The organism is Paenalcaligenes sp. Me131, assembly GCF_050487225.1.
Taxonomy (GTDB): domain Bacteria; phylum Pseudomonadota; class Gammaproteobacteria; order Burkholderiales; family Burkholderiaceae_B; genus Paenalcaligenes.
On the sequence record NZ_JBKQGY010000001.1, the window covers coordinates 1,433,103 to 1,490,773 of the forward strand.

General features: G+C 50.5%; 46 protein-coding genes, 1 tRNA gene and 1 pseudogene (2 of these 48 cut by a window edge). 25 read left to right on the forward strand and 23 right to left on the reverse strand.

Translation table 11 applies throughout. The annotated features are described in order from the left end of the window. Window positions 1–1,851 carry the 3' portion of an FUSC family protein gene (locus ACLPHM_RS07025; RefSeq protein ID WP_430220518.1) on the forward strand. The gene continues 414 nt to the left of window position 1, outside the view, so 1,851 of the gene's 2,265 nt are visible here — the last part of the coding sequence; the start codon falls outside the window, past its left edge; it ends in the stop codon at window positions 1,849–1,851. A 34-nt stretch (window positions 1,852–1,885) separates the two neighbouring features. On the opposite strand, the gene yaaA is transcribed toward ACLPHM_RS07025, so the two are convergent. Both yaaA and ACLPHM_RS07035 read right to left on the reverse strand, forming a co-directional pair. Then, on the reverse strand, window positions 1,886–2,665 hold the full coding sequence (gene yaaA, locus ACLPHM_RS07030; RefSeq protein WP_430220519.1) for a peroxide stress protein YaaA: 780 nt from the start codon (window positions 2,663–2,665) through the stop codon (window positions 1,886–1,888). A gap of 19 nt (window positions 2,666–2,684) precedes the next feature. Continuing rightward, window positions 2,685–3,467 carry a 3-hydroxybutyrate dehydrogenase gene (locus tag ACLPHM_RS07035; protein ID WP_430220520.1) on the reverse strand — a complete coding sequence of 261 codons (783 nt, stop codon included), beginning with the start codon at window positions 3,465–3,467 and terminating at the stop codon, window positions 2,685–2,687. A gap of 279 nt (window positions 3,468–3,746) precedes the next feature. Between ACLPHM_RS07035 and ACLPHM_RS07040 the strand changes: the two genes are divergently transcribed. Together ACLPHM_RS07040 and ACLPHM_RS07045 are read left to right on the forward strand one after the other, a co-directional pair. Further along, window positions 3,747–3,836, forward strand: a tRNA-Ser gene (locus ACLPHM_RS07040). 783 nt (window positions 3,837–4,619) lie between these two features. Next, window positions 4,620–5,720, forward strand: a complete 1,101-nt coding sequence (locus tag ACLPHM_RS07045) for a phosphoethanolamine transferase (RefSeq protein WP_430220521.1) — start codon at window positions 4,620–4,622, stop codon at window positions 5,718–5,720. 20 nt (window positions 5,721–5,740) lie between these two features. Here the strand turns inward: ACLPHM_RS07045 and ACLPHM_RS07050 are convergent, their stop codons facing one another. Beyond that, window positions 5,741–6,370, reverse strand: coding sequence for a LysE family translocator (locus tag ACLPHM_RS07050; protein WP_430220522.1), 630 nt, complete (start codon window positions 6,368–6,370; stop codon window positions 5,741–5,743). Between the two features lie 263 nt (window positions 6,371–6,633). On the opposite strand from ACLPHM_RS07050, the gene ACLPHM_RS07055 reads away from it, so the two are divergent. Both ACLPHM_RS07055 and ACLPHM_RS07060 read left to right on the forward strand, forming a co-directional pair. After that, on the forward strand, window positions 6,634–7,881 hold the full coding sequence (locus ACLPHM_RS07055; RefSeq protein ID WP_430220523.1) for an NAD(P)/FAD-dependent oxidoreductase: 1,248 nt from the start codon (window positions 6,634–6,636) through the stop codon (window positions 7,879–7,881). Between the two features lie 164 nt (window positions 7,882–8,045). Beyond that, window positions 8,046–8,390, forward strand: a complete 345-nt coding sequence (locus tag ACLPHM_RS07060; RefSeq protein WP_430220524.1) for a hypothetical protein — start codon at window positions 8,046–8,048, stop codon at window positions 8,388–8,390. Between the two features lie 124 nt (window positions 8,391–8,514). Here ACLPHM_RS07060 and serS read toward each other — a convergent pair whose 3' ends face one another. Genes serS through ACLPHM_RS07080 form a run of 4 tightly spaced genes read right to left on the reverse strand, consistent with a single transcriptional unit; the run spans window position 8,515 to window position 14,269 of the window. Further along, the gene (gene serS / locus ACLPHM_RS07065; protein ID WP_430220525.1) at window positions 8,515–9,846 is read right to left on the reverse strand and encodes a serine--tRNA ligase; all 1,332 of its coding nucleotides are present in this window, start codon (window positions 9,844–9,846) and stop codon (window positions 8,515–8,517) included. A 48-nt stretch (window positions 9,847–9,894) separates the two neighbouring features. After that, on the reverse strand, window positions 9,895–11,250 hold the full coding sequence (locus ACLPHM_RS07070; protein ID WP_430220526.1) for a replication-associated recombination protein A: 1,356 nt from the start codon (window positions 11,248–11,250) through the stop codon (window positions 9,895–9,897). Window positions 11,251–11,262: 12 nt separating this feature from the next. Further along, window positions 11,263–11,886 (reverse strand): outer membrane lipoprotein chaperone LolA, encoded by a 624-nt coding sequence (gene lolA, locus ACLPHM_RS07075; RefSeq protein WP_430220527.1) that lies wholly within the window; start codon window positions 11,884–11,886, stop codon window positions 11,263–11,265. Beyond that, window positions 11,876–14,269 carry a DNA translocase FtsK gene (locus tag ACLPHM_RS07080; RefSeq protein WP_430220528.1) on the reverse strand — a complete coding sequence of 798 codons (2,394 nt, stop codon included), beginning with the start codon at window positions 14,267–14,269 and terminating at the stop codon, window positions 11,876–11,878. The genes lolA and ACLPHM_RS07080 overlap by 11 nt, the downstream gene beginning before the upstream one ends. A gap of 46 nt (window positions 14,270–14,315) precedes the next feature. On the opposite strand from ACLPHM_RS07080, the gene trxB reads away from it, so the two are divergent. Continuing rightward, window positions 14,316–15,275, forward strand: a complete 960-nt coding sequence (trxB, locus tag ACLPHM_RS07085; protein WP_430220529.1) for a thioredoxin-disulfide reductase — start codon at window positions 14,316–14,318, stop codon at window positions 15,273–15,275. Further along, window positions 15,262–15,984 carry a Smr/MutS family protein gene (locus tag ACLPHM_RS07090; RefSeq protein ID WP_430220530.1) on the forward strand — a complete coding sequence of 241 codons (723 nt, stop codon included), beginning with the start codon at window positions 15,262–15,264 and terminating at the stop codon, window positions 15,982–15,984. Before trxB ends, ACLPHM_RS07090 begins: the two co-directional genes overlap by 14 nt. 204 nt (window positions 15,985–16,188) lie before the next feature. On the opposite strand, the gene ACLPHM_RS07095 is transcribed toward ACLPHM_RS07090, so the two are convergent. Beyond that, window positions 16,189–16,476, reverse strand: a complete 288-nt coding sequence (locus ACLPHM_RS07095; RefSeq protein WP_430220531.1) for a hypothetical protein — start codon at window positions 16,474–16,476, stop codon at window positions 16,189–16,191. 234 nt (window positions 16,477–16,710) lie between these two features. Between ACLPHM_RS07095 and ACLPHM_RS07100 the strand changes: the two genes are divergently transcribed. The 3 genes from ACLPHM_RS07100 to ACLPHM_RS07110 all read left to right on the forward strand — a co-directional run bounded on the left by ACLPHM_RS07100 (window position 16,711) and on the right by ACLPHM_RS07110 (window position 19,464). After that, complete coding sequence (locus tag ACLPHM_RS07100) at window positions 16,711–17,022, forward strand: DUF485 domain-containing protein (RefSeq protein WP_166409438.1); 312 nt, start codon at window positions 16,711–16,713, stop codon at window positions 17,020–17,022. Continuing rightward, the gene (locus ACLPHM_RS07105) at window positions 17,019–18,683 is read left to right on the forward strand and encodes a cation acetate symporter (RefSeq protein WP_430220532.1); all 1,665 of its coding nucleotides are present in this window, start codon (window positions 17,019–17,021) and stop codon (window positions 18,681–18,683) included. Before ACLPHM_RS07100 ends, ACLPHM_RS07105 begins: the two co-directional genes overlap by 4 nt. A 121-nt stretch (window positions 18,684–18,804) precedes the next feature. After that, a complete protein-coding gene (locus tag ACLPHM_RS07110; protein ID WP_430220533.1) occupies window positions 18,805–19,464 on the forward strand; it encodes a response regulator in 660 nt (219 codons plus the stop codon). Between the two features lie 38 nt (window positions 19,465–19,502). On the opposite strand, the gene ACLPHM_RS07115 is transcribed toward ACLPHM_RS07110, so the two are convergent. Then, window positions 19,503–22,934, reverse strand: a complete 3,432-nt coding sequence (locus ACLPHM_RS07115) for a PAS domain-containing hybrid sensor histidine kinase/response regulator (RefSeq protein ID WP_430220534.1) — start codon at window positions 22,932–22,934, stop codon at window positions 19,503–19,505. Between the two features lie 87 nt (window positions 22,935–23,021). Between ACLPHM_RS07115 and ACLPHM_RS07120 the strand changes: the two genes are divergently transcribed. From ACLPHM_RS07120 to ACLPHM_RS07135, 4 genes are all read left to right on the forward strand, one after another. Continuing rightward, window positions 23,022–24,941: a DUF294 nucleotidyltransferase-like domain-containing protein gene (locus ACLPHM_RS07120; protein WP_430220535.1), complete on the forward strand. Its 1,920-nt coding sequence runs from the start codon at window positions 23,022–23,024 to the stop codon at window positions 24,939–24,941. A 170-nt stretch (window positions 24,942–25,111) separates the two neighbouring features. Next, window positions 25,112–26,818: a sulfate adenylyltransferase gene (locus ACLPHM_RS07125; RefSeq protein ID WP_430220536.1), complete on the forward strand. Its 1,707-nt coding sequence runs from the start codon at window positions 25,112–25,114 to the stop codon at window positions 26,816–26,818. A gap of 126 nt (window positions 26,819–26,944) precedes the next feature. After that, window positions 26,945–27,373: a DUF805 domain-containing protein gene (locus ACLPHM_RS07130; protein ID WP_430220537.1), complete on the forward strand. Its 429-nt coding sequence runs from the start codon at window positions 26,945–26,947 to the stop codon at window positions 27,371–27,373. A gap of 43 nt (window positions 27,374–27,416) precedes the next feature. Next, a complete protein-coding gene (locus ACLPHM_RS07135) occupies window positions 27,417–28,952 on the forward strand; it encodes an NAD(P)/FAD-dependent oxidoreductase (RefSeq protein WP_430220538.1) in 1,536 nt (511 codons plus the stop codon). Window positions 28,953–29,040: 88 nt separating this feature from the next. Here the strand turns inward: ACLPHM_RS07135 and icd are convergent, their stop codons facing one another. The 6 genes from icd to ACLPHM_RS07165 all read right to left on the reverse strand — a co-directional run bounded on the left by icd (window position 29,041) and on the right by ACLPHM_RS07165 (window position 34,990). Further along, window positions 29,041–30,297, reverse strand: a complete 1,257-nt coding sequence (icd, locus tag ACLPHM_RS07140) for an NADP-dependent isocitrate dehydrogenase (protein ID WP_430220539.1) — start codon at window positions 30,295–30,297, stop codon at window positions 29,041–29,043. 149 nt (window positions 30,298–30,446) lie between these two features. Next, on the reverse strand, window positions 30,447–31,091 hold the full coding sequence (gene bioD, locus ACLPHM_RS07145; protein ID WP_430220540.1) for a dethiobiotin synthase: 645 nt from the start codon (window positions 31,089–31,091) through the stop codon (window positions 30,447–30,449). Then, entirely contained in the window at window positions 31,084–31,845 is a 762-nt protein-coding gene (gene bioC / locus ACLPHM_RS07150; protein ID WP_430220541.1) for a malonyl-ACP O-methyltransferase BioC, read from the reverse strand. The genes bioD and bioC overlap by 8 nt, the downstream gene beginning before the upstream one ends. Beyond that, window positions 31,845–32,996 (reverse strand): 8-amino-7-oxononanoate synthase, encoded by a 1,152-nt coding sequence (locus tag ACLPHM_RS07155; protein ID WP_430220542.1) that lies wholly within the window; start codon window positions 32,994–32,996, stop codon window positions 31,845–31,847. The genes bioC and ACLPHM_RS07155 overlap by 1 nt, the downstream gene beginning before the upstream one ends. Then, window positions 32,993–34,291, reverse strand: a complete 1,299-nt coding sequence (gene bioA, locus ACLPHM_RS07160; RefSeq protein WP_430220543.1) for an adenosylmethionine--8-amino-7-oxononanoate transaminase — start codon at window positions 34,289–34,291, stop codon at window positions 32,993–32,995. The genes ACLPHM_RS07155 and bioA overlap by 4 nt, the downstream gene beginning before the upstream one ends. A gap of 3 nt (window positions 34,292–34,294) precedes the next feature. Continuing rightward, the gene (locus ACLPHM_RS07165; protein ID WP_430220544.1) at window positions 34,295–34,990 is read right to left on the reverse strand and encodes an alpha/beta fold hydrolase; all 696 of its coding nucleotides are present in this window, start codon (window positions 34,988–34,990) and stop codon (window positions 34,295–34,297) included. A gap of 47 nt (window positions 34,991–35,037) precedes the next feature. Here ACLPHM_RS07165 and ACLPHM_RS07170 point away from each other — a divergent pair, with 47 nt between their 5' ends. From ACLPHM_RS07170 to ACLPHM_RS07185, 4 genes and pseudogenes are all read left to right on the forward strand, one after another. Further along, on the forward strand, window positions 35,038–35,463 hold the full coding sequence (locus ACLPHM_RS07170) for a DUF1841 family protein (RefSeq protein ID WP_430220545.1): 426 nt from the start codon (window positions 35,038–35,040) through the stop codon (window positions 35,461–35,463). Window positions 35,464–35,480: 17 nt separating this feature from the next. Continuing rightward, window positions 35,481–36,344 (forward strand): AAA family ATPase, encoded by an 864-nt coding sequence (locus ACLPHM_RS07175; RefSeq protein ID WP_430220546.1) that lies wholly within the window; start codon window positions 35,481–35,483, stop codon window positions 36,342–36,344. A 28-nt stretch (window positions 36,345–36,372) separates the two neighbouring features. Continuing rightward, window positions 36,373–37,554, forward strand: coding sequence for a vWA domain-containing protein (locus tag ACLPHM_RS07180; RefSeq protein ID WP_430220547.1), 1,182 nt, complete (start codon window positions 36,373–36,375; stop codon window positions 37,552–37,554). A gap of 183 nt (window positions 37,555–37,737) precedes the next feature. Next, window positions 37,738–40,491, forward strand: a pseudogene (locus tag ACLPHM_RS07185) (M16 family metallopeptidase); the annotation flags it as partial. 677 nt (window positions 40,492–41,168) lie between these two features. On the opposite strand, the gene ACLPHM_RS07190 reads toward ACLPHM_RS07185, so the two are convergent. Both ACLPHM_RS07190 and ACLPHM_RS07195 read right to left on the reverse strand, forming a co-directional pair. Next, on the reverse strand, window positions 41,169–42,380 hold the full coding sequence (locus ACLPHM_RS07190; protein WP_430220548.1) for an MFS transporter: 1,212 nt from the start codon (window positions 42,378–42,380) through the stop codon (window positions 41,169–41,171). A 260-nt stretch (window positions 42,381–42,640) separates the two neighbouring features. Next, complete coding sequence (locus ACLPHM_RS07195; protein ID WP_430220550.1) at window positions 42,641–42,769, reverse strand: hypothetical protein; 129 nt, start codon at window positions 42,767–42,769, stop codon at window positions 42,641–42,643. Here ACLPHM_RS07195 and mgtA point away from each other — a divergent pair. The 5 genes from mgtA (at window position 42,768) to ACLPHM_RS07220 (ending at window position 48,317) form a co-directional block, all read left to right on the forward strand. Continuing rightward, window positions 42,768–45,458 (forward strand): magnesium-translocating P-type ATPase, encoded by a 2,691-nt coding sequence (gene mgtA, locus ACLPHM_RS07200; protein ID WP_430220551.1) that lies wholly within the window; start codon window positions 42,768–42,770, stop codon window positions 45,456–45,458. The genes ACLPHM_RS07195 and mgtA overlap by 2 nt on opposite strands. Window positions 45,459–45,604: 146 nt before the next feature. After that, window positions 45,605–45,838: a hypothetical protein gene (locus ACLPHM_RS07205; RefSeq protein WP_430220552.1), complete on the forward strand. Its 234-nt coding sequence runs from the start codon at window positions 45,605–45,607 to the stop codon at window positions 45,836–45,838. Window positions 45,839–45,885: 47 nt separating this feature from the next. Then, complete coding sequence (locus ACLPHM_RS07210) at window positions 45,886–46,590, forward strand: MgtC/SapB family protein (protein ID WP_430220553.1); 705 nt, start codon at window positions 45,886–45,888, stop codon at window positions 46,588–46,590. A gap of 30 nt (window positions 46,591–46,620) precedes the next feature. After that, window positions 46,621–47,685: a sensor histidine kinase gene (locus ACLPHM_RS07215; protein WP_430220554.1), complete on the forward strand. Its 1,065-nt coding sequence runs from the start codon at window positions 46,621–46,623 to the stop codon at window positions 47,683–47,685. Continuing rightward, window positions 47,685–48,317, forward strand: coding sequence for a response regulator transcription factor (locus ACLPHM_RS07220; RefSeq protein ID WP_430220765.1), 633 nt, complete (start codon window positions 47,685–47,687; stop codon window positions 48,315–48,317). The genes ACLPHM_RS07215 and ACLPHM_RS07220 overlap by 1 nt, the downstream gene beginning before the upstream one ends. A 148-nt stretch (window positions 48,318–48,465) precedes the next feature. On the opposite strand, the gene dnaJ is transcribed toward ACLPHM_RS07220, so the two are convergent. From dnaJ to hrcA, 5 genes are all read right to left on the reverse strand, one after another. Continuing rightward, window positions 48,466–49,599, reverse strand: a complete 1,134-nt coding sequence (gene dnaJ, locus ACLPHM_RS07225; RefSeq protein WP_430220555.1) for a molecular chaperone DnaJ — start codon at window positions 49,597–49,599, stop codon at window positions 48,466–48,468. 101 nt (window positions 49,600–49,700) lie between these two features. Further along, a complete protein-coding gene (gene dnaK / locus ACLPHM_RS07230) occupies window positions 49,701–51,623 on the reverse strand; it encodes a molecular chaperone DnaK (protein WP_430220556.1) in 1,923 nt (640 codons plus the stop codon). Between the two features lie 117 nt (window positions 51,624–51,740). Further along, window positions 51,741–52,304 carry a nucleotide exchange factor GrpE gene (gene grpE / locus ACLPHM_RS07235; RefSeq protein ID WP_430220557.1) on the reverse strand — a complete coding sequence of 188 codons (564 nt, stop codon included), beginning with the start codon at window positions 52,302–52,304 and terminating at the stop codon, window positions 51,741–51,743. A gap of 93 nt (window positions 52,305–52,397) precedes the next feature. After that, window positions 52,398–53,453 (reverse strand): ferrochelatase, encoded by a 1,056-nt coding sequence (gene hemH / locus ACLPHM_RS07240; RefSeq protein ID WP_430220558.1) that lies wholly within the window; start codon window positions 53,451–53,453, stop codon window positions 52,398–52,400. 50 nt (window positions 53,454–53,503) lie between these two features. Beyond that, window positions 53,504–54,517, reverse strand: a complete 1,014-nt coding sequence (hrcA, locus tag ACLPHM_RS07245; protein WP_430220766.1) for a heat-inducible transcriptional repressor HrcA — start codon at window positions 54,515–54,517, stop codon at window positions 53,504–53,506. A gap of 135 nt (window positions 54,518–54,652) precedes the next feature. Here hrcA and ACLPHM_RS07250 point away from each other — a divergent pair, with 135 nt between their 5' ends. Both ACLPHM_RS07250 and recN read left to right on the forward strand, forming a co-directional pair. Next, complete coding sequence (locus ACLPHM_RS07250; protein WP_430220559.1) at window positions 54,653–55,552, forward strand: NAD kinase; 900 nt, start codon at window positions 54,653–54,655, stop codon at window positions 55,550–55,552. A 9-nt stretch (window positions 55,553–55,561) separates the two neighbouring features. After that, window positions 55,562–57,211, forward strand: coding sequence for a DNA repair protein RecN (gene recN, locus ACLPHM_RS07255; RefSeq protein WP_430220560.1), 1,650 nt, complete (start codon window positions 55,562–55,564; stop codon window positions 57,209–57,211). 65 nt (window positions 57,212–57,276) lie between these two features. Here recN and fur read toward each other — a convergent pair whose 3' ends face one another. Beyond that, window positions 57,277–57,671, reverse strand: the 3' portion of a protein-coding gene (gene fur / locus ACLPHM_RS07260) for a ferric iron uptake transcriptional regulator (protein ID WP_135865641.1). Its footprint extends 64 nt past the window's final position; 395 of the gene's 459 nt are visible here — the last part of the coding sequence; its start codon lies off the right edge, out of view — the gene reads right to left on this strand; it ends in the stop codon at window positions 57,277–57,279.

Consider the following 57,671-nt stretch of genomic DNA (forward strand, 5'->3'; position numbering starts at 1 on the left):
GATACCGTACTACTGCACACCTTATTTTCCTTTACTGGCGGCCTGTTTTACTTTGCCTTTAGTTTGCTTTTTAGGCATTTGTTATGGCTGGGTGAAGAACGCCGTACCTTGTCTATGGCCTTGCACGCCACAGCCAAATACATGCTGGCACGCTCCAAGTTCTATGATGTGAACTCAGATCTGGATGCAACCTATCGCGATCTCATCAAAGCGCAGTCCAGCATGGCAGAGCTTCAGCAGTCCGCTCGCGACATGGTGCTGCGTGAGCTACCCAAAGGCCTAAAAAGCCGTGGCGACCAATACCGCACCACATTACTGGTGTTGTACACCAACATGGTGTCGTTACTTGATACCTTGGTGGCCACCCATACCGACTACCACACCTTACGACGCCGACTAGGGGAAAGCGATTTCATGGAGTTCGCTCATGATGCGCTACAAAAGCAGTCTGCCGAGGTGGTCCGTATTGCGCTGAATGTATCCCGCCGCAAAAAAACCGTGCAACGCATTAGCGTTAAAGCGGAAATACGCGCCATGGAATACGAACTAGAGCGCTACAAACAAAAGGGCATGCAACAACAAGACCCCGAACTCTATGGGTTGTTGCTGCAAGTGCTGCGTAGACTGCGTGTAGCCAAGCAAACCATTGACCATATGGCGGCCAACACCAAACGTACGGGTACTGATATCCCTCTGGATCAGTATTTAGATAAATCTCTGAGCCGATTTTTGTCGCGCGAGGAGATTCATATTGGCTTACTACGCAGCAACCTACGGTTAAGCTCATCTAGCTTCCGCTACGCCATTCGTGTGACCGTAGCCTCTATTTTGGCTCTAGCTGTACCCGCATTAGCTGCACAGTTTACTCACTCCACCGAGTCGCTAAATTCCCTAGCCAACCAAAGTAACTGGATCATCCTAACGATTCTAGTCATTCTTAAACCCGGGTTTGCTCAGACCAAACAACGCAACACCTGGCGTCTAGGCGGCACAGCCCTAGGGTGCTTACTAACCTTTATTCTGTTCAGTGTCACCGACAATAAAGAGTTCTACTTTATTGCTTTGCTGCTCGCTTATGTCATGGGTAAGAGCTTGGTGCAGTTGCACTACTTGTTATCAGCAGCCTTTTTGACCATCTCGGCGTTGATCTCATTTCAGTTCTTATACGCCAGTAGCACCTTTGTCATTAGTGAACGCTTTATAGACACGCTGATTGGGTGTGCTATTGCACTGCTATGTAGTTATGTACTGCCTAAGTGGGAAGCCAGCTCCATGAGCAGTTTCGCTCGCGAGTCACTGCAAGCTAACCGACACTACCTGACTACTGGATTGCAATACGCCGAACTGAATCGCCAATACCAACAAGCCGTACAACTACAGGCCAGCAACCCGGATAGCGAACCTGTAGATGCCGCACTGGGTGCGCAACTGGCCGAGGCCGATACCCAATGGCAACTGGCTAAGCGTCAGGTCTATATTTCATTTGATAACTTTGCGTCTGGCTTTTATCGCATGATGGATGAACCAGCCAGTCGCCAATGGAATGTTGCGCTATTCAATAACCTGCTGATTCAGAACCATGTACTGGCATCGCAAATTAGTGCCTGCATTCCACTGCTGGCCACACTGGAAAGCATTCCACCTGGCATAGACGAAGCCATTACCGCCATTCAGGGTATTTTGCATGATCAGACGGTAGAAAACACCAGCCCCACACTGGAAACAGAAGGTGAGTTGGCAATGCTAGCGTACCCGTTACGCCAAATGATCAAAGCTTCACAACTGATACAGCAAGACATGAAAGGGTTGGACATGGCAGAGCATACCCAACCCTTACTCACCGCATCATAATCCCAAGTACGCCTTGCGAATGACGGGGTAATTATTAGGCTTGTTCCGGGCGTCTGAACACCAACTTAGTGTCTGATGACAACTCTGGCTGATACTCATAACCTGCTGTATTGAATCCTTTAAGACCCTCTACAGTATTCACACCCTTATCAATGGCATAACGCATCATCAAACCGCGGGCTTTTTTGGCATAAAAACTGATGATTTTCCACGCACCATTTTTTTGGTCTTGGAATACACACTGCACTACAGGCAAACCAGCGGCTTTAAGATCTACCGCTTTAAAGTATTCCTCTGAAGCCAAGTTCACCAATACCTTATCGCCAGAACCGTCTGCGGCCTGCTTTGCCAAATAACGGCCAATGGTGTCACCCCAGAATGCATACAAATTGGCGCCTTGTGGGTTCTGTAAACGCGTACCCATTTCCAATCGGTAAGGCTGCATTAGGTCTAGTGGGCGCAATGCACCATACAACCCACTAAGTAGCAGCAAGTGCTGTTGTGCCCATTCCAACTGTTTGTCAGAAAGCTCCTCAGCACGCAAACCTTCATACACATCGCCATTGAACGCCAAAATCGCTTGTCTGGCATTTTGCAATGTAAAGGTAGGCTCCCACTGCGCATAGCGTTCGGCATTTAAGTGAGCTAAATCTTTGCTAATGCTCATCAAGCTCGCGATTTCTTCCTCGCTTTTGCCACGCATGATCTCAATCAGTTCTTTGGCTTGTGGCACAAACATAGGTTGTGTGTGCAACGTGGTACGAACGGGTGAGTCATAGTCCAGCTTTTTTGCTGGAGAAAGTACAAACAACATAAATATCTCTCACAAAAACTTAACGGGCTGTCCAACCACCGTCTAAGGTCAGTGTAGTACCGGTCATTTGATCGGCAGAGTCCGTACACAAAAACACAGCTGCACCCGCCAATTGTTCAGGTGTCACAAACTGCAAGGATGGCTGTTTCTCAGCCAACAATTCCTTAGCTGCCGTTTCGATATCGGTTTGATTCGCTTTCGCCAACGCTTCAATCTGTTTTTCCACCAATGGAGTACGCACCCAGCCTGGACAAATGGCATTACACGTAATCCCTTTACCCGCATTTTCCAGCGCGATAACTTTGCTTAAACCAACCACACCATGCTTAGCAGCCACGTAGGCGGATTTGTGTACCGAGGCCACTAAACCATGCGCAGAAGCGATGTTAATAATACGCCCCCAGCCCTTGGCCTGCATTGCTGGCAACGCCGCAGCACTGGTATGAAAGACAGCGGACAAGTTCAAACCAATAATGGCATCCCAGCGCTCTACAGGAAACTCTTCTACTGCATCGGTGTGTTGAATGCCGGCATTATTCACCAAGATATCAACACTGCCCATTTGCGCCTGCGCCTCATTGATCAGCGCACGTGCGCCCTCGGCTGTACTCAAATCTGCAGGCAAGTAAATGGCTTTCACATCGCTTTGCAATTCTATGTTGATGCGCAGCTTTTCAATGGCCGCCTTATCACCAAACCCATTCAGCACTATGTTGGCCCCTTGTGCCGCCAGCCCTTGCGCTATAGCCAACCCAATGCCACTGGTTGACCCTGTCACCACAGCCGTTTTTCCACTTAACATACGTGCTCCTTTAAGCGTTCAAAATCCTATACATATCCCAGAATTCTACACACAAATCTCGCCTCTCTGTTTTGCGCTCACAAGAATACGTCCACATTAAGTGGCCTATCGCGATGCTCGCTATCAAATCGCTCTCAAGATATGCCATCTACCTACTGCTTACGCCCTATTCCCATGCTGAGATGCTGCAGCCTCTACCATCTCAATAAGTCAGCTTCGCACAAGTAGCCAAATGCGTAAAATCCTGCTAGAATTCGTTTCTTGTCTTAGGATACCAGCGGGCAGGTGGCAGAGTGGTCGAATGCGCCGGACTCGAAATTCGGTATACGTGCAAACGTATCGTGAGTTCGAATCTCACCCTGCCCGCCAAGACATAGCAGTAATAAAAAACACCCCAAAATTGATGAATGTCAGTTTTGGGGTGTTTTTTATTGTGCTTGTCTCTTGAGCGCTGACCACTGCCTCCCCACCTACAACCCTCAATAACTGTGCCTAGCACTCATCCTTAGGCGCTGTGGCGCCAGTCTATCCGCGCGCACTCTACTTTCTTGTGTACTACTGCAAAAAAACAGCAGTATTCATCGCGCCTTCTCGCGAATACTGCACGTTTTATGACACTACTATTACAATTATTAATCAGAGAAATCAGAGTGGGCCATATAAAACCATAGGCCTGGCAAATACTATATGTAGTCAATAAAAATAATGCCCCTATTACCTAAAATATCTTATACAAAACTATTATTCTCCGTTATTGCATTAGTTTTATTATTTTTCACTTCTAGATTGATGCTATCAGGCGCTGGTTTAGATACTAAAGGAAGAAGTGTCTTTTTGTTGATGTCCTTGATCGTCATCTTGAACTCATCAAAGAAATCTTTCTGGTTCTTGGTGTTTCCTGTAGCGTTGATACATGCCCTCTATGCCCCTATAGGCTTAATCTTTGGGCCTGTTTCCTATCAATACGCTGCCTCCATATTTTCTACTGACCTTATAGAAACCTCAGAGTTTTTTAGTCAGATTCCTCTGAAGAACTTTCTGTATCCTCCACTTATTATTGGAGGAATCTTACTCTTTAGATTTTTAACCACTAAATTTTGCATAGATTTCTATAAAAATAAGACGCTACTGTGCATCATTATTATTTTTGCCATGCTGCGGCAAACACCTTTGCAGTTTATTAGCTCCATAGTGGAGTCATCGGCAAAGGTAAAAAGCGAGCTATCAGAGCTAAGCAACTTCAGTCTAGAAAATGCATGGCCAGAGTCTGTACTAAAAGACTCAGCGTTTGATAACTACATTCTGGTCATAGGCGAAAGCGCTAGGCGCGACTACCTTCACGCCTACGGCTACCCCATCAGCAACACCCCATTCATGAGCAATGCTAATGGCACGCTGGTTAATGGTTTAACTGCTGGTGGCCCGAATACCGTCAGCTCATTGCGTCTGATGCTCACCCACCCAGACACCGACCACTGGGAACCCAATTACGGGCTTAATATTATTGACCTAGCTAAGTCGGCTGGCATCAAAACCTATTGGATTTCTAACCAGCCTTACATTGGTGAGTTTGACACGCCTATTTCAGCCATTGCTAAACGCAGCGATTCTAAGTTCTTCACCAAGTACTCTGGCATGGTGCAAAAACCCACCAGTGACTTTGACTTACTCGCCGAGGTGGCCAAGGTCGTCACGCAAAACCCAAACGAGAAAAAACTGATTGTGGTGCACCTCTACGGCTCACACCCTAAAGCCTGCGAGCGCATTAGCGATTACAGAAAGATTACCACCACTGAAAGCAGCAGGTATGAGCACATCAATTGCTATATCTCATCCATGCACAAAACCGATGACATTTTGCAATCTATCAACAACCTCATGGAAACCGAGTACTCCATTCACCATGCTACGTATTCCATGCTCTACTTCTCTGACCATGGCTTATCTCATGAGGAGCGCAAAAAGGACAGCGGGATTCTATTGGTCAGCGGTATAGGTAATAGAGAAGACTATGAGATTCCATTATTTGTGACCTCATCCAGTGATCACGAAAGACGCGAATGCAGCGCCTTTAAATCAGGATTGAATTTTGTGAACGGACTCGCCAACTGGATGGGAATAGAAAATAGTCACTTATCGTCTAGCTATAGTTTGTTTGATTGTAGAGACGACCCGGATAACTACGGTTTGCAAAACAGGCTGACCACGCCATCGCGCGCGCCGGACCCCGCTATCGATATACGGGATAAATAAACTCACCCTAGATAGGCAGGCTATGGTTTCGCAATCAACAAACGCAACCCCAACGCCACAAACACACCACCAGCCAGCCTATCTAACCATATACCGGCGCGTGGGCGTCGATTTAACCATTGCCCTACGCTACCTGCAAAAAAACCTAGCGCCACAAACAGCAACACGGCTTGCAACGTAAAGAGTAAGCCTAACGCGGCCATTTGCAGGCTGACGCTAGCTTGCTGCGGTTGTACAAACTGCGGCAAGAACGCCAAAAAGAACATAATCACTTTAGGGTTGATCGCATTTGCCACCAAACCTTTAAGAAACAACTCTCGCATCGATGGCTGCACATCAGCCGCTACAGCACGCACCTGCCCGCTGCTACGCAACGCTTGTATACCTAACCACAGCAAGTACAAGCCCCCAGCAATCTTTAATATCGTAAATGCTGTAGGCGATGCCATGATTAACGCGCTCACCCCTAGTACCGCTAATACTGTATGGCTAATACAGCCCAGCGCACAGCCTAAACCAAACATCATCCCGTAACGTCGCCCTTTAGACATACCCACACCCAATACCATCAAATTATCGGGGCCGGGAGATGCTGTCACCGCCAAAGCCGTTAGCAGAAACGCCCAGAACTGATCTACGGAAAGTGGCATAAAACTATCCTTGAAAATCCATCTCAAAATAGGATGAGAAGGTGCAGGCATCACTGTAAGACCTGTTCCACCTACCTGTCCATCAGCAACTACGCCATGACATGGGAGCCCTATAAACAGGGTTAAAAACTCCTTACTCTATCGCTACAGTCAGAATCAATGCGTGTAAAATGACACAGAAGCTCAATATTGCAGCGTTGGGAAAGGATGATGACTTTCCTTTCGGCTGCTCTCTTTTTAGTGGCTAATGGATTAATTACTTCATGAAAAAAGAAACCATCGTAATCGGCGCTGGCATGGTGGGTACTTCCATCGCGTGGCACTTAAACCAACGTGGCCATGCCGTAACTCTGGTAGACCGTAAAGCACCTGGCGAAGAAACCTCCTATGGCAATGCTGGGTTAATTCAGCGTGAAGCCATTTATCCCCATAGCTTTCCTCGCGATCTTTCCGAAATCCTGCGTATTCTGCCTAACCAAAGTACCGACATACGTTATAGACCCGGCGCAATGCTGCACTATGCCAGCCCGCTGATGCAATATTGGAAGAACTCTGCCCCCGATCGCTTTGAGAAAATCGTTAAAGAGTGGGCAACACTGATTGAACACTGCACGACTGAACATGAACGTATGTTCACGGCAGCGGGTGCCGAAAACTTGGTGCGCAAAGTGGGTTGGATTCAAACTCACCGCAGCCACAAAAGCTGGCAAGAAGGTTTGCATGCGGCTGAAAAAGCCAAACATCATGGCGTTGAGTTCAAATCACTGGATCGTGCGGCACTGCAAGCAGAAGAGCCTAGCCTGAATGCTTCTGTGTATGCGGGTGCTATTCATTGGCTGAACTCATGGCAAGTGGTTAACCCCAGCGCACTGGTGAAAGCCTACGCCAAACACTTCACGGATAATGGCGGCACGCTGCAACAAAGCGAAATCCAAGCTATTCGTCGTGAAGGCGACGAATGGGTAGTATCTACCTCTGACGGCACGCTGCGCGCTGCTAACCTAGTGGTTGCTGCAGGCCCGTGGTCTGCTCAACTGTTGCAACCTTTGGGTTATAACTTCCCACTGTTCCCGTTGCGCGGTCATCACCGTCACTACAAACTGGCCGAAGGCGCTGTGTTGAATCACAGCCTCATCGACAACGACAAAGGCTTTGTACTAGGCCCTATGCAAGCTGGCGTACGTCTAACTACTGGCGCTGAATTCGCCCTGATGACAGATCCAGTACGCACAGACCAGATCACTGAAGACGAGAAGCTGGCACGTGAGATCATGCCTGCACTGCGCGAAGGCATTGAGCCACAACCGTGGTTTGGTTCTAGACCATGCATGCCAGACATGAAACCGGTCATTGGTTCTGCTCATGCACACCAACAGTTGTGGCTAGCATTCGGTCATGCACACCAAGGCTTCACGTTGGGACCAGCAACAGGCCGATTGGTAGCCGAAATGATGGAAGGCGATACACCTTACATCGATCCTCAGCCTTTCCGCTCTGATCGGTTTGCGTAATATCAACGATCGCCCTCATAAAAAAGACCCGCCCCCTGCGGGTCTTTTTTATTAAGGGAAAACCAGAATATTCATCATATATATCAGGTATATAGTAGTTTTAACGGTCTTGTATAAATACTGATCAGTCCATGCCTATACCTTACTTCTTATAGGAGGTTGTCATGTATATCCGCTCTCTACAATGGTCGATGGATATCAACGGTGATGGGAAACTCAGCATGTGGGAGATCTGGGAAACCTTACGTTGGGCTTTCCAACTTCCCGGCAATTTGATCTTGGAGGCCATAGGCCAATTTCCTGCGCTTGCCACACTTTTACATGTACAAGCATCGGCAAGTACCGGTTACTCTAGCCTCAATACCGTACCTACCAAGGCACTAACCCTACTATTCTGGATCTGTCTATTCTTATGGCTAGTATCGCGCGGCAATAAGCCTGCAGCCCAAGCCAAACCTCGTACGCTGCTACTTCCTTTACCTAAAGACTATCCAGTCACCATGAAGTAAGCACGTAAAAAAACCAGGCTAAGCCTGGTTTTTTTATTGCTGCCTTATCTACCATTCACTAGCCTACAAAACGATAGTGAGCGAGACAAGCCAAAGGCTGCTATGACGTAGCTGCCTATTTTACTTAAGCAGATGCCAAGACCTCTGCACCCCCCATGTATGGGCGCAGCGCTTCGGGTACACGCAATGAGCCATCTTCTTGCTGGTAGTTTTCCAAAATAGCCACCAATGCACGACCTACCGCCAAACCGGAGCCGTTCAATGTATGCACGTACTCTGGCCTGCCTTTGTCTTGACGGAAACGGGCTTGCAAACGACGGGCTTGGAAAGCTTCACAGTTAGACACTGAGGAAATTTCACGCCATGTATTTTGTGCTGGCAACCAGACTTCTAAGTCGTAGGTTTTGGCGGCGGAAAAACCCATATCACCGGTACACAATGCCACTACACGGTATGCCAAGCCCAGACGTTGCAGAATGGTTTCTGCATGGCCACGCATGGCTTCCAGCGCTTCGTACGAATGCTCTGGATGCACCACTTGTACCATTTCCACTTTATCAAATTGGTGCTGGCGAATAATGCCGCGCATATCTCTACCACCACTACCGGCTTCAGAACGGAAGCACGGTGTGTGAGCTGTCAGCTTCAAGGGCAAATCTTGTTCGTTCAGAATTTCATCACGTACTGAACCGGTCAGTGTGATTTCAGACGTAGAGATCAAGTACAAGTCTTCTGCCGAGTTTTCTTCGTCATCGCTGTCTTGGCCACCTTTGGTAACCCAAAACATATCGTCTTTGAATTTAGGCAATTGGCCTGTACCGTACAATGTAGAACCGTTCACGATGTAGGGCGTGTAGCATTCGGTGTAGCCGTGCTCTTGCGTTTGCACATCTAACATGAATTGCGCCAAGGCACGGTGCAAACGGGCAATGTTACCGCGCAGCATCATGAAACGTGCCCCAGACAACTTACGGGCAGATTCAAAATCCAAACCGATGCGCTCACCAATCTCTACGTGGTCTTTAGCAGGGAAAGCAAAAGGCGCAGGGATGGCATCCGGTGCCGAATTACCGGGAACCCAACGACTAACCTCTACGTTGTGCTCTTCGGACTCACCCACTGGCGTGCTGCTGTGTGGCAAGTTAGGAATGCTTTCCAACCAACCAGTCAGTTCAGACTGCACCGCAGCCAATTGTTGCTCCAGCTCTTGCAGCTTTTGTGGAATCTGTTTGGATTCTTCCATCACGGCGGAAGCATCTTCACCCTTAGCTTTAAGCTGGCCTATTTGTTTTGCCAATGCATTGCGACGTGCTTGCAAAGACTCTGTTTCCACCTGTACGGATTTACGTTTGGCCTCTAAGCCATTAAAACGGTCTGTATCAAAGGCTACACCACGCGTTGCCAAAGCAGCGACAACAGCGGGTAGGTCTTTACGCAATAAGGTGATATCTAACATGGGTGAAGAAGTACCATTAAAAAATTCGTTGGCTACATTGTAGCGAATTTATTTGTTTTTTTTCTGACGCGCTTCGGCGTCCCAGGCGTTTAACTGTGCCAGTTTTTGACCAATTTTGATTTCTAAGCCTCGGTCTGTAGGCTGATAAAAGCGTGGTTGCATGCCATCAGGGAAATAACGCTCGCCTGCGGCATAGCCGTTAGGTTCATCGTGCGCATACCTATACTCGCTACCGTGCCCTAACTCTTTCATGAGCTTGGTAGGCGCATTACGCAAATGCATAGGCACAGGCGCACTACCTTTATCCATCACAAAGCGACGTGCCTGGTTATAGGCCATGTAGCCTGCATTACTCTTTGGTGCAATCGCCAAATACAACAAAGCTTGCGCCAAGGCTAGCTCGCCCTCTGGGGAGCCCAAACGTTCGTAGGTAGCGGCTGCATCGTTCGCAATTTGCATGGCTCGTGGATCAGCTAGCCCTATGTCTTCCCACGCAATACGTACAATACGACGCGACAAGTATTTAGGATCTACGCCCCCATCTAGCATGCGGCAAAACCAATACAACGACGCATCGGGATCAGAGCCTCGCACTGATTTATGCAAGGCACTAATCTGATCATAAAACGCATCACCACCTTTATCGAAGCGTCGCAGGTTTTGCGACATGGCGGTTTCTAGCCATTCCTCATCGACGGCTAAACGCCCTGCTCCATTGGCAGACTCTGCCACCACTTCCATGGTGTTTAATAAGCGTCTGGCATCACCATCTGCCCATGTACACAGTTGCTCTCGAGCGGCTTCAGTAAAACTCAGTTGCCCACCATAGCGCTCCTCTTCGTTCAGCACGATGAGTGCCCTATCGAACAGCGACTGTAAGTCTTCCAACGCTAAGGACTGCAGCACATACACGCGAGCACGCGACAGTAAGGCCGAGTTCACTTCAAATGATGGGTTTTCGGTGGTAGCACCAATAAAGGTGAATAGCCCGCTTTCTACATAGGGCAAGAAAGCATCTTGCTGAGACTTATTAAAGCGATGTACCTCATCCACAAACAGGATGGTGCGTCGCCCTTGCGCTTGCGCTACTTGTGCTTTGGTAACGGCCTCGCGTATATCTTTGACCCCGCCCAACACAGCAGAAATAGCCAAAAACTGCGCGTCAAAACCTTGCGCCATCATGCGCGCCAACGTAGTTTTCCCTACACCTGGAGGCCCCCAAAAAATCATGGAGTGTGGCCTGCCAGACTCAAAGGCTACACGCAATGGCTTACCAGGCCCAACAAGGTCTTGCTGCCCCGCCACCTGATCTAAGGTGTTGGGACGCATGCGCTCAGCTAACGGCGCATACACACTAGGTGCTGCGCCGCCGGATTCTGTAGAAGAAAATAGATCTGTACTCATGTGCCTATTGCATCACGGCATACGTACTAGATCCACCCCTGCGGGTACCTCGAAATGAAAACGTTCTGCGGCAATGTTTTCTTGCGGCTGCAGGGTTTTCAAACTAATACGTGTGGTTTGACCAAAGGTATCGCGCAGTTCTAACTTGGCAGGCACGTTATCTTTGAAAGCGATGTCTACATATTCAAAACCCGCATCCGAGGTACGCGGTTGCGCACGCAACCATTGCATACCATCACGATCGTCTAAATCAGTCAGATTGAAGGCGTCATCAATGCGGCGTGAACCGAATAAAATCGCCGCGGGCGATGTGCCGATGGCATCATCAACACCACGCTGGGTCACTTGCATCAAGTCAGGGTCGTATTGGTACACGAACTGACCATCAGACAACACCAACTGCTCGTAGGGGCGTAGGACCTCCCAGCGGAATTGGCCTTGTCTATGGAATGCAAACTCGCCGTCTTGGGTGGCTTGCGGTTCACCCTGCGCACCAAAAACCTGTTGGCTAAATTCACCCGTAGCGGCTTGTACGTTTTTCACGAAAGAGCGCAGCTGTATGCTGGCGGTTTCTGCCCAGGCCATCGCACTCGCGCTACTTAGTACTACCGCTACCATCAAAGATTTAATTGTCATCGTCATCCGATGCGCCTCCTGTTGGCGCCAATATTTCACGATTACCGTTGGGCTGCATGGCAGACACCACACCAGCCATTTCCATCTGTTCTAACAAACGTGCTGCACGGTTATACCCGATACGCAAATGACGTTGTACAGAAGAAATAGAGGCTCGGCGGTTTTTCAATACAATCGCCACGGCTTGATCATACAGGGGATCAGACTCGGCATCGACCATGCCGGTAATGGCATTCACGCCATCACCTGTTTCACCTGGCTGTATGCCATCTAAGATGCCATCTTCGTAATTTGGTTCACCGCCATGCTCTTTCAGATGATCCACCACACGGTGTACTTCATCATCGTGCACAAAGGCACCGTGCACACGCACAGGCAAGCCTGTACCTGGCGGCATGTACAACATATCACCTTGACCTAACAGCGTTTCTGCACCCATTTGGTCCAAAATGGTGCGTGAGTCTACACGCGACGACACTTGGAACGAAATACGGGTAGGAATATTGGCTTTAATTAAGCCAGTAATCACATCCACACTAGGGCGCTGCGTAGCCAAAATCAAGTGAATACCAGCAGCACGGGCCTTTTGTGCCAATCTAGCAATCAGCTCTTCGATTTTCTTGCCCGCAACCATCATCAGGTCGGCCAACTCATCAATCACCACTACGATAAATGGCAAGGTGCTAAGTGGCTCTGGTGCATCCGGTGTCAGCGAGAAAGGATTAGGAATGACTTCGTCTTTCTTTTGCGCTTCACGTATCTTGGCATTAAAACCCGCCAAGTTACGTACACCCAATTTACTCATTAAGCGATAACGGCGCTCCATCTCGTTCACACACCAGTTCAGCGCATTAGCCGCCTGACGCATGTCTGTGACCACAGGTGCTAATAAGTGCGGGATACCTTCGTAAACGCTCATTTCCAGCATTTTGGGGTCAATCAGAATCAGCTTGACCTCGTCTGCCGTTGCTTTATACAGCAAGGACAGAATCATGGCGTTAATCCCAACGGACTTACCTGAACCTGTTGTACCCGCCACCAGCAAGTGCGGCATACGAGCCAAATCAGCTACAACCGGATTACCCGCAATGTCTTTACCTAGCACCATGGTCAGCAACGACGCACTGTTGTGGTAGGTTTGCGAACCAATAATTTCTTCTAAACGCACCATTTGGCGTTTGGGGTTAGGCAGCTCTAAACCCATCAGGTTTTTACCAGGGATAGTTTCTACCACACGGATATTGACCAAACTTAGCGACCTCGCCAAGTCTTTGCCCAGATTCACGATCTGGCTACCTTTTACGCCCGTAGCAGGCTCAATCTCATAACGCGTGATAACAGGGCCGGACTGCGCACTAACCACGGTTACTGTCACACCAAAGTCAGACAGTTTTTTCTCGATTAAGCGCGAGGTGTATTCCAAGGTTTCAGCAGAAACAGTTTCTTGGTTTTCATCGGCTGGGTCTAACAAGCTCACCTCTGGCAATACGCCATCGCCCGAACGTTGACCGGTAGCTTTAGGCACGGGAGCCACAAATAATTTCTGCTGTTTTTCTTGCTGCACACGCTCGGACTTAGGCACAGACGTAATCGCAGGCTCAATACGCACAGGCGTATCGTGTACCAGTTTTTCTTGTTTGGTGGCGACAGACTCTTTACGCTCGGCGCTTTTCACTTCGCCCATACGGCGGTCTTCACGCGCGGCTTTGAATTCCAACAAACGGGTAAAGACTTTTTCTACTACCCAGCCCACTTTCTCGGCCACATGCAGCCATGAGAAGCCCAAGAACAAGCTGGAGCCTACCAAAATAGCGCCCAGCAGCAGCAATGTAGTACCAGGGCTGCCTAAGGTCACCACTAAGAAGTCCGCCAACATCTGACCTATAGGGCCACCTGCATCAGCCGGCAATTGGGCGATTTCACCCCATGCTTGAAAGTGCATGGCTTCAAACGCCATGCTGCCCAGTAGCAATAACGTAAACCCAACACCTACCTCCCAACGCACGCGCGGCAGGGATTCTGGCGCTTTTACTTGGTTCGGCATCATCATGTGTGTCAATCGGTAAAATGCCACACCAATGCGTTGTACTAACAACACCACCCATAACCAAGCGCTAAAACCAAACAGGTAATACAGGCCATCAGCCACATTCGCGCCGAAGGTCCCACCTTTATTCTGGATCACGCCGGCGTGCACAGATTGCGACCAACCGGGGTCCAGCGGACTCCACGTGGCCAGCACTAGGCCCAGCCAAGCGGCTAATAACACAAAGACAATCCAACGCGCTTCACGCGCTAACGAAGTCAACCTCATCTGTAATGGAGAGGGACCATTTCGTACGTTTTTGGATGAACGAGTAGAGGATGCGGGTAATCTTGCCATGGACTCATTATAATTGGCTGGTTATTGATTTTCTGGAATTTCTGTCATGTCGACTGTCAAACATGCAAAAGTGCTCATTTTAGGCTCTGGCCCTGCTGGTTACACCGCTGCAATTTACGCAGCCCGTGCCAACCTGAACCCTGTGTTGATCACAGGTATGGAGCAAGGCGGCCAACTGATGACCACCACTGATGTGGAAAACTGGCCTGCTGATGCCGCTGGCGTTCAAGGCCCCGATTTGATGGCCCGATTCCAGCAGCATGCCGAGCGTTTCGAAACCGAAATGGTATTCGACCAAATCACTTCTGTCGATTTGAGCAAACGTCCGTTCACGCTGAATGGCGACAGCGGCGCTGTGTACACATGTGACTCCCTAATCATCAGTACAGGCGCTTCGGCCATGTACTTAGGCCTGGAATCCGAACAAGCGTTCATGGGTCGCGGTGTATCTGGCTGCGCCACATGTGACGGTTTCTTCTACAAAAACCAAGACGTTATTGTCGTGGGTGGTGGTAATACTGCCGTAGAAGAAGCCCTGTACCTGTCGAATATTTGTAAAACAGTGACCGTTGTACACCGTCGTGACACATTCCGTGCAGAGCCTATCCTAACGGATAGACTGATGGAGCGTGTGAAAAATGGCAACATCCGTCTGAAACTGTTCAGCACACTGGAAGAAGTACTGGGTGATAACAGTGGCGTCACCGGTGTTCGTTTGCGCAACACACAAACAGGCGATACCGAAACACTGGATGTGATGGGTGCATTTATTGCGATTGGTCACCACCCCAACACTGAAATCTTCAAAGGCCAAGTAGACATGGAAAACGGTTATATCCGTACCCGTATGGGTCATGGCGGTATGGCTACCATGACTTCCGTGCCTGGCGTATTTGCCGCAGGTGACGTGCAAGACGACGTTTACCGTCAAGCCATTACTAGCGCAGGTGCTGGTTGCATGGCTGCTTTGGATGCTCAGCGCTGGTTGGAGAATGAAGGCCAATAAAAAGCCGGCAGGTGGGCTGGCAGCATTACGCGTACTGCGTCAACAACAAAAAGCAGACTCTCGCGCTAAGGCGCAAGAGCCTGCTTGCCCACCTGATGCTGCCTCCGGTTCATTCTCTACTCTGCTGCACACCACTCAGCCTACGGCATCAGGCTTAACGGCCGCCGATAAGGCTATGTTTAAACATGAAACCCGTCATGACACACCGTTGGTCGCCGAAGAGCGCCACCACAGCACGGTGAAATCACGGGTAGATAAAGCTCAACAGCAACAACGCCAGCTGCATGCTACGGGCCCAGATCTGCAAACCTCCTTACCGCTCATGTCATCAGACCACTACATACCAGCATGGTTAGAGTCTGCCCCCTGTGAGTACTCCAGCCCTGCCTGTGGCACCGATGTACTACGCTACTTAAAGCAGGATAGGTGGATGATCATGGCCAACCTAGACCTGCACGGCGCTCGCCTAGATGAAGCAAGGCTGATGGTCACGGAGTTCCTACAAGAGTGCCTAGAGCACCGACTGAAGTGCATACGTATAGTGCATGGCGTGGGCTACGGCTCTAATCGTGAAGCTGGCCCTATTTTGCTGCCGGTAGTGCGACGCTGGCTCAGCCAAATGCAAGATGTACTTGCTTACGTAGAGTGCAGCCCTCGTGAGGGCGGCAAAGGCGCTGTAAAAGTTTTATTGCGTACCAGACGTCATTAAGCAAAAAGGCCAGCGGAATAATCCACTGGCCTTTTTACGTTTTCTAGTTTTTATAGATACTGCTTTATTAAAATACCACCTAAGTGGTTGCCCTTTTTGTGGGCTGCTTTGGTCTCCTCACCTGCATGAAATGTATTGTGCATGAGTTTATGACCTAAAGCACTTAGGGAATGCACTGATAGGAAGGCCAAAAAAGTCGATTTCCTAGCCAGAAACGGCTCTTTGTAACGCAGTAGAGGCAAAATTTTGATTCACATACGATACGGCAAATAATAAGGGATCAGCCACTACACCTCGCTGCTGCGCCCACCCACTGTATTTCTCCCACACCCTCAATACATCGGCTTGTTGCACCATAGACCAGGTGTTTTTTTGCTGTACGTCATAGAGCACAGGCAATCCCACCGTTTGCCCACTGGCTTGCACAATAATGTGATGCACATGCTGCTCTAAATAACAAATGAGCCGTGCGTTGTCTGATGATGTATTCACTACAGCCCCTCCTTGATATGGCACACCATAACCATACGGTTAGTCTCTAGCATTCTAGGCAGTAAATAAGACGTCTTCTTTACAGCCATGCACGGTTTGCCACATACAACCAAAGTCGCCTATTACCAAATAAAGTCTCGTTCTATATTGAACGGCATAGAACGCAATAAAGCGTCAAACCTGGCCACCTGGTCAGGATAGATGTACAAACATCCATCCATTAGGAGACAAAGTATGGCATCACCCAACGATGTTGTATCGGCGGTGTTGCAGCACCCTGCCTATCAGGAATTGCTGCGGCGGAGGACCCGCTTAAGCTTTATATTCTTCTTCATTACCTTGGTCATTTACGCCGGGTTTATTCTGACTTTGGCCTTTGATCCCACGTTATTCGGATCACCCGTAGGTTCCCTCACCATCTCTATCGGCATTATGACCGCCATTTTTGTGGCTATTAGTGCGGTAGTACTGATTTCTATCTACGTATACATTTCCAACAAGATCTTTGATCCTCTGTTAGCGAAAATCGTGAGGGACGTAACATGAAGAAAAGCCTAATCCCCCTCACCCTGTTACTCAGTGCGCTGAGTACTCCCGCCATGGCGGCTCAAGGGTCTACCAGCACATCCGCCATTGTCATGTTCCTGATCTTTATCGCCGGAACAATGGTCATTACATGGTGGGCCGCTAAACGCACACGTACCACCTCTGATTTCTATACCGCAGGTGGTGGCCTTACTGGTTTCCAAAACGGGTTGGCGATTGCCGGGGATTACCTCTCCGCAGCCTCCTTCTTGGGTATTGCCGGTATGGTGTACGTGTCCGGTTTTGACGGCATCATTTACGCCATCGGCTTTTTGTTCGGTTGGCCAGTCGTGATGTTCTTGGTGGCCGAACGTCTACGTAACTTGGGGCGCTATAACTTTGCAGACGTAACCTCGTTCCGTTTGTCCCAAACGCCTATGCGTATTCTGGCTGCCAGCGCATCCTTACTGATCATTGCCTTGTACCTGATCGCTCAGATGGTAGGTGCTGGTAAGTTGATCGTGCTGCTGTTCGGTCTGGACTACAACGTCGCCGTGGTTATTGTGGGCGCGCTGATGATGATTTACGTAGCCTTTGGCGGCATGACAGCCACCACATGGGTACAGATCATTAAAGCCGTACTGATGCTGTTCGGTGCCACGCTGATGACCATTCTGGTTCTGGCTGCATTTAGCTGGGATATTGATTCCATCTTGGCACGCGCTGTAGAAGTTCACCCTGATGGTGCCAAAATCTTGGCCCCTGGTTCTCAGGTAAGTAGCAACCCACTGAACGCCTTGTCGCTGGGTATTGGTCTGGCTTTCGGTACCGCAGGTTTGCCACACATCTTGATGCGCTTCTTTACCGTGGCTGATGCCAAAGAAGCGCGTAAATCTGTGATCTACGCCAGTAGCTTTATTGGTTACTTCTACCTGCTGACTTTCATCATTGGTTTTGGTGCTATTGCTCTGTTGTGGCAACACCCTGAGTACTTCAACACCGGCCCTGATGGTAAGTTCAACATGCTGACCAACTTGATTGGCGGTACCAACATGGTAGCGGTGCACTTGGCGAACGCGGTGGGCGGTAACCTTCTGCTGGGCTTCTTGGCTGCGGTAACCTTCGCGACGATTGTGGCGGTGGTAGCAGGCTTGGCGCTGGCGGGTGCTGCAGCGATTTCCCATGACTTGTACGCCAACGTGATTGCCAAAGGCCGTGCCACAGAGCGTGACCAGATGCGTATCTCCCGTATCTCCACCATTGTGTTGGGTGTGCTGGCGATCTTGCTGGGCATTATCTTTGAAAACCAGAACGTGGCATTTATGGTGGGCTTGGCCTTCGCGATTGCAGCAAGTGCTAACTTCCCTGTACTGGTGCTGTCCATTTCTTGGCGCGGTTGTACCACTCGTGGTGCAACCATCGGCGGCTTCTTGGGTCTGATCGTAGCCACAGGTTGGGTAGTACTAAGCTCTACGGTTTGGGTGGATGTGTTCGGCTTCGCTACACCTATCACACCATTCCCTAACCCCGGCATTCTGTCTATCCCATTAGCCTTCATCGCTATCTGGTTCTTCTCCATAACCGACACCAGCGAACGTGCTAAGAAAGAAAAAGACGCTTTTGATGCTCTGACTGTACGCAGTCAAACCGGTATAGGTGCTTCGTCAGCTTCCCAGCACTAATACGCCTTAAAGCAGGCATTGTGCACTGTCAAGCAGGGTACTTCGGTACCCTGCTTTTTTCTGTAATCTGTTATCTTTAGTTATGCACAATACCTCAACTTCCTTATGGCAGCACACTGGTATGAACGAACTACTTATTGCTGATGATCACCCCTTATTTCGTGAAGCTTTACGTGGTGTAGTGGCCAACCTATTTCCGGGCACTACCATTCACGAAGCGGATCGTATTTCTGCACTCTACGAACTGGTAGAGCAAACACCCGATGCCGACCTTTTGCTGCTGGATTTAAACATCCCCGGTGCAATTGGTTTTAGTGCGTTAGTGCACTTACGTGCCAACTTTCCGTCCCTACCCATTGTGGTCGTGTCTGCGCACGAAGACCCTCATCTGATTCGCCGCGCATTAGACCACGGCGCCATGGGCTACATTCCGAAGTCTGTGGACACCAGTACGCTGAGCGAAGCACTACAAGAGATTCTGAATGGTGGCTCATGGGCACCCGAGTTAGGCCATGCCATTCCTGGTATTGATGCCGATGAGAAGCATGCCGCAGCCCAGCTACGTGAACTGACTCCGCAACAATTTAGAGTCTTACAGATGGTGGGTACAGGCCAGCTCAATAAACAAATTGCGCATGAGCTGGGCGTATCAGAAGCCACCATCAAAGCACACATGACAGCTATCTTGCGCAAGCTAGGTGCATCGAATAGAACACAAGCCGTATTGATTGCCAACAAGCTGGGCTTGCAAGAGAAAGAACAGTCTTTGATGAGCGAATAAAGCCACGTACCTGATTCACAGGTACGCCGCTTTATCGTTTACGACGCCGTTACGCGCCCCATTTGAGCCGACAAGAAAGCCCGTAGTGATGCGGGTTTTACCGGCTTGGTCAATACGGGATAGCCTTTTTGCTTCGCTGCCGTCTTAAGCTCATCACTCCCATCCGCTGTCAGCAACACACCAGGAATACCTGGCGCTTCGTTGCTAAGCACTTCCAGAGCCTCTAAGCCATTGAGCCTATCGTGCAAATGGTAGTCTGCTAATAGCACATGCGGTTCTTGAGCCATGCACTCCAGCGCTTGATCCACGGTAGTCGCCATAATGCCGTGTACTCCCCAGCGGCTTAGTAGCTCTTCCATACCCGAAATAATATCGGGGTCATTGTCTAAACAGAGTACACGTAGCCCTTTCAACGGCTGACTCGCACTGCCTTCGGACACTACGGTTTGCGCTTGCGGAGCAGGCGCTTCAGCCCGTGGTACTGAAATAGCAAATACACTGCCTTTGCCCACCTCAGAAGCCGCATCCAAACCATGCCCCAACAACAACGAGATACGTTGGCAAATGGATAGGCCTAACCCCAAGCCCCTGCCATCCCAATCGAAAGGCTGTTCATAACGGTGGAATTCCGCATAGATTTGCTTCACGTGCTGGGGAGGAATCCCTTGCCCGGAATCCCATACTTGAAACACCACTGCATCACCACGACATCTGGCCCCCACTAAAATACGACCCTCTTTGGTGTAGCGTAAGGCATTCGCCAAGAAGTTTTGTAATACCCGACGTAATAAACGTGGATCACTACGTACATACACATTAGGGGCATGCACACGCAGTTTTAATCCTCTACGCAACGCCATGGGTGCGTATTGATCCGCCAAGTGATTCAGAAGTTTGGTGACATTAATCACCTCAATCTCGGGTTTCAGTACACCGGCATCTAACCTAGAAATATCCAATAAGCCCTCTAGCAAATCCTCAGCCGTGCGTAACGCGGTATCAATACGCTCAGCCAAACGCGGCATTTCATCTACTTCATCGGTTTCGCGCAAGGCGGACGCAAACAAACGCGCCGCATTAATAGGTTGCAATACATCATGGCTCACGGCCGTCAGGAAGCGGGTACGGGATTCTTGCGCTGTCTCGGCTTCACGTGTGCGCTCTGCTACACGCTGCTCTAGAGTTTCATTAATGTCGCGCAGTTCACGCTCTACTTTCACGTAATGTGAAATATCGCTGTAGCTGGTCACATAACCGCCACCCGGTAATGGACGGCCCCGCAACTCTATGACCTTGTCGTTCAGCGTGCGTTGGCTCACATAAGACGAACCGTTACGCATAAAGGTGATGCGCCGTTGTATGGCTTCATCCATATCATGCGTACCGCCGCTCATCTTGCCCCGCTCAGCATTAAAGCGCAACAAATCCTCTACGGGTCGGCCCACATACAGCATCCCGACAGGAAATCGGAACAACTGCTGATAGTTTTGATTCCACGCCACTAAACGCATTTGCGCATCAACCACGCTCACCGCTTGGTCAATATTTTCTAGCGTACTCATTAAAATATCGCGATTAAAGCGTAACGCTTGGCCAGCCTCGTCCAAAACGGCCACTACGGTGGCGAGTTCCATCCCTGAACCTCGTAACGCACTGGTAATGGCCAACCTCGCCGACGCCGCCCCCACCACTGCAGCTAAGAGTAGTTCGGTGAAATGCACCCACTCACTGTCGGCACGTAAGTCGGTCGACAAGGTTTGGTTGCGTTGCAAAGCGCGGTCTCTAAAGGCACGATTTGCCATTTTTTCGCCCGTGATACGCTCTGCCAACAGCAGCAAATCGTTCACCAACAAGTTACCGTATTGCTGAGCCGCCAGTTTTTGGCGTTGCGCATAAGGGTCTAAAAAAGGCTCAGCACGCAAGCGTTCACCCAAGCCTGGTCTACGACGTAAAGACACCCACAGGAAGGCACTCACATTACAGAACAGCGACCAGAAGGTGCCGTGGGTAAGTGGATCCCAATCACCAAAGCCAAACAACTGAGTAGGACGCAACCAGCTTAAGCCCCACGGTCCTTCGTACAGCCATCTATCGCTAAACCATCCTGCTTCGGTCAGTACCGGCAAAAATAAGGTGTAGGTCCAGAAAGCAAAGCCCAGAATCAACCCTGCCTCTACCCCCTGCCTACTTGCACCACGCCAATACAAACCACCAATCAAACTCGGAGCAAACTGCGCCACCGCAGCAAAGGCCAACAAGCCGTAGGCGGCTAATGCTGTATCTGTATTGCTCAGCATGTAATACCCATAGGCGGCTCCAGCCAAGCCCATGATCGCCAACCTACGAATCCACAACACGGTTGAGGCCACGTTACCCTGCTCGTATTGCACCCACCCACGGCGCAGCATCAGTGGCATCACCAAGTCATTACTGATCATGGTAGCCAACGCCACACTGGTCACAATCACCATCCCTGTAGCGGCAGAGAACCCGCCTATGTACACCATCAATGCCAAACCTAACTGGTTTTCAGACAGTGGCAACAGCAACATAAAACTATCAGGATCCATACCATCTGCCCCCAACATGCTCGCCCCCACTGCAGCTATAGGCAGTACCATCAAGCTGATAATGACTAGGTACGCACCGAACAACCACCGTGCACGGCGTATGTCTGAGACGTCACCACATTCCACAATAGCCACGTGAAACTGACGCGGTAAACAGAGTATGGCGGCAAAGGCCAACAAGGTTTGCCCCACAAACCCTACGGGTGGCGCATTCACCAACAACTCATGAATCGCATCATTCATATTCAGGTCATTGCCGCCAAACCAACTGACCGCAAACAACCCCACAGCTAACAGCGCGACTAGCTTCACCAGTGACTCAAATGCCACTGCCAGCATTAGGCCCGGACGGTGCTCAGTCGCATCCACCTGACGGGTACCAAATAAAATAGAAAATAGCGCCATTAAAATGGCCACATACAAAGCTGGATCGCCCAACATGCTGGTGTACATGTCAGTGCCGGTCAGTACGCGTAAGCTCAGCGCTACCGCTTTGTACTGCAACGCCAAGTAGGGCACTGCCGCCACCGTAGCAATAAAGGCAACCAGCGCTGCCAAGCGTTGAGAACGCCCGAAGCGGCTAGCGATAAAGTCAGCAATGGAAACCGTGTTTTGTGACTGTGCCACCAAGGCCAAACGTTCAACGATGCGCCAACCAAAAAGCAGCATGAGCATGGGGCCTAAGTAGATAGGCAAGAAACCCACGCCATAGCGCATTGCCGAGCCTACCGCGCCATAGAACGTCCATGACGAGCAGTACACGGCCAAGGCAAAGCTGTAGACCACTGGCCGTAGCCAGGGTCGTTGTGGGTATAGTGGACGGCGATCCCCAATCCACGCAATGGCAAATAACAACGCCGCATATACCAGCGACGCTAAGACCACCCATGCAGGTTCCATCAAACTTGTCTCCTACTTTGGTATTAGTTGTTCTCAGGATCCAAAGTGAACGGCAATAATAGTGCTATACAGCTAGGGGGTTATATCATGCACCACCACGCACCGGACTCCATCCCCTCCTCGTTATCTGAGGAGCAACAATTTATTATTCAGGCTCTACGGCCTCATGCACCTTTTAACCAAATGCAGCCGCCTCATCTGCACTACTTGGTTGCGCACTGTACTCAACACGACTTCACACCCGGTAGTATTGTACTTTCCCCCGAAATGGGTCAAGTTCAGCACTGGTTTTTGCTCATAGAGGGTACCATTTGCGCCCAGCGTTCCGCCACCCCTGATGACCAGACATTTTACTTGGGCAGTGGCGATAGTTTCCCCTTAGTCGCTTTGCAGGAAGAACGCGCCACACGTACTCACTATATTGCACAAAGCCCCTGCAGTTGCGTACTGCTTTCTCGTGATGCCTTTAACCACCTACTGGAACAGTCAGATCCTTTTAGACTGTTTATGCGCGAAGGCAGCGCCATGCTGCTGGACAAACTACGCAAGCAGGCGCGCTTATACCACTGGCAAGAACAACACCCTGACACCAGCCTAAACACCCCGCTGGCACATTTTGTACAACGTGTCCCCATCACTTGCACAACAGAGCACAGCTTGGGTGATGTGGTGGGGTTAATGCATGAGCACAATGTCAGCAGTGTCGCAATTACCAATGCCGCACAACAGCTACTCGGGATTTTTACGCTTAGAGACCTACGACGTGTATTTAGTCAAAACCTGGCTGAACGCGATCAGCCTATTGGCCAATTAATGACACTGGACCCGTATCACCTAAGCCCTAGGCATACGGCTTACGATGCCGCTATGCTGATGATTCAGCACAATATTGGCCACCTCTGTGTCTGCGATAACCAGAAGCTAGTAGGCGTGCTATCTGAACGTGACCTATTTGATTTACAGCGTATTAATTTGGTGCAACTTTCCCGTGCATTACGTCACGCTGAAAACCTGCAAGATCTGCGCCAACTACGCCAACGTATCCCCCGTCTTGTGCAAGCCATGTTGGCCAATGAAGCCAGCGCTCCACAAGTCACGCATTTAATTACGCAACTCAACGATCACAGCACCCTGCGCATCATTGAGCTGATACTGGCCGACTCCCCCCCAGCTCTGCCGATTTTTTGCTGGCTGTCCTTTGGCAGTGAAGGACGTCACGAGCAAACGCTGCTCACAGACCAAGACAACGGCTTGATGTTCTATACGCCTGAAGGCATGACAGCCGATGACTGCAGACAAGCGCTGTTGCCCGTTGCCAGACGTATCAATGAAGCGCTGGACAGTTGCGGGCTGACACTTTGCACCGGCAACATTATGGCCAGCAATCCAGAGCTATGCTTATCGGCAGAAGAATGGCTGCATAAGTTTCGTCACATCATTTTGCAGCCGGATCCTGAGCACCTATTACAAGGCAGCATTTTCTTTGACTTGCGTGTGCTGTGGGGAGATCAAACCGGCGTTGACGCCCTATTACCCGAACTGTTAGCACTGATTGCTGACAGCCCCCAATTTCAGCGCATGATGGCCAACAATGCTCTGCGTTACCGTTTACCACTGCAAAACCCGCTGCAACGGCTAGGCCGCCTCCTGCAAGCGCACGAACCTAACGTAGACCTAAAAGCGGGTGCGCTGAGCCCCTTTGTGGATAGCGTACGTATTTTTGCGTTAAGTAATGGCATCAGTGAAGCCTCTACCCTAGAACGACTGCATCAACTGGGCGAGCACGGCATCTTCACCACAGATGATGCAAATGCTTTTCATGATGCCTACAGCTATCTACAATTGTTACGCTTACAGCTGCATCTGCGCCAAACGCAGCAGAATCAGCCTCTCAACAATCAGCTCCCCACCGCCGAGCTGAATCCTCTTGAGCGCCGCATGTTGCGAGAGTCCCTGCGTCAAGCCAAACACTTGCAGGATTTACTCCGCCATCGCTATCAGCTATAAAAAAAACAGGCACTCTAACTAAAGGTGTATTTACGAAAGCGCAAATTCGCTTTAAAACAGAATTTGCTTTTGATTATTTTCAAACCACATTGTGTCCACGGCCTAGCCGCCACACATTACAAAAGAACCGCTTTGCTGGTGTAAACCAGACGAAGCAGTCAGGAGGAAACATGGAGAAGACACTGAATTTCGATCGCTATCCACAACAGCCACACGGTGGAAAGCTGGTTAATCAGGTAGTACCCGCAGACAAAGTAAAAGCCGAAATTGAACGTGCACGTACCTTGCCGTCCATTCGTGTTGACCTGGAAGCAGTGATCACCATCGAAATGATCACCACCGGTGTGCTATCACCCAATAAAGGCTTCATGAATGAAGACGACTATAAGTCCGTTCTAGAGTCTGGCCGTTTGGCAAATGGTGTGATCTGGCCTGTACCTCTTAGCTTTGCCCCCACCGGAGAGCGCAACAAAGAAATCATCAAAAGCTTGTCAGTAGGGAGTGAAGTAGCCCTGACTGATAGCCACAATGAGCCTGTTGCTATCCTCAGCATCGAAGATATTTTCGATTACGACAAAGAAGAACGTGCTCGCCAACTGTTTGGCACCACTGACCGCAACCACCCCGGCGTAGACTCGATTTACCGCCGCATGGGTGATGTGTCGCTGGGTGGTACTTTGCACTTGCTGCAACGTGTGGACTGGGGCCCGTTTGAAAAACTGCGCCGCGAGCCTAAAGACACTTGGCACCTGTTCTATGAAGAGAAAAAATTCAACTCAGTTGCTGGTTTTATTACAGGCGCTAACCCACTGCATCGTGGTCATGAGTACATTCACCGCAATGCGCTAGAAGGCGTAGACGGCTTGTTCTTGCAACCGCTGGTTGAAATGGCAAAACGCGAGTACGTACGCCACGAATACCGCATGCTGGCCTACCGTAATGTGCTGGATACGTACTATCCTAAAGACCGTGCAATCTTGTCACCACTGCGTGTGACCTACATTTTTGCCGGCCCACGCGAAACCATTTTGCACGCCCTGATCATGAAAAACTACGGGTGTACCCACGCCCTGATTGGTCGTGACCACGCCGGTATTGGTAGCTACTACGACAAGTACGCCAGCCACAGTATTTTCGATCAATTCAGCCCCAAAGAAATGGGCATTGATGTACGCCTGTTCCACGAGGTGTTCTACTGCACACGCTGTGCCAGCCACGCTACCAGCGAAACCTGCCCACACGATGATCGCTTCAAGCTGACTATTTCGGGTACAGGCATTCGCGAGATGCTACGTTACGGCATCATGCCACCTAAAGAGATTTGCCGTCCTGAGTCGGTATTGTCTGCAATGCAGGGTGTTCAACCTAAAGGGTTGGGCGAGGATGGCGAAGCCATTCAACCAGTGAGCAAAGTGATTCAGGGAATGTTCCCGTACTACACCAAGTACACCCGTTTGGGCGGTATGCTGCGTAAAGAACCTCTGGATCCAGCAACACTGACAGTACGTGACTTGGAAATTGCCAGCCACGATGCTCGTCACCATGCAGGCGATGTCTACACTGGCGTATACACCGAATACACCGCGGTAGTGGATCACAACCGTAGTATGCAGCCATCGTGGGTCGAAGACGCTCGCCAAGCACTGCGCTTCCAACAAGAACGCATTATCAGTGACTTGGAAGAGAAACTGGAACAAGCCCCAGACGAGGCATCCGACGAGTTCATGTACCAAGACAAGAAGGAAGTAGAGCGCGAGCTGGAATCCGCACGTAATCTGCTGGGGGATATTCCTTCTGTCATTTGCCGTGAACGACTGGAAACTCGCACGTGGAACGTACTGCCATACAAACGCTATCGCGGGGCAGACAAAGAGTAACGCTAAAGTTCTACGACTTGCCACTCTACCGCCATGCTTTTGCATGGCGGTTTTTTTATCCCTAGGGTTTATACCTGAACCATCAAAACATATAAAACCATATGATATATTTATTTGGCAATACGAATGACAATCAGCACCAAATACGGTGCACCACCAACAGCTTTACCCATTCATCTAGGAGCACTATCCATCATGCATGCTTACTTACAAGCCTTGCTGCACTATGCGACATTCCAAGGCCGCACCTCTCGTAAAGGTTATTGGCTGTTTCTACTCATACAGTTAATTATTCTTCTGGCCTTGTCTTTCTTAGAGCGTCACTTTGCTCTCGCCAACCCAGAAATAGGTTTTGGGTGGATTACTACCCTCTACGCACTGGCTACCTTGCTACCGGTACTCGCTCTGCAGGTACGCCGATTACATGATGCCAACCACGCAGGTTGGTGGGCATGGCTCAATCTGTTGCCAGTTATTGGTCAGCTCGTGCTGCTAGCGTTTGCCTTACTCAAAGGCTCTACCGATCAAAACCGCTACGGTCCAGCCTCGCAATAAAGCGTACTACCTCCTATTTCCTATTATTTTTTGTGAGACCAACATGACAGTCAACCGACGAGACTTTATACGTAAGAGTGCCGCCCTGTCCGGTGCAGGCCTGTTTAGTACACTTTCCCCTACCCTACGTGCTCAATCTGATAGCACTACAACAGCACAAAGCGCTGCCACAACACTACCCAAACCTGTCTTATTGCCTGATGCAAAAGCAGTCCCCAGTAAGTTGGGATTAGACTCCCGCATCTGGACTTGGCACCGAGATGCCACCACCAATGACTCAATGCCTGCCAATTACTACGAAGCTACTCTACCCGCATGGGACAGTTTCCCTGCGCTACAAGGTGATCAGGTATGTGACGTAGTGGTTATTGGCGGTGGACTACTCGGTGCTTCTACGGCTTTACACCTCTCGCAAGCAGGCCTGGACGTTGTTCTACTGGAAAAACATAATGTGGGCTCAGGGGCTTCGGGGCGTAATGGTGGTCAACTCACCCCTGGTCTAGCGCGTTGGGAAGCCGAAACCATGATGGAAAACCTGCCACCAGACGAAGCCCAACGTTTGTGGCGTTTCGCTTCCATAGAAGCCATGAACTTAATTGATGAGTTGTCAGATCGTTATGGCTTTAACTGCGATCGTAAACGCGAACACCTCACCGCTGCCGTACACCCAGGTCATATGGGTGCCTTAGTTTCTAGTGCAGATGCTAGGCGTGGATTAGGTGATAGAGCGGTCAAGATCATGGGCCCGCAAGAGCTTAAAGAGTATGTGCAATCCGACATTTACCATGGTGCTGCTCTAGACACTATTGGCGGCCAAGTGCAGCCCCTCGCCCTCTTGCGTGGCATGGTATATGGCCTCGTACAAAATGGCGGCAAAATTCACGAAAATAGTGCAGTCACAGAAATCATCGAAGAAGCAGACGGAACACGTGTGGTCACAGAACAGGGTGTAGTCAAAGCACGTAAAGCCGTTGTACTGGGCGTGCACTACGCTGCCCCACAGTTCTTGGAAAAAGGCGGTACCACCATTCCTTTCTACACTTACGTAGCAGTGACACCTAGCCTGCCTATGGACATCAGCCAATTGCTACCGGGTGATCTGCCGGTATACGACACGCAACTGCAAATTGACTACTACCGTGCCGTACGTAACAACCGCCTGCTATTTGGTGGTCAAGGCACCGGTAACTCATGGTCACCCCGCGACGTGAACAATTATTTGTTAGAGCGTATTCAAACCGTATTCCCACAATGGGAAAAGCCCGAACTGGAATACTCATGGGGTGGCATTAGTGACATCACCCTCAATGGTGCTGTAGACAGCCGTAAAAGTGATGCTAAAGCCCCTGTCTATGCCGTGCATGGTTGGAGCGGTCACGGTGTTGCGCAAACCGTTCGCATCGGCAAATCCATTAGTGATGACATCACAGGTCGTAATGATGACTTCGTTATGCTGACACGCATCCCCCATGATGAAATCCCCTTCAATGACTACATAGGACCTGTGGCGATTCCTTTGGTGAAAGGCGCATTAACCGTGCAAAGCCTGATTAATCCCGCTGAGATGGTGTCATTCTAAGAGCCTCGTCAACGCCCATAAAAAAACCGGCACGCTCAGCGTGCCGGTTTTCTCTGTGCTGACTCCCTATGTAGGGAATCAAACAGACTTACATTTTCTCGATCATCACTTCGCCGAAGCCTGAGCAAGAAACTTGTGTTGCGCCTTCCATCAAACGAGCAAAGTCGTAAGTCACTTTTTTGGAGTTGATGGATTTTTCCATGCTGGAAATAATCAGGTCAGCAGCTTCTGTCCAGCCCATGTGACGCAGCATCATTTCTGCGGACAAGATCAAGGAACCTGGGTTCACGTAATCTTTGCCAGCGTATTTAGGTGCTGTACCGTGGGTTGCTTCAAACATTGCAACGGAGTCAGACAAGTTAGCGCCTGGGGCAATACCAATACCACCCACTTGAGCTGCCAACGCGTCAGAAACGTAGTCACCGTTCAAGTTCAATGTAGCAATAACATCGTACTCGGCAGGACGCAGCAAGATTTGCTGCAAGAATGCATCAGCGATGGAATCCTTAACAGTGATTTCTTTACCTGTTTTAGGATTCTTGAATTTGCACCATGGACCACCGTCGATCAACTCAGCGCCGAACTCGGTACGAGCCAATTCGTAAGCCCAGTCACGGAAGCCACCTTCGGTGAACTTCATGATGTTGCCTTTGTGAACGATAGTCACAGAGGAGCGATCGTTGTCGATAGCGTACTGAATTGCTTTGCGAACCAAACGCTGTGTACCTTCTTTGGACACAGGTTTCACACCAATACCAGAAGTATTAGGGAAACGGATTTTGTTCACGCCCAATTCGTTTTGCAAGAATGCAATCAGTTTTTTGGCGTTAGCGGATTCAGCTTCGAATTCGATACCAGCGTAGATATCTTCGGAGTTCTCACGGAAGATAACCATGTTGGTTTTTTCTGGTTCACGCACAGGTGAAGGCACGCCAGTGAAGTAGCGTACTGGGCGCAAACAAACGTACAGATCCAATTGCTGACGCAGTGCTACGTTCAACGAACGGATACCGCCGCCAACAGGTGTAGTCAGAGGACCTTTGATGGAAACAACGTAGTCTTTAACGGCTTCCATGGTTTCTTCTGGCAGCCAAACATCAGGACCGTACACGCGTGTGGATTTCTCACCAGCGTACACTTCCATCCAATGGATTTTGCGTTTGCCACCGTATGCTTTAGCAACGGCTGCATCCACAACCTTGATCATGACGGGCGAAATATCTACACCAGTACCATCACCTTCGATAAAAGGGATAATTGGCTGATCTGGTACGTTGAGAGAAAAGTCGGCATTAACCGTGATTTTCTGTCCCTCTGAGGGGACCTTGATGTGCTGATAGGACATGAGTGCTCCAAAGTAGAAAACAGGCGAATGTGAAAAACCCGATGGTCGTCTCGCCCCAGTCTTATATAAGAGTTTAGCCCAAATCTGACCCAAACATGAAAAAGACATGATTTTGGATCAAATTCTCTCTGCCATTGTAGTGGACAGCACTACAACTCCACCACTGGAACCTCAAGAAATTGGGCCTCAGGGTGGTGGTGCTGTACGTAGTTTCGTAAGTACTGCAGCGTGTCTTGGGCGATACGTTCATCTTCGTGGTCATGGATATGGTTATAGGCCAGCGCCTCTACCTTCAACTGACGCTGCGCAATCGCTTGCAAGCTCAATAAGGTATGGCTAATGCTGCCCAAACGCCCGGTAGTCACCAGAATAATAGGCCACTGTTTTTGCTGTACGTAGTCCAGTGTCAGCACATCGTCCGTAAGCGGCACTAACAAGCCACCTGCGCCTTCTACCAACACACGGTCGTAGCGCTGCTCCAAATACTGGGTAGCATTCGCAATCGCATCCAAATCTACTGTTTTGCCATCCAACCTTGCCGCCAAGTGCGGGGATGCCGGATACGAAAACACCTGCGGCATGGTCCAGCCTTGGTAATCGTCTTCGATTAAGCCCATGCCCATCAAGCTACGATGCTGCACAATATCTTCAGAGATATGCGGATTACCTGTTTGCACCAGTTTTTGGGTAATGACGTTGTGCCCTTCGCGCCGCCATTGGCCAGCGATAAAGCCGGTGGTGACGGTTTTACCAATGTTGGTATCTATACCGCCTACAAAATAAGTCTTAGCCATGTTTTTTCCTGGCAATCAAATAAATGGGGTGATAGGTGAGCGACACCACATCATCGCTTTCGCTACGACCATACTGCTGCACATACTGCGCCGTAAATGTCCGCAAGCGCGCTTTGTTCCACTGCCACTGCCCTGCTCCGGTTACGCCGGTATGCTGCAAATGTTTGAGTACATCCCACGGCGAATCAAACCACAAGCGCTGCTGCGCTTGCTGCACCAACAGCACCTCAAAGCCAGCAGACAATAAACGCTGCCAGTCCGGCACACTGTAATACTGCAAACCTTGTCCGGTAAGTTGGCGTATTTCGTGATACTGCTCTGGCCCAAAGGTAGACAGCACCACATGGCCGCCAACGTTCAAACTCGCATGCAAACGCTGCAACAGGCGAGGCACATCCACCAACCACTGCATAGAGGCCGCAGACACTACCGCATCTATACCTGAGGGCAGCGCTAAGGTTTCTATATCGCCCTCGGCATAGTGCACCTCTACGTCATTCGGTAACAACGCCTGTAATGCCTCGCGCGGCAGATATAAATCATTCAATACTACGTGCTGCAACGGCGGCCAACCACGTAAATACTGTGTGAACCCACCTTGGCCGCAGCCTATTTCCAGTACACGCTGTGGCGCCGGCACGAACTGTTCAGCGTACTGCCACAATTGTTTAGCCATCTGCTGCTGTACCTGTGCTTGCTGCGTGTACTGCGCCCCCGCTTTTCTAAAGCGCTGCCGTACTAGGGCTTTATCCATTACAGGCATGCTAGCAGCCGCTCAAAGTCTGCTTCGGGTACATCGGCAGTCAGTGAAATGCGTAGCCGTGCTTGATTCACCGGTACAGTAGGAGGACGTACGGCCATCACCCATAAACCTTGCGCTTGCAACTGGCGGGCTTTTTCTAACGCTGCCTCATTACTGCCCAACACCACCGGCACAATATGCGAGGCGGATAAGTGCTGATCGTACTGCTGCGCTACGCGCTCACGTAGACGTAAAGTCAGGTGATTCAATCTGTCGCGTCTGTCTTGCAGTGATGCCATACGCTGCAGCACAAAGTGCGTCCACGCCATGTTCAAGGGTGGCAACGCCGTACTAAAAATAAAGGTGCGCATGTGGTTAATGAGGAAGTCACGCACTACCTGCGAACACAATACATAACCACCTACCGAGTGCAGCGCTTTACCAAACGTACCTACGAGGAAATCAATTTCTTGCACACACTGCTGCTCTTCGGCACAACCTAATCCTGTTTCACCACGTACCCCTACTGCATGCGCTTCATCCACATACAACGCCACCTGTGGGTAACGTTGCTTAAGCTGTACCAGTGCAGGCAAATCGGCAAGATCACCATCCATGCTGAAAATGCTTTCTGTCACGATCAACACGCGGGCGTAGTCGTTGTGATGAGCCTCTAGCAACTGTTCTAGATGCTGTAAATCGTTATGTTTATAGCGCAGCAACTTGGCGGGGCTTAGGCGTAAACCATCAATCATGCTGGCATGTACCAGCTTGTCGGCTAACACCAGGGTTTGTTTGTCGGTGATAGCCGACAATATCCCCACGTTCATGTGATATCCACTACCAAACACCAACGCGGCTTCACGCCCAAACACCGTGGCTAAGGTCTGCTCTAATGCGGCATGGGTAGAGAATGAGCCTGTGAGCAAACGCGAGGACGATGCCGACAAGGCAGAATCCACCTCATTAAGCTGCGCATAAAACTGCTGCTTTAAGCTGTGATCGGACGCTAATCCCAAATAGTCGTTAGACGCTAAGTTGCACCACTGCTGCCCGTGTATACGCAGTTGAGTATCGTGATGCTCAAAGCTATTTAACTGACGTAACGTGCCTTGCTGACGCTGTTTTTCTTGTGCCTCTACAAAGTACTGCTGCCAGCTCATTGCCCCACCCCTATTTGCTCTACCACGGCCAACAGCTCGGTCGTGAGCGTGCGCAACTCATCATCGCTAATCACATAGGGCGGCATGATATACACCAAACGTCCAAAGGGCCGTACCCAGATGCCACGTTTTACAAACTCTTTTTGCAAAGCGCCCATGTCTACAGGCTCTTGCATCTCAATCACGCCTATCGTGCCCAATACGCGCACATCGCGTACCCATGACCACGATGTAGCGGGTGCTAGCTGCTCATTCAGTTGAGCTTCAATATGCTGCACTGTGCCTTGCCAATCTTGCGATAGCAGCAACTGGGTAGAACTACGCGCCACCGCACAGGCTAATGGATTGCCCATAAAGGTAGGGCCATGCATAAACACACCAGGCGAGCCACTGGACAATACTTCGGCTACCTTAGCGGTGGCCAGTACCGCCGATAAGGTCATGTAGCCGCCTGTTAAGCCTTTACCAATGCACATGATGTCTGGCTGCACATTGGCGTGCTCCCAGGCAAACATTTTCCCGGTGCGACCAAAGCCCGTCGCTATTTCATCAAAAATCAGCAACACACCATACTGTTCACACAAACGTTTCAGCTCTACCAAATACTGAGGATGATAAAAACGCATGCCGCCCGCGCCTTGCATAATAGGCTCTATGATGAAGGCCGCCATCTCATGATGATTAGTGGCAAACAGCTGCTCCAACTCGTGAATGTCTGCGTCATTCCACTCATCGTAGAAGCCACTTTCTGGGGCTGACACAAATAAGCGTGTGGGTAGGCTAGACCCAAAAATCTGGTGCATACCGGTTACGGGATCACACACCGACATCGCATTCCACGTGTCGCCGTGATACCCCTGCCGTATGGTGGCAATATTTTGCTTGTGTGTTTTACCCTGTACCGCCCAATACTGCACCGCCATTTTTAAGGCGACCTCTACTGCTACAGAACCGGAATCGGCATAAAAAATCCGGTCCATGGAAGGTGGTGCTATTTGCAGTAAAAGCTTACCGAGTTCAATCGCAGGATCATGGGTAAAACCGCCAAACATCACATGCGACATTTTCTGCAATTGATTGCTGGCGGCTTGATTCAATACGGGATGGTTATAGCCATGAATGGCACACCACCATGACGACATACCATCAATTAAGGTCGTACCATCGTCCAACACAATGGTTGAACCCTGCGCGTGACTGACCTTGTACACCGGTAACGGATTCACGGCTGAGGTGTAGGGGTGCCACAGATGCTCTCTATCAAAAGCATCTGCATTCATAGTGTGGTGACTCACTGTCTACTCTCCGGGGAATAGCTCACACAACGCCTCTACTAGTTGTGGCGCATGTGTGTAAGGCAAAAAGTGACTGGCATCCGCCCATTGGAATACCTGTGATGACGCAGCCGGTAACGCTAAGCGCTGCGCAACGCCAGCAGGAACTAACGCATCCTGCCCTGCAAAAAAATGATACTGAGGAACCGATAATGATGCCAGTACCGAGCGCGTGTCCAATTCAGCCAGCAAACGCAACTGCTGGGTGCTAGCGACCACATCTACGCTATGTTCAAAGCTGTTTCGTAGTTGTCCCAGATACGCTTTAGCCTGAGCGTCCCCCTGACACACCAACGCGGCAAAGCGCAGGCGTGATTTATCAGGTTGCGTAATATAGCGCTGCTCAAAGGCACGAAATTCCTCAACAGGCATTGCACATGGCCAGTCGTCAGTAGTACAAAAACGTGGATTGGATGCCAGCGTTACCAAGGCACAGTCCCATTTTTGCGCTAACAAGGTAGCCACTTGACCACCCAACGACCATCCCACCACTACACTCGGTGTTTGCGGTGTGGGTAATGTAGAAAGATAGGACTCCCACGACGGGTCTTGCGGCAGATCTACAAGGGTGACACTGTGCCCCTTTGCCTGCAAACCGCTATGCAACCGTTGTAGTGGAAAAGCCCCCAGACCAAAGCCGGGCAATAATACAAAATTCATGGCGTAAAATAATACCAGATACGATACTGCACAGAGACTAGATACGCATGTTCAACCCTAGCCGCGAACAGGTACGACAGTTTTTTGTCGAGGCCTGGAATAAAGACCAAAACAACGGAGTACTCACTCCCATCGAAGCCATTGCGGTGGACTGGGTACGTGAGCATCCCGAATACCACGATCTGCTGCGTAACCCCGATGCGCTACAAGCGGATTTCACCGTAGAAGAAGGGCAAACCAACCCTTTCCTACACCTATCCATGCACTTGGCCATCCACGAGCAATTATCCATTGATCAGCCTCCTGGCATCAAAGCCGCTTACAATCGCCTGTTGCAGCAACGTAGCCCGCATGAGGCGGTGCATTGCATTATGGATGCCCTAGGTGAAATCATCTGGGAGGCTCAACGCCTGAATAAGCCGCTTGATAACGAGCGCTATATTGAGTTGATTAACCGTTACAGCACCCGCTAACCTTTTTCTTGTTTGCCATGTCTGCTTCTGATACTTCTGCCCGCTTTTCCAGTACCGATCAGTATATTGCTACCGACGACCTCAGCATGGCGGTGAATGCCGCATTAGCGCTGCAACGACCTTTGCTGATTAAAGGCGAGCCAGGCACCGGTAAAACGCACTTGGCAGAAGAGGTGGCCAAATCCTTAGGACGCCCCCTACTGCAATGGCACATTAAGTCGTCCACCAAAGCACAACAAGGCTTGTACGAATACGATGCGGTATCGCGTTTGCGTGATTCGCAATTGGGCGACCCTCGTGTGCACGACATTGCCCACTACATTGTGAAAGGCGTGCTGTGGCAAGCTTTTGAAAGTGATGTGCCCACGGTAGTGCTGATTGATGAAATAGACAAAGCAGACATCGAGTTCCCTAACGATCTATTGCGTGAACTGGATCAGATGAGTTTTCATGTGTATGAAACACAGCAAACCGTCACAGCACGCCATCGCCCTCTGATCATCATCACCTCAAATAACGAGAAAGAACTACCAGACGCCTTCTTGCGCCGCTGTTTCTTCCACTACATTCGCTTCCCTGATCGCGACACCTTGCAGCAAATTGTGCAGTTGCACTTTCCACAGTTAAAAAGCGAACTGCTGAATCAAGCGATGGATGTGTTCTTTGCCTTGCGCGACACGCCCGGTCTAAAAAAGAAACCCTCTACCTCGGAGTTTCTGGATTGGATCAACCTGCTGCTGCACGAAGGCATTACCCCTGAACAACTGCAAGCCGCTGCCCAGCAGCCCGGCCAAAATGCCGTGATGATGGCAGGCGCCTTGTTGAAAAACGAACAAGACCTCACTTTGCTGAATCGCTTAGGGCGACTGCTGCGATCCTAAGATCACCGTGTAGGCTTTAGCTGCTGCCATGTTCATCGACTTCTTTTATCATCTGCGCGCCCACCAACTGCCGGTATCCTTAAGTGAATACTTAACGTTGTTGGATGCGTTGCGCCAACCGGTCATGCCCACTCGTGTGGAAGACTTTTACCGCTTGGCACGGCTGATTCTGATTAAAGACGAAAGCCTCTACGACAAATACGACAGGGCTTTCGCACAGTTTTACGAACAGCACCAGATGAAGCTAGAGGCTGACCCTGATGCCAGCCAAATCCCGCTAGACTGGCTGATTAAAAACTTCGAACGTCACCTTAGTGCCGAAGATCGTGCAGCGATACAAAAGCACGGCTGGGACAAGCTAATGGAGCTGTTTAAGGAACGTCTAGCAGAGCAAACCGAACGACACGCTGGTGGCAACAAATGGATTGGCACAGGCGGCAGTTCACCCTTTGGGCATGGTGGCTATCACCCTGAAGGCATACGCGTAGGAGGCCCATCGGCTGGTCATAGAACCGCCGTTAAAGTCTGGGAGCAACGTGAGTTCAAAGATTACGATGACCAACAAGAGTTAGGGACACGTAACTTTAAGATGGCGCTACGCCGCTTACGTAGGTTTGCCCGTGACGGCCAACAAAACGAGCTAGACCTAGAAAACACCATACGCCAGACGGCGCACAATGCCGGCCTGCTGGATATTCAAATGCGGGCCGAGCGGCATAATGCCGTCAAGGTGTTGATGCTATTAGACGTGGGCGGCAGCATGGATGACCACATCGCCCTTGTGCAAGAATTATTTTCTGCGGCTCGCAGTGAGTTCAAACACCTGCATCCTTACTACTTCCATAACTGCCCCTATGAAGGGCTGTGGACACAGAACCATCGTCGCCACCAAGAGCGTATTCCTACTATGGATATACTGCATCGCTATGGTGATGACTGGACCCTGATTTTTGTCGGTGATGCCACCATGAGCCCGTATGAAATCATGATGCCGGGTGGCAGCGTAGAACACTACAACGACGAAAGTGGCGCAGTCTGGATACAGCGCTTACTCGCACAGTGGCCTCATGCCGCGTGGCTAAACCCTGAACCGCAACGTTATTGGTCGTACCATCAATCCATACTGACTATTCAGAAATTGATGGGAGGTCGTATGTATGACCTCAGCCTGCAAGGTTTAGAAAGCGCCATGCAAAACCTCGCCCGATAAGATTAACGTTCGCTAACATCTTAGAATACCGTCCAACCCCCGCTGCCCTACACGCTACAGGGCTTTTGGTTGCGTTTTCTCACGATTACGACTGTTTCGCATTCCGATATCTCCCTGTACAGTAGAGGCCTTAGCTTACACGAGCATTCTGTTGCCATTCATGTTCAACAAGGGAATTCACACATGCTGTCCATCCGAGTTTCACGCATAACTGCCGGACTTGGGCTAGCGCTGTTTAGCCTGATGCCAGTCAGCGTTTATGCCCTACCAGAAGGTGTAGTTCAAGGAGCCAGTGTAGAAGGCGTTACTGAGTACCGATTAGAAAATGGTCTACGCGTACTATTGGCTGCCGACACATCCAGACCTAACATCACGGTCAACATGACCTACTTGGTAGGCTCTCGCCAAGAAAACTATGGTCAAACTGGGATGGCCCATTTGTTGGAACACATGCTGTTCCGCGGTACGCCTACACTACCGAATGCATTAGCGGAATTCTCTAAGCGCGGTTTGGCCGCCAACGGAACGACCTCGGGTGATAGAACCAACTATTACGCGAGCTTCGCCGCTAATGACGATACCTTGAAATGGTATTTAGACTGGCAAGCCGATGTGATGGTGAATGCCACCATTTCCAGAAGTGATCTGGATGCCGAAATGACGGTGGTGCGTAATGAAATGGAACGCGGCGAAAACAGCCCATTCCGTATTCTGATGCAGCAAATGCAAGCCGCTGCCTTTCAATGGCATAACTACGGCAAGTCCACCATTGGAGCCCGCTCTGACGTAGAAAATGTAGACATCGCCCAGCTTAAAGCCTTTTACAAAGAGTACTATCAGCCGGATAACGCTATCCTGATCGTGAGCGGTAAATTTGATGCCGATCAGACTCTGGCACAAATTGCCGAAAGCTTTGGAACTATTCCTAAGCCCACTCGCCAACTGCCGCCTGAATACACGATAGAACCTGTGCAAGATGGCACACGCTCTGTGTCCTTGCGTCGCCAAGGCGGATCACCTATTGTGGCAGCGCTGTACCACATCCCTGCCGAGACTAGCCCCGAATATATTCCCATCAGCATAGGCGTAGGCATTTTAGGTGACACGCCATCAGGCCGTTTGTACAAAGCGCTGGTGGACCAAAATTTGGCTACTAGCGTGTTTGGTTATGCTGCGGGTATGCACGACCCTGGCTACGCCCTCTTTGCGGCTGAACTACAGGCCGAAATGAACCAAGAGCAAGCCCTGCAAGTCTTGGATCAAACCGTCACCAACGTGCATGAGCAACCGTTTACTGACGAAGAAGTAAACCGTATCCGTAACCAATGGCTAAACGGCTGGTCTAGCGTCTACGCTGACCCTGCCCAATTGGCCTCTGCACTATCCGAAAGCGCTGCTATTGGTGATTGGAGATTGTTCTTCATTAGCCGTGATCGCGTAGAGCAACTGAAAACAGAGGATGTGCAAACGGCAGTAGAGCGCTGGTTCGTTGAGGACAACCGCACTAACGGCCAATACATTCCTACTGAAGAACCGAAACGTGCCCCTACAGCAGATGTGATAGATATTGAGTCGCTAGTGAGCGACTACAAAGGTAAGGAACTGGTACAAGAAACAGCCAGCTTTGACGTATCACCTGCCAATATCGATGCGCAAACTCAACGCCCTGTACTGACGCTGGACGAAGGTCTAGGCACCGTACAATTGGCGCTATTACCTAAAGCCACTCGTGGTAATCGTGTAGAGGCTGTGTTGAGCATGCAGTTTGGCGATGCCGAAAGCCTGAAAGGCAAACGCGCCATTGGCTCTACCGTTGCAAGCTTGCTCAGTTACGGCACACAACAACGTAGCCGCCAAGAAATTGCCGATCGTTTCACTGAGCTGCAAGCCGATGTCAGCTTTAGTGGTCAAAGTACCGGCATCAACATCAGCATTTCTACGCTGGGCGAGAACCTGCCTGCGGTCGTCAAACTGGTCTTGGAAGTATTGCGTAGCGCCAGCTTGCCTGCCGATGAGTTAGAGAAATACAAAACTCAATTAATCACGGCTTACCAAAATGCCATGACTGAGCCTACCGAACTGGCCGCTCAAGCCTTGGCTCAACATGAAAACATCTGGCCTAAAGACGATATCCGCTATGTGCCAACGCTGGCAGAAAGCCTAGAAGAGACCAAAGCCCTCACACACCAAGACGTGTTGTCATTCTATGAACAGTTCTACGGTACTGGCAGCATACGCTTCAGTGCGGCAGGTAGTTTCAACCCTGAAACCGTGCAGCAAGTGCTGGTAGAAGGCTTGAATCAATGGAAAGCTGCCCCTGCTTATAGCCGTCCAGAAACACCGTTCCACGAGGTAGAAGCCAAAGAGTTCTTGATCAATACCCCTGACAAGGCCAACGCTTTCTATATGGCCAAACAAAACATGCCATTGCAAGATACCGATGCAGACTTCCCTGCCCTGTACCTTGCCAATTACATGCTAGGGCAGTCAGAGACTTCTAGATTATGGAACCGAGTACGTGTGCAAGACGGCTTGTCTTACGATGTGCGCAGCATGCTAAACACATCGTCCTATGAGCCTAATGCTAACTGGATCTTCTACGCTATACACGCGCCTGAAAACTCTGGCAAAGTCGCCACAGCTATTCAGGAAGAAATCCAAAAAGTACTGCAAGATGGTTTTACCGAAGACGAGGTAAAACAAGCGGTAGAAGCGATGCTGAAATACCGTGAGCTATCACGCAGCCGCGATGCTATCTTGGCTAACACATGGTCTAGATATTTAGATCAAAACCGCAGTTTTGCATGGTCAGCTGAGATAGATGAGTCGCTAAAAAAACTGGATGCTAAACAGGTGAATGACACGCTGAGAAAGTATCTGGATCCTAACGCACTCAGCATTGCTATTGCTGCTGACCAAAACAAGCAGCAAGCGACGGGTGACGGTACTCCTGCCACTAAGGCTCCCGCTAAAGCCCCTGACGATCAGCCCCAACCAGCTGCTGAGGCAGCACCCCAGAGTGATGCTGAGGCCGCTACCGTCAGTGAACCACAAGCAGCCAACGATGCCGTACCGGCTGCTAGCGACTCACCAACAACCAGCATGGCTGAACCAGAAGCAACAAGTGATGCTCATGTAGCAAGTAGTGCAGAGCCTACCGTCGAAGGTGAGGCCCCAATGACGGAGAAAGCAGAATCCACTACCGTCAATGAGCCTCAGGCAAGCAATGATGCAGTACCCACTGCTAGCGACGTGCAAACAAGCGCTGCTGACACTGCAACAGCCAATGAGTCGCCAGTTGCAAGCCGTGAAGAACCAGCGGTGGCCAGCACCGAGGCGCTAGCTACTAACGAAGAACTGGTAGCAAGCAGCGCCGAGCCAGTTCAGAGCAACGCTGGCGAAGCATTGACTGCTGACGCTGTAGATCCCGCTGTAGAGCCTACTGCAAGCCAAGCTACCACAACAGAGCAGGCTGCCGTCACGCCTAGCGCCGCCCCTGCGGTGGATGCAATAGAAGCCAGTGCGCAAGCAGAGGCTCAGGTCGCTAGCAACCCATAATGATGATGTGCTATCCATGCCCCCAGTTTGCAACGCTGTAGACTGGGGGCATTTTTTTAGCAAGCAGAACTAGGAAGACGAGGCTGCTTACGCAGTTGTACTGTTCCTATCACTGCCATCATCAACACTGCCGCCCCCGCCCACCACAATACTGCCATGCCTGCGCTGGCCCCTGCGTCATCCACCAAACGCCCCGACCAACTGGCCCCTAGTGCCACACCGCTATTTAATCCCGCCAATAACCAAGTCATGCCTTCTGTAATATGCGAGGCAGCTAAGCTACGTTCCACCAGCGACATCGCTACGATCATGGTGGGGGCAAAACACACCCCTGCGATTAACACCGCCACGCTTAAGCCCAACACACTGTTTACCCATAAAAACGGCAGTGTACTGGCAGCAATGGCTATACCTCCCCACGCTAACAATGTAGGCAAAGGGGTAGTGAATGATCGCGCGCCAAACACCAAACCCGCGACACACGAACCCACCGCATAGGCAGACAACACCACACTAGCTGCGGCAGGTTGACCTTGTTGCTCAGCAAAGGCCACACTCAATATATCCACTGCCCCCACCATCACGCCCATTGCCACCATCAACAGCGTTAATAACGGTACTGTTGGTGCAGAAAATAATACGGAGTGTCCCGCTGCAATATCTGCCGCAACTACCGTAGGTTCTGTGGCTTTCTGCCGCATCAAGGCCATGGCACCCACTGTCAGCATCAACAACGCCAATAACACACCCGCTTGTGCAAATGCTAAAACACTGAGCCCTACGGACAGTGGTGGCCCCACAATAAAGCTCAACTCATCGACTACCGTTTCCAATGAATAAGCCGTTTGCAAAGATGGCTGACCGACCAAGCGTGCCGTCCATCTCGCTCGTATTAAGGCAGACACGCTAGGCATAAAGCCCAGCAGAGCAGCCCCCACAAACAACACGCTATCGTGCAGCGGCCACCATGTACCCGCCACCAGCACTCCCCCGCCACTCACACATAGCGCTGTGATACGAGGCAATACATAGCCTTGCCCTTTTCTGTCTACCCAGCGCGACGTCTGTGGCGACAGCACGGCATAGGTCAGTACAAAGGTTGCCGAGACAGCCCCTGCCAATGCATAACTCTCTCGCCACTGCACCACTAACGTAATGATGCCTATACCCATCATAGGTAAGGCTAATCGAGCGACTAACCCGGCCCATACAAACGCCCTGACCTCGGGGCTATTAAGTAGTGTTTTGTACTGTGCGTACACCGACATTCTCCTGATTCGCCAGTTCTTACTAGCATTAACATACACATCGTATGTATAAATCTTATATACATACGCAATGCATGTAAATAAAAAAGAGAACGCCATCATGTGCATCATGGCTAGCCCACCACAGCCTCGCTATACCAAGGTATAGCCACACCACCTCTTAGTTTGATCAGTGCATACACACGTAGTCTGGTTTACGCGCGCTAGGCATCGCATAATACTTTTTGTCTATTTCTTCGCTGAATCAGGCATGAAGCCACCTACAACGCATTCATCCTATTGTTTACATAACCATGGCAAACACAACGCCATGCGGTTCCCCCTGCCGAGCTAAACACACGGCGCTGATGAGCCGCTGCCTGTTGTGTCATGGCAGAGGTCTCACCCATGACTTTCTTTGCTTCTGCTCTCGCACGTGTCACGCCCAAACCGGCTGCCCAAACACGTACCTTGCGCGCGCAAAGTGAAGCCCACCAGACCTTGCACAGCACGTTGAAAAATATAGGCGCACACCCTCACGGTTTATTGCTGTCTGATGTGGTGCAGCGTCAGCAACGAGACGGTTTGAATATCATCGCGCACGAGCAAACACCCTCGGCGCTGCTACAGTTTTTGAGTACCTTTAAAAATCCATTTATTGTGGTGCTGCTGGTGCTAGCGGGCATTAGTGCCATCACGGATATTTGGTTGCCCTGGCAAGCTGGACACGCTGCTGCGCCTGCCAGCATGATCATTATTTTGACCATGGTGCTTGCCAGTGCCGTCATGCGGTTTATTCAGGAATACCGTTCTACCCGCGCTGCGGCAGCGCTAAAAGCGATGGTGCGCACCACCGCCACAGTGACCCGTCGTAGTGCGGTACAAGCACGGCCGCACACACAAGAACTGCCTATAGAGCAATTGGTAGAAGGTGACTTGATTAGCTTGCGTGCTGGCGACATGATTCCTGCCGATGTTCGGCTAGTAGAGTCACGCGATTTGTTTGTCAGCCAAGCCATGCTGACAGGTGAATCCATACCCGTAGAAAAGAAGCACACCCCACAGCCTTTTGCTGCAGATGCGAACAACCTTGTAGACACACCCACTATAGGTTTTATGGGTACAAACGTCGTGAGCGGTACTGCCACCGCTGTCGTACTGGCAACGGGTAATCGCAGCTATTTTGGATCACTGGCCCATTCCATTGTAGGTACTCGCTCACAAACTGCTTTTGACCGTGGCGTGAACAGCGTGAGCTGGTTATTGATACGTTTTATGTTGGTCATGGTGCCTGTGGTCTTTGTGATCAATGGCGTGAGCAAAGGGGATTGGGTAGAGGCTTTTATGTTTGCCTTGGCCGTAGCCGTGGGGCTAACCCCTGAAATGCTGCCCATGATTGTGAGTGCTAATTTGGCTAAAGGTGCTTTGGCTATGGCTAAACGTAAGGTAGTCGTCAAACGCCTAAATGCCATTCAAAACTTTGGGGCCATGGATGTACTGTGTACCGATAAAACCGGCACCCTCACCCAAGATAAAGTGATCTTGGCTAAACACGTCAGCACCACCGGCATGAATGATGTCACCGTGCTGCAACTGGCCTGGTTAAACAGCACCAACCAAAGTGGTGTACCTAACCTCATTGATCAAGCCGTACTACGTTTTGCCGAGGCGTCCCCTAAGCACCTAGACGCATTACAACAATGGCAAAAAGTAGATGAAATGCCTTTTGATTTTGTACGTAGACGCTTATCGGTAGTCGTTGCCAACGCATCAGGCACACACCAATTGATTTGCAAAGGTGCAGTTGAAGAGATGCTGGCGGTCTCTACCCACATCGTGCATGAGCAACAAACCATTGCGCTTACCGATGCTCGCCGCATTAGCTTACTGACGATGGCCCGCGCCTACCACCAAGACGGTTTTAGGGTGGTAGTCATCGCCACACGGGACATTACAAATGAGCAACGCTGTGAGCAATACAGCAGCAGCGACGAACACAGCTTGGTCATACGTGGTTTGTTGATTTTTCTGGACCCACCCAAGGACAGTGCCAACGCAGCCATGCAAGCGTTACATGCTCACGGTGTTAGCGTCAAAGTGCTCACCGGTGACAACGACATCATTACGGGGCGCATCTGTAAAGAAGTAGGTTTGGCCCCTGGTGTGGCCTTGATGGGCAGTGAAATAGATTTGTTAGACGATGTGGCGCTGCGCCAAAAAGTAGAAGAGCGCACCGTATTTGCCAAGCTTACACCGCTGCAAAAGTCGCGCATACTCAAAGCCCTGCAAGCCAACGGACATACCGTAGGTTTTTTAGGCGATGGCATTAACGATGCTCCCGCCCTACGTGAAGCCGATGTAGGTATTTCGGTAGACAGTGCCGCTGACATTGCCAAAGAGTCCGCCGACATTATTTTGCTGGAAAAAAGTTTATTGGTACTAGAAGAAGGCGTCATCAAAGGTAGAGAGACCTTTGGCAACATACTCAAGTACTTAAACATGACAGCCAGCTCTAACTTTGGCAACGTGTTGTCGGTATTAATTGCCAGTGCGTTTATCCCCTTTTTACCCATGCTGGCCATACAACTGCTGATACAAAACCTGTTGTACGACCTGTCTCAACTCTCGTTGCCATGGGACAAAATGGATAAAGAGTTTTTAGCCAAACCGCGTAAATGGGATGCACGCAACACTGGCCGGTTTATGTTGTTCATGGGGCCTACGTCATCCGTTTTTGACTTGGTTACCTACGCGGTATTGTGGTTTGTCTTTGCCGCAAACAGCCCTTCGGCACAAGCGTTGTTTCAGTCGGGCTGGTTTATTGAAGGTTTACTGTCGCAAACACTGGTCGTGCATATGCTGCGCACCCAAAAAGTGCCGTTCCTACAAAGTACGGCCACCTTACCGGTGTTGCTCATGACAGGCAGCATTATGGCCTTAGGCCTGTATCTACCCTTCTCCCCATTAGGGCCTATGTTAGGGCTAGAAGCATTGCCATGGGAGTATTTCCCGTGGTTGGTGGGCATTTTATTCAGTTATTGCCTGACTGCCCAACTCATGAAAACGCTGTACATACGCCGCTTTGGCCGTTGGTTCTAACTTTACTCTAGGAGGTTTCTATGGATGATGACCCGGGATCGTTGTGTTGTCTATGCGTTGAGACACACCCTCTTCACCCTTTTGCTACACACTGGTTCCCACACTAAGCAACGCCTAGTGGGAACCTCAACACAATGGAGGCTCCCATGTTCCGTATCGCTTTTTCTGGTGTTCACCACTCCCTGACTCGCCGCTTTACTGCACTGCATACACACCGCCTGTACTTCTCAGTCGTGGCCCTGTATCTGGTGTCGCTCTTTGCATTACTGGCCTTGTCATGGGCAACCCAAGCCGCTACCGTGGACACAGCCAACAACGCTACACAACACTCTGACACAACTCAGACATCCAAACGTGCTAGCGTCACACAGGCTTCGTAAACATTTTATTGACCACGTTGGTTCGTAGTTTTGGAGGATTCACCATTATGGATTTTCACGATCTGTCTTCTGTTGCCATCAACCTGTTCGGCGCTTTAGTGCTGGGCGGGCTAGTAGGGTTTGAGCGGCAATGGCATCAGCGTCAGGCCGGACTACGAACCAACACATTGGTGGCATTAGGTGCTGCCACCTTTGTGATTTTTGCAGGGCTATTTCCTGGTGAAGCTAGTCCTACCCGTATTGCCGCCCAAGTGGTGTCTGGTATCGGTTTTCTAGGTGCCGGGATTATCTTCAAAGAAGGTATGAATGTACGTGGTCTGAATACCGCAGCTACCTTGTGGTGCTCTGCTGCCATTGGTGTGCTATGTGGCGCAGGCTATATATTCCACGCCACCATTGCCGCTTTTTTTATTATTGGGGTAAACGGCTTGCTACGCCCTCTGGTACGTTTAATTGAGCGCCAAGCTATCAGCAACACTGACATCACCAACAGCTATGGCATCACCTTGGTGTGCTACAGCGAAGCCGAGGCGCATGTGCGTGCCCTACTGCTGCGAGACCTAGGGCAAAACATTCACATTCAAGAGTTAGAAAGCACCGATATTGAAGACACCAACCGTGTAGAAGTCAACGCGTTGGTACGTGCTGAAGACAAGCAAGATAGATTGGTAGAGCAAGTCATTGGTAGGCTGAGTTTGGAGCCAATGGTAACATCGGTACGCTGGCGTACCGTTTCGGATCACGAAGATTAACGACGCCATTTTGCTCACCAAGGACACACCATGACGGGTAGCCTGAACTTTCGCCGTATTCTAGGCGGCCTTACTATTGCGGTAGTAATGGCCGCAATTTTCATTGCTGATACCGTCACGGATTACGCGATTGCGTTCGCTGTGTTCTATTGCGCTGTACTACTCGCTGCCACGAATTTATACAGTGTACGTACAGTCAGCTGGTTATCGGCAGCCTGCATCACCCTAACCATTGTGAGCTTTTATCTCACCAACGACGGCGAGTACGAAATAGGCCTGTTAAATACCGCCATCAGTTTGGTGGCGATTGGCATCACCTCGTTGTTGGGCATCAAAATCATGGCAGCCCGCACGGCGGCAGAAGTCTCGCAAGCTAGGCTACAACAGCTATCACGCATTACCAGTTTGGGTGAGATGGCCGCCTCTATTGCTCACGAAGTGAACCAACCGTTAGGTGCGATTATCGCCAGCAGTAATGCTTGCCAACGTTGGCTGAACTTTGAACCGCCGAATATGGAAAAAGCACGCTTGGCCATTGAGCGCATTATCGCTGATGCCAACCGTGCCAGTGATGTGATCACGCGCATACGCGCTCTTACCCGAGGTGAAGCACCGCAAGCCAGCCTCTTCGATATGAATCAGGCCATCGTGGAAGTGGTGCAGTTTTCGCGTAACGAATTAGATCGCCACAATATATCGCTAAAACTTAGCTTGGCAGAAAACCTGCCTAAGGTATTAGCCGACCGCATACAATTACAGCAAGTTCTGGGTAACCTGCTAAATAACGCCATTGAAAGCATACGTCAGAACTCGCGCAATCCTCACCGTGAAATAGAGTTCACCACCCAAGTCGATGAACAAGGTGCGTTGTTGGTGGGGATTACCGACTCCGGCAAAGGCTTCAGTAACGATGCACTAGAACATATGTTTGATGCATTCTGGACCGAAAAGGAAACTGGTGTGGGCCTAGGGCTAGCCATTAGCCGCACCATCATGGAGGCCAATCAGGGACGTATTTGGGCCTCCCACCGTCCTGAGGGCGGTGCCCGTTTTCAATTTATTCTTCCCCTGAATCACTCTGTTGCCAGCTCATGATGTCTACTCAAACCACCGATACCTCCAATGCCTTGGTCTACATTATTGATGATGACCCATCCATGCGCGCCGCACTGGACGACCTGCTGGCCTCGGTAGGTTTACACACTCGCACCTATAGCTCGGTACAAGAGTTTCTGGATCAAGGCGTGGAAGACACCCCCGGCTGTTTGATTCTAGATATACGCATGCCCGGCCAAAGCGGCATGGACTTCCATAGGCACATGGCCCAATACGGTATTCAACTGCCTACTATTTTCATCACTGGCCACGGCGATATCGCGCTGGGTGTAGAAGCTATGAAAAATGGGGCCATAGAATTCCTTACCAAGCCTTTCCGTGACCAAGACCTACTGGATGCCATCCAGTTAGGGCTGCAAAAAGACACGCAACGTCGACAAGAAGAAGCCCAAATCACGGTGCTGCGTGATCGCTGGAATAGGCTCACTGCGGGGGAACAATCCGTCATGCGCTTGGTAGTACAAGGTTTGCTGAATAAACAAATTGCCAGCCAACTGCATGTGAGTGAGATCACCGTCAAAGTACGTCGCGGGCAAGTGATGCGCACCATGGAGGCTGGCTCATTGGCTGAACTGGTACGCATGGCAGATAGGTTGCAGTTACAGCCCTAAGCCTCGTTGAAGAGTTGGCGGTGCTGATGGCATAGGCACTTAGTTGCAATGCCTGTATCACCTAGAGCGTATCGCCACCCTATCTATCAGTAGCCATAAAAAAACCGGTGTACGCCTAAACGTCACCGGTTTTTTGTGTGAGACACACTTAGGAGAAGAAGTTCTTCACCTTGTCTGTCCACGACTCGCTTTTGGGAGAGTGCTTGTCGCCACCGGACTTCAGCGCCTCTTCGAATTGACGCAGAATTTTCTTCTGCTCTTCGCTCAAGCGCACAGGTGTTTCTACCTGAATGTGGCAGTACAAATCGCCGGGGTAGCTAGAACGTACACCCTTAATCCCTTTAGCACGCAAGCGGAAGGTTTTTCCGGTTTGTGTACCTTCAGGAATAGTGATCTCGCCTCTGCCTGTTAGCGTAGGCACTTCCACTTCACCACCCAATGCGGCAGTGGTAAATGGAATGGTCAGACTGCAGTGCAGGTCATCGCCGTCACGCTGGAAAATACCATGCGGTTTCAGCTGAATTTCCACATACAAGTCACCGGCTGGGCCACCGTTCAAACCTGGCTCACCGTTACCCATTGAGCGGATGCTCATGCCGTCATCAATACCGGCAGGGATCTTCACTTGCAGTGTTTTCTCTACACGTTTGCGGCCTTCACCATGACATGCGGTACAAGGATCTTTGATCTCTTTACCTGAACCATGACATGTAGGGCATGTTTGCTGCACGCTAAAGAAGCCTTGCTGCATGCGTACCGCACCTGAGCCACCACATGTGCCACACGTTGTAGGTGCACTGCCAGGTTTCGCGCCAGAGCCATCACAAACCGAACAGTTTTCCCAGCTAGGTACTCGGATTTCCGTGTCAAAACCTTTGGCTGCCTGCTCTAGGCTGATTTCCAACGAGTACCGTAAATCTGCACCACGGTAGACTTGTGGGCCACCTTGGCCACGGCGTGCGGCGCCACCAAAGATTTCACCGAAGATATCGCCCAGGTCACCAAACCCACCGAAACCTCCGCCACCACCCATGCCGCCCATACCGGCAGCACTAGGATCCACACCAGCGTGGCCATAGCGGTCGTAAGCCTCACGTTTCTGCTCATCGCTCAGAATTTCGTAAGCCTCTTTCGCTTCCTTGAACTTCTCTTCGGCCTCTTTGCTGTCAGGATTTCGGTCCGGGTGGTACTTCATTGCCATCTTGCGATAGGCTTTGCGGATCTCATCCTGGCTCGCATTTTTGGCGAGACCCAGTATTTCGTATAAATCGCGTTTTGCCATTTTGACTGTCAGGCTCCTACAAGCCTTTTCATGGAAAAAAGGATGCCCGGAGCCCACACATAAGGTTGGCTACCGGGCCTGTTCAGTGCACAGTCACTGGATTACTGATCGCGCTTCACTTCTTTGAAGTCAGCGTCAACCACGTTTTCATCCGCGGGTTTTGCACCGTCTTCGCCTGCTTGCTGTGCAGCGGCCTGAGCCTGCATATCCGCGTACATTTTCTCGCCCAGTTTCTGCGATGCTGTACTCAATGCTTCGACTTTGGCATCGATGGCTTCTTTGTCGCCATCTTTCAATGCACCTTCCAGCTCGGCGATCGCAGCTTCAATCGCTTCTTTCTCGCTAGCTTCCAGTTTGTCACCGTACTCTTCCAACGATTTACGTGTGGAGTGCACCAGTGCTTCACCGTTGTTGCGTGCAGTAGCCAGTTCAGCCAAACGACGGTCTTCCTCGGCGTGAGCCTCGGCGTCTTGCATCATGCGCTGTACTTCTTCATCGCTCAAACCAGAGTTGGCTTTGATGGTAACTTTGTTCTCTTTACCTGTGCCTTTGTCTTTGGCGGAAACGTGCAAAATACCGTTTGCGTCAATGTCGAAAGTCACTTCGATCTGTGGCATACCACGTTGTGCTGGTGGAATACCTTCCAGATTGAACTCACCCAACGCTTTGTTACCCGCAGCGATTTCACGCTCACCTTGGAAAACCTTAATGGTTACCGCAGGCTGGTTGTCATCGGCTGTGGAGAACACTTGCGAGTGACGAGTAGGAATCGTGGTGTTCTTCTGAATCATTTTGGTCATCACACCACCCAGGGTTTCAATACCCAAGGACAGCGGTGTAACGTCCAGCAGCAATACGTCAGAACGATCGCCAGACAATACGGAACCTTGAATTGCTGCACCAGCGGCAACCGCTTCGTCAGGGTTCACGTCACGGCGTGGATCACGACCAAAGAACTCTTTCACACGTTCTTGCACTTTAGGCATACGTGTCATACCACCAACCAAGATCACATCGTCGATCTCGGACACTTTCACGCCTGCATCTTTGATAGCAATGCGGCAAGGTTCGATAGAACGCTCGATCAGATCTTCAACCAACGCTTCCAATTTGGCGCGTGTGATTTTCAGGTTCAAGTGTTTAGGACCGGAAGCATCTGCTGTGATGTACGGCAGGTTGATTTCAGTCTGTTGTGTAGACGACAGTTCGATCTTGGCTTTTTCTGCGGACTCTTTCAGACGTTGCAGTGCCAATACATCTTTGGACAGGTCTACGCCACTTTCTTTCTTAAACTCGTCGATGATGTAGTCAATGATACGTTGGTCAAAGTCTTCACCACCCAAGAAGGTGTCACCGTTCGTGGACAACACTTCAAACTGTTTTTCACCATCGATGTCAGCGATTTCGATGATGGATACGTCAAACGTACCGCCACCCAAGTCGTACACAGCGATTTTACGGTCACCATCGGAAGCCTTATCCAAACCAAACGCCAATGCCGCAGCAGTAGGTTCGTTGATGATACGTTTTACGTCCAGCCCAGCGATACGGCCGGCATCTTTAGTGGCTTGACGCTGGCTGTCGTTGAAGTACGCAGGCACAGTGATCACAGCTTCGGTCACTTCATGACCCAAGTAGTCTTCCGCTGTTTTCTTCATTTTGCGCAGGGTGTCAGCAGAAACTTGCTGAGGAGCCAACGCTTTGCCTTGGGCTTCAACCCATGCATCACCGTTATCTGCCTTAACGATTTTGTAAGGCATCAACGAAATATCTTTCTGTACCGCTTTTTCGTCGAATTTACGACCGATCAAACGCTTCACAGCAAACAATGTGTTCTGTGGGTTTGTCACGGCTTGACGCTTAGCAGGTGCACCTACCAGTACTTCACCATCAGGCATGTAAGCAACGATGGAAGGGGTGGTACGAGTACCTTCTGCGTTTTCAATAATTTTGACCTGGTCACCGTCCATTACGGCAACACAACTGTTGGTTGTACCAAGGTCAATACCAATAATCTTGCTCATATTTTTGATTTACCTTGCAAAAATCAGCGTACCCATCTTGGGGATACCGCTCAGTTATTACTATGATTTACAGATGGGGACTCGCTAAACATTTTCAAGCCCCCATAACAAAATAATTTAGGCTGGTGCTTGCCCTGAAGACACCATCACCAAGGCTGGACGCAATACGCGATCGGCTAATACATAACCTTTTTGCAATGCCATCGCGACCGTGCCTTCAGCTTGATCTGAGGGAACGGTAGAAATCGCTTGATGCAGATGCGGGTCAAACTTATCGCCTGCTTGCGGCGCTACTTCTTTAAGCTGGTTGCGTGTAAACGCGTTATCCAACTGACGCAGCGTGGTCTCTACGCCCTCACGGAAGGCTTCAATCGTTTGTTCTTCTTGTGCCAGCGCAGCTTCCAAGCTATCACGTACTGGCAACAGGCTCTCGGCAAAGGACTCAGTCCCAAATTTACGTGCCTTCGATACCTCGTCATCCGCACGACGGCGAATGTTTTCCATTTCGGCTTTAGCGCGCAGCAACTGATCGTAGTACTGGGCTACTTTAGCCTGAGCTTCTTCCAACTGCTGATCCAGTCCAGACTCGACAAGCGATTCTGCTGCCACATCAATGGACTCGTTTTCAGGTTGGTTGTCTTCAGGAATCTGGTTTTCGTTCTGGTCTGTTGATGCAGACATAATGGATCTCCACGGCAAAAAAACATCACTGTTTCTCATATGGGGATCACACACCCCATATTCAAGAGATCCACGGCTATTTTTACATTTAGCTTATGCGAGCCAGCCTGCCGCGTGTTCGCGAACCAAGTGCGCTAAGCCATCTACCCACTCAGCATCATCGTTCAAACAGGGGATATAAGCGAAATCTTGCCCGCCCTCTTCTAAGAACGCATCACGGCACATGAGTTTGATTTCTTCCAGCGTTTCTAAGCAATCCGCCAAAAACCCCGGACAGACCACATGCACGTTTTTCACCCCTTCCTTAGCCCACTGACGTAACAGCGGTTCGGTGTAGGGTTCTAACCAGCGCTCGGCTCCAAAACGGCTTTGGAAAGCAGCATGCACGGGTACACCGGTGGTTTCTAATTCGCGGCGTAACGCGGCGGTAGTCAACATGCACTCACGGTGATACGGATCACCTTTTTCAGCGCAGCGACGTGGCAAACCGTGGAAGCTCAGCAGCAAACGCTCAGGCTTACCCTGCGCTCCCCAATAGGTAGTAATGGATTGTGCTAACGGTTTGATATACGCGGGATGATCACAGTAACTGCGTATAAAACGCAGCTCGGGTTGATTGCGCATTTTCGCGGCATAACGCGTTACGGCGTCTACGGCTGTGGCCGTCGTACTTGCCGCATACTGTGGATACAACGGCACCACCAAGATGCGTTCACAGCCCTGCGCGCGCAGTTTATCTACCGCACTTTCTACTGACGGGTTGCCATAGCGCATCGCCAATTCTACTTTGACGTGTTGGCCAGTTGGGTCCAGACGTTGCTGCAAACCATCTGCTTGTCGCTGGCTGTACACCAACAGCGGCGCCCCTTCAGGCATCCAGATCATTTGGTATTTCTCTACCAACTTACGTGGTCTGAATGGCAAGATCGCCCCGCGCAAAATCAATTGCCACACCGGTTGCGGGATCTCAATCACTCGCGGGTCCGATAAGAACTCTTTGAGATAACGTCGTATAGAACCAGCATCCGGTTGATCTGGGGTACCCAGATTCATCACCACTATACCTACTGGCGTAGCGGGACGACTGGTAATGTGCGCATCCAGCAAAGATGGATCCGATGGTTCAGGCAAATAGGTAGTTAACAGCATATGTACGCCCTATGCGCCGCACTGAGCCCTCTCGTGCAGCGCCATTCTTATCAATTATTCTGGTTACAGCTCAAGGCATTGGACAATAACTTGGCGGTGATGTCCACGATAGGGATCACCTTGTCATAAGCCATGCGTGAAGGGCCGATCACCCCCAAGGTGCCCACCACCTCACCGTCTACGCCATAAGGGGCTGTCACCATGGAAACGTCGTCTAAAGGCAACAACGTGGAATCACCACCAATATAAATTTGTACGCCGTGTGCATGACTGGAGGCATCCAACAAATGCAGCAATTCAGTTTTCTTTTCAAACAGCTGAAATAAGCGACGTAAACGGCTTAGATCATCCGTCATTTCGCTCACGTCCAAGAGCTTACTTTCACCGAAAATCACCACATCTTCTTCTACGTCAGACTCGGCTGTGCTGGCGGCTACGGCGGCTTGCATCAACTTAGAAATGTCTACTTGAAGGCTAGACAGCTCATCTGCTAACGACTCGCGCACCACAGAAAATGACTTTCCTGAGAAGTGCTGATTAAAGAAATTGCTGGCTTCAGTAAGCTCTTCTTCGCGATACTCTCGCGACATAAACAAAATGCGATTTTGCACGTCACCGTCGGGGGACACCATAATCAGCAGCACCCGTTTCCCCGAGAGGCGAATGAACTCAATATGTTTGAAGGTTTGTGCACGGCGCGGCACCATCACCACGCCTGCAAATTGCGACAAATTAGACAACAACGCTGCCGCCGATGACACGGCACGAGCCGGCTCTTCCATCGGCAAACGCAATTGCAGGGGTTCAATGTGGGGTACCTCGAATTGCGGTACGGCCAAGAGCCTATCCACAAACATGCGATACCCTTGAGGCGTAGGAATACGCCCCGCCGATGTATGCGGACTATGAATCAACCCTAGGTCTTCCAGATCAGCCATCACGTTACGTATGGTGGCTGGCGACAGGTCAAAAAGCCTAGATAAGGTACGTGACCCCACCGGCTGACCGTCAGCAATGTAACGCTCAATTAATAGCGTCAATAATGCACTTGATCTATCGTCCAGATATTTTGCCATGCTTATTTCATACACTCACATCAGGATCAAACTGCAGCTTCAATGCCCTAAACCCTTACACAATTCTATAATCCAGTAATTCAGATTATCCTATCCCTATTCCATCATAAGGCAATTTACCTCATGCATTTCAAAACGGTCGCCCTCGTGGGTCGCTATCATGACTCGGGACTTGATGCCCCGCTGCGAGCCGTTGCCCACACGCTGAAGCAAGCGGGTTGCTCGGTCATTATAGAAAGCGACACAGCGCGCTACACCGGTATACAGGATATCCCCTGTGTCAGTTTTGACGAAATCGGCCAGCAGGCCGATCTCGCTATCATCGTGGGCGGTGACGGCACGATGCTGGGTGCAGCACGCCAATTGGCGCACAGCGGCGTTCCCTTGATTGGTATTAACCACGGGCGATTAGGTTTTATCACCGACATCCCCCTGCCACACGCTCACGAAGCAATCACCAGCGTCATCAACGGCCAGTACGAAACTGAGCACCGCAGCCTACTAGAAGGCCGTGTTGTACGCGATGGCGAAACACTGGTTTCGGGTATCGCGCTCAATGATATCGTAATTAACCGCGCAGGTCGTGGCGGCATGATAGAGCTGCGTGTAGAGCTAGATGGTGTGTTTATGCATCGCCAACGCGCCGACGGTGTAGTCGTAGCCACACCAACCGGCTCCACAGCCTACGCGCTGGCAGCAAACGGCCCTATTCTGTACCCCACGCTCAATGCCTTCTTGCTGGTGCCTGTGGCACCGCAAACGCTGTCCAATCGCCCTGTAGTGGTACCTGACAGCAGCACATTGAGCCTGACCATTACCGCCTTGGGCCGAGTCGAATCGGGCGCTAGCGTGCACTTCGATATGCAGGCTTGGTCTGACTGCCAGCCTGGCGACTGTGTAGAAATTCGCCGCGCTCAGAAAACAGTTTGTTTTATTCACCCCACCGGCTACAGTTTCTTTTCTACTTTGCGTCAGAAATTGGACTGGAACCGTATCCCACAACCCAACGACGCCAACGAATAATCCCTGCTTATGCTGCGATCCCTGCATATACGTGATTTTGTCATTGTGGATGAAGCCCTCATCGATTTCGAAGATGGCTTCACCGTCTTTTCTGGTGAAACTGGTGCCGGGAAATCCATACTTATAGATGCGCTGTCGCTGCTGCTTGGCGCTCGCGGCGACACCCGTGTCATACGTGAAGGGTGCGAGAAAACCGATCTCAGTGCGCACTTTGATCTGGATGATGACATTCGTGAATGGCTGAAAAATAACGACTTGGACGATGGCGAGGATTTATTGCTACGCCGTGTCATTGACGCTCAAGGCCGTAGTCGTGCATATATCAACGGCACAGCCGCCACCTTGGGGCAACTGCGTGATGTGGGTGAACACCTTGTAGACATACATGGTCAGCATGCCCATCAAAGCCTGCTCAAAAGTGCAAATCAATATGCGTTGTTAGACTCACAAGGTGGACACCAAGAGCTAGCCAAGCAAGTAGCGGCTGCATGGAACACATGGCAATCTCTACAGCAACGCTTACACCAAGCCCAAGAACATTCGGCAGGCTTACAAGCCGAACGCGAAAAGCTGCAATGGCAATACGATGAGCTGCAAACCTTAGCGTTGCAACCAGGCGAGTGGGAACAAACCGGTGTAGAGCATCAGCGCTTAGCACATGCGCAATCGCTACTGGATGGTGCGACGCGTGCTTTAAATTTACTGGATGGTGAAGACCAAGCCGCACAACGTGCGTTGTTCTCAGCCACACAAGAAATCACCAAATTGCTGCACCATGACCCCGCCGCTTTGCAGCCCATTCTGGACACACTAGAATCTGCGCGTATCGCAAGCTCTGAAGCCATTTCTGATTTAAATAGCTACGTGAGTGCGGTAGAACTAGACCCTGATCGTTTGTCTGTACTAGAAGAGCGCATGGCAGACATTTTCAGCATGGCACGCAAATACCGCTGCGAACCTGAAGAGCTACTGGCGCTGTTTGAGTCTATTACCCAACAGTTGGAACAACTGACCGAAGATGCTGACTTAGAACAGTTGGAAGCTAAAGTCGCTCAAGCCAAAACCCACTACGACACAGCAGCAGCTCAACTCAGTCAAGCGCGCTTGATCACCAGCAAACAATTGAGCCAGCAAGTCAGCCATGCCATGCAAGAGCTTTCCATGCAAGGCGGCCAATTTGCCGTAGAACTCAATGCTTGTAAACCTTCTGCGCACGGCAATGAGCAGGTGGAGTTCCTCGTGGCGGGTCACGCTGGTGTACGCCCTGCCCCCTTGGCCAAAGTAGCCTCTGGTGGCGAGCTGGCAAGGATATCTCTCGCCTTGGCCGTGATTGCCAGCCAAGCAGCCCAAGTGCCTACCTTAATCTTTGACGAAGTCGATACCGGTATTGGTGGTGCCGTGGCCGAAGTAGTAGGTAAATTGCTGCGTGAGCTGGGACAACGCCATCAGGTGCTGTGCGTAACTCACTTGCCGCAAGTGGCTGCTCAAGGCCAACATCACTTGCAAGTCAGCAAACGCAGTCACGATGGTCAAACCCGTTCACACATACACGCGCTGGACAACAACGCTCGCGTGGAAGAGATCTCGCGTATGTTAGGTGGTATCGCCATCACCGACACTACTCGTCAGCACGCCAAAGAGATGCTATCTCGTCCATAAAAAAACGGCTTGCACGTAATATGCAAGCCGTTTTTCATCGTACTAGCCGTACTGATCACCACTACTTAGCGAGGCATGCCTCGGCCAGTCGCGCGACCAGTGCTGGTGCAATCATTGCACAGGCCATACAACACCATTGTGTGGCTTTCCAGCTCGAAACCTAACTTATCAGCAATTTTATGCTGACGTTTTTCAATTTCAGGATCAGAAAACTCAACCACTTTTGCACAATTGGTGCAAATAAAGTGATCGTGGTGATCCCCATCGTTTAATTCAAATACCGCTTTGCCACCATCAAACTGGCTGCGAGCCAAAATACCAGCTTGCTCGAATTGAGTCAGCACACGGTACACTGTGGCCAAACCAATATCCACATCGTCGGCAATCAGCAGACGGTACACATCTTCTGCGCTTAAATGACGCAGCTCTTGGGTATCGTCGTTGCGGCGAAAAATATCAA

Excerpts from the sequence above, each read along its gene's own strand:
- ACLPHM_RS07135 (WP_430220538.1), top strand. The coding sequence starts at position 27,417 with ATGACAGTCAACCGACGAGACTTTATACGTAAGAGTGCCGCCCTGTCC.
- ACLPHM_RS07155 (WP_430220542.1), bottom strand. The coding sequence starts at position 32,996 with ATGAGCTGGCAGCAGTACTTTGTAGAGGCACAAGAAAAACAGCGTCAG.
- ACLPHM_RS07130 (WP_430220537.1), top strand. The coding sequence starts at position 26,945 with ATGACAATCAGCACCAAATACGGTGCACCACCAACAGCTTTACCCATT.
- ACLPHM_RS07115 (WP_430220534.1), bottom strand. The coding sequence starts at position 22,934 with ATGGAACCTGCATGGGTGGTCTTAGCGTCGCTGGTATATGCGGCGTTG.
- ACLPHM_RS07090 (WP_430220530.1), top strand. The coding sequence starts at position 15,262 with ATGAAGGCCAATAAAAAGCCGGCAGGTGGGCTGGCAGCATTACGCGTA.
- icd (WP_430220539.1), bottom strand. The coding sequence starts at position 30,297 with ATGTCCTATCAGCACATCAAGGTCCCCTCAGAGGGACAGAAAATCACG.
- trxB (WP_430220529.1), top strand. The coding sequence starts at position 14,316 with ATGTCGACTGTCAAACATGCAAAAGTGCTCATTTTAGGCTCTGGCCCT.
- ACLPHM_RS07060 (WP_430220524.1), top strand. The coding sequence starts at position 8,046 with ATGTATATCCGCTCTCTACAATGGTCGATGGATATCAACGGTGATGGG.
- dnaJ (WP_430220555.1), bottom strand. The coding sequence starts at position 49,599 with ATGGCAAAACGCGATTTATACGAAATACTGGGTCTCGCCAAAAATGCG.
- ACLPHM_RS07105 (WP_430220532.1), top strand. The coding sequence starts at position 17,019 with ATGAAGAAAAGCCTAATCCCCCTCACCCTGTTACTCAGTGCGCTGAGT.
- ACLPHM_RS07175 (WP_430220546.1), top strand. The coding sequence starts at position 35,481 with ATGTCTGCTTCTGATACTTCTGCCCGCTTTTCCAGTACCGATCAGTAT.
- dnaK (WP_430220556.1), bottom strand. The coding sequence starts at position 51,623 with ATGAGCAAGATTATTGGTATTGACCTTGGTACAACCAACAGTTGTGTT.
- ACLPHM_RS07125 (WP_430220536.1), top strand. The coding sequence starts at position 25,112 with ATGGAGAAGACACTGAATTTCGATCGCTATCCACAACAGCCACACGGT.
- bioD (WP_430220540.1), bottom strand. The coding sequence starts at position 31,091 with ATGGCTAAGACTTATTTTGTAGGCGGTATAGATACCAACATTGGTAAA.
- grpE (WP_430220557.1), bottom strand. The coding sequence starts at position 52,304 with ATGTCTGCATCAACAGACCAGAACGAAAACCAGATTCCTGAAGACAAC.
- ACLPHM_RS07100 (WP_166409438.1), top strand. The coding sequence starts at position 16,711 with ATGGCATCACCCAACGATGTTGTATCGGCGGTGTTGCAGCACCCTGCC.
- ACLPHM_RS07190 (WP_430220548.1), bottom strand. The coding sequence starts at position 42,380 with ATGTCGGTGTACGCACAGTACAAAACACTACTTAATAGCCCCGAGGTC.
- recN (WP_430220560.1), top strand. The coding sequence starts at position 55,562 with ATGCTGCGATCCCTGCATATACGTGATTTTGTCATTGTGGATGAAGCC.
- ACLPHM_RS07250 (WP_430220559.1), top strand. The coding sequence starts at position 54,653 with ATGCATTTCAAAACGGTCGCCCTCGTGGGTCGCTATCATGACTCGGGA.
- ACLPHM_RS07170 (WP_430220545.1), top strand. The coding sequence starts at position 35,038 with ATGTTCAACCCTAGCCGCGAACAGGTACGACAGTTTTTTGTCGAGGCC.
- ACLPHM_RS07120 (WP_430220535.1), top strand. The coding sequence starts at position 23,022 with ATGCACCACCACGCACCGGACTCCATCCCCTCCTCGTTATCTGAGGAG.
- ACLPHM_RS07035 (WP_430220520.1), bottom strand. The coding sequence starts at position 3,467 with ATGTTAAGTGGAAAAACGGCTGTGGTGACAGGGTCAACCAGTGGCATT.
- serS (WP_430220525.1), bottom strand. The coding sequence starts at position 9,846 with ATGTTAGATATCACCTTATTGCGTAAAGACCTACCCGCTGTTGTCGCT.
- ACLPHM_RS07180 (WP_430220547.1), top strand. The coding sequence starts at position 36,373 with ATGTTCATCGACTTCTTTTATCATCTGCGCGCCCACCAACTGCCGGTA.
- ACLPHM_RS07055 (WP_430220523.1), top strand. The coding sequence starts at position 6,634 with ATGAAAAAAGAAACCATCGTAATCGGCGCTGGCATGGTGGGTACTTCC.
- ACLPHM_RS07205 (WP_430220552.1), top strand. The coding sequence starts at position 45,605 with ATGTTCCGTATCGCTTTTTCTGGTGTTCACCACTCCCTGACTCGCCGC.
- ACLPHM_RS07045 (WP_430220521.1), top strand. The coding sequence starts at position 4,620 with ATGCTGCGGCAAACACCTTTGCAGTTTATTAGCTCCATAGTGGAGTCA.
- ACLPHM_RS07215 (WP_430220554.1), top strand. The coding sequence starts at position 46,621 with ATGACGGGTAGCCTGAACTTTCGCCGTATTCTAGGCGGCCTTACTATT.
- ACLPHM_RS07050 (WP_430220522.1), bottom strand. The coding sequence starts at position 6,370 with ATGCCACTTTCCGTAGATCAGTTCTGGGCGTTTCTGCTAACGGCTTTG.
- ACLPHM_RS07110 (WP_430220533.1), top strand. The coding sequence starts at position 18,805 with ATGAACGAACTACTTATTGCTGATGATCACCCCTTATTTCGTGAAGCT.
- ACLPHM_RS07210 (WP_430220553.1), top strand. The coding sequence starts at position 45,886 with ATGGATTTTCACGATCTGTCTTCTGTTGCCATCAACCTGTTCGGCGCT.
- ACLPHM_RS07220 (WP_430220765.1), top strand. The coding sequence starts at position 47,685 with ATGTCTACTCAAACCACCGATACCTCCAATGCCTTGGTCTACATTATT.
- ACLPHM_RS07070 (WP_430220526.1), bottom strand. The coding sequence starts at position 11,250 with ATGAGTACAGATCTATTTTCTTCTACAGAATCCGGCGGCGCAGCACCT.
- hemH (WP_430220558.1), bottom strand. The coding sequence starts at position 53,453 with ATGCTGTTAACTACCTATTTGCCTGAACCATCGGATCCATCTTTGCTG.
- ACLPHM_RS07195 (WP_430220550.1), bottom strand. The coding sequence starts at position 42,769 with ATGGGTGAGACCTCTGCCATGACACAACAGGCAGCGGCTCATCAGCGC.
- ACLPHM_RS07080 (WP_430220528.1), bottom strand. The coding sequence starts at position 14,269 with ATGGCAAGATTACCCGCATCCTCTACTCGTTCATCCAAAAACGTACGA.
- mgtA (WP_430220551.1), top strand. The coding sequence starts at position 42,768 with ATGACTTTCTTTGCTTCTGCTCTCGCACGTGTCACGCCCAAACCGGCT.
- ACLPHM_RS07165 (WP_430220544.1), bottom strand. The coding sequence starts at position 34,990 with ATGAATTTTGTATTATTGCCCGGCTTTGGTCTGGGGGCTTTTCCACTA.
- yaaA (WP_430220519.1), bottom strand. The coding sequence starts at position 2,665 with ATGTTGTTTGTACTTTCTCCAGCAAAAAAGCTGGACTATGACTCACCC.
- bioC (WP_430220541.1), bottom strand. The coding sequence starts at position 31,845 with ATGGATAAAGCCCTAGTACGGCAGCGCTTTAGAAAAGCGGGGGCGCAG.
- lolA (WP_430220527.1), bottom strand. The coding sequence starts at position 11,886 with ATGACAATTAAATCTTTGATGGTAGCGGTAGTACTAAGTAGCGCGAGT.